Source organism: Neolewinella aurantiaca, from assembly GCF_008014675.1.
In the GTDB taxonomy this organism is placed as follows: domain Bacteria; phylum Bacteroidota; class Bacteroidia; order Chitinophagales; family Saprospiraceae; genus Neolewinella; species Neolewinella aurantiaca.
Genome location: NZ_VOXD01000006.1, coordinates 66,192 through 123,862, shown reverse-complemented (window position 1 = coordinate 123,862; position 57,671 = coordinate 66,192). Strand labels below are relative to the sequence as shown.

Genomic DNA, 57,671 nt, shown 5'->3' with positions numbered 1-57,671 from the left:
GCTCTGATGCCCATAAACGCCTCTGGTTACGCACCGGTTGTTACGGACTTAGATTCTTTTCGTTTGGCGGAAGAAGTAAGCAACCGTAGACACTTAGATAGTTTGGTCCGTCCCGCAGGATTACCTGAGTACGTTGAGCCACTATTAGAGCGTGTAGCTGCCATCAACCCGTACTATAGGGCGCTAAGTATCCGGGAGTTCTATAAGTTTTTCTATAAAGATACCTTTCTCGTAACCGAAGAAATAGTACGCGCTATTGATTCGGTACTGACCCAACCGGGCTACTATCAATCTGGCCGTTACCAAGAGCTGCAAACGATGTTTTCTGCGTACCTCGGAGAGGAGGGAGAAGGGGGGGGGGGCGAGTGGAACCAACCCAAAAAGGGCAGCCATAGCTGCCGGTTTTCTTAAGAATTATCCCGCGCCTGAGCGTCATCATGATGCTGTCGCGAGCTACGTTGCCTCACTCTTGATTACACCCACAGTTTACTTGGGGAAAATGGAAGAAATTGATACCCTGCGGTCTATCTTACCTTCGTTTTACAATGAACGGCTAGACGAGGTTGAACGGGCCTTCATCGAGCAATCGGCCTCCGCTAACGGTTTGGCTGATTTCATCACCACTTCTTATCCCACGCCCTCCGGAACTGAAGAATCGGTGATGAGCACGGGCAGTAAGCCACTGCGTTTGCTCAAGTTCTGGTTTGCGGGCTGCTACCCCTGCCTTTGGCAGCAGCCGCATGAAGCGGAGCTACTGGCAAATTATCCTGAGGTAGACTTGGTATACGTTGCCCACAGCACGGAGAAATCGGCGTGGCAGGAATATTTAGATGAGCATCAGCCACCAACTGACCTACAGTTGTACGTACCGCAAAAGGAGAGAGCAGTTATTAAAGCTTCGGCCGGAACGACCGGTGCACCCACTTATGTTATGGTTGATGATCAGGGAGAGATTGTTTGCCGACCTTGCCCGAAGCCCAGTGACTCTTTGCTCTCCGAAATGATCGTTGGAGCGTTGGAAAGATGAAAACAAAATTAGGCTTGGACGCAAATTAGGTTGAAAAGCAGAGGTCGCATTAAAACGAGCAGGATCCAAACTTAGGCGGCTCATTTCCTTATACCACTCTGGCTTAGGTATAGCGAACCATGTAGAAGAGCTTGCCTTTCAAGATAGCCATAACAAGGGCGAGTTATTCAATGCCAAAACTTTCTGACCGTCTCGACGTTGAGTATCGTATCATGAAGGGGCATTGAAAGGGGGCGGCAGATAACAGTTTCAGAGATGAAAAATTGTACTTCCGCTAGAAGGGAAACTTTCTAACCTGAACCGATGCCTAACGTACTTTGCTTTTTGTCCTTTAACTCTGCACCTGCGTTCCCGCCCAAATGTCGTTTCTTGCAACCATGGCCAGACGCCCCAAAAAAATACAGGAAACAAGAGACCAACTGGTGTTTGGAGATATAACGGTACCGGTTCGCCTGATCGTAGAACGTGGGCGCTCCAACGCCCGTGCATCCCTTACCCAGAAGGCATTCATCATCCGCATACCCGCGCACGTGAGTGAGACCGAACGCACGAAGATGACCCGGGATATGGTGAAGTGGGCGAAGGATTTGTACGCTAAAAAACCAGCCGCCTTTGCTCATTACCGAAAGGCTGAACTGGCCAACAACTATACGTTCGAGATCAGGGGGACGCGTTACCAAATCGATGTGGAAACGCACGGGCTCAAAAGCCATCGTATCTCCAGAATTGCTGATGATCGGCTGGAAGTTCAACTGAACATTGACGACGCCCGGGCGGAAAGCGGAGAAATCATCGCTAAGCTACTGGCCAAATATTTTGCGGGTATTTACCTGCCGGAAGTTACCCGCAGGGTACACGAACTAAACGCTGCGCACTTCCAACGGCCGATCAACCACGTGAAACTGTCCGATACGTACTCGCGCTGGGGGAGTTGCTCGCATAAAGGGAATATCAACCTGGCTACCCGCCTGCTGCTCGCCCCGCCAGAAGTACTCGACGCAGTTATCATTCATGAACTGGCGCACCTGGTGGAGCAAAATCACTCCGCCCGGTTCTGGGCGCAGGTGGAACGTGCTTTGCCGGACTATAAGGTGTATGATGCCTGGCTGAAAAAGCACGGCAAAGAACTGCTCTTTATTCCGGAACCCCTTGGATAGAACAGGTTCATTGGAGCTGCTTCCATAACGCGGGCCGGATGATGTGGCCCAAAGACTAACTAAGTAAAAGACTAACAGGCTACTTTTGCCTGTGAATTCATTCTCTGTACTATTATGCGTTGTTTATTACTCCTACTCTCTTCAGTAATCATTTGTGGTTGTGTCGCTCCTAAGAAGTTCGACAAGATGGAGGCCCTGTATGCCGACCGGATTGCTCATCTGGAATCGGGCATCAGCTTCAGGCAGGACAGTATCGAAAAACTGATGTCTGCTCTGGACCAGGCGAACGGAGGAAAGGCCGCACTGTTGGTTGCCCAGAGCAATCTCGAGGATAAACTCATTGCCCAGAAAGACCAGATCGACGCCCTGAGCGGAAACCTGAACTCCACCAGTTCACGGATGAGTAATGAGTTGGCAAACGTCCGGAAGGAACTGGAGGCTGCTGGCTTGAAGTACGATACACTTCTTCAGAATCAGCAGGGGATTGTCGATAATTTTCAACGTGGCGTGATGCGTGCTGATAGTGTGATGATGACATCACTTGACGCTAACATCCCCGACGATAGCTACACGATCAGTATAAGTGCCGGCGAGGTGAAGCTCAGTGTTCAGGAAGACCTGTTGTTCAAAAACCGGACCTCAGAGAAACTCAACGATGAAGCGGCAATTGTACTGCGGGCAGTGCTGGATGCACTGCAAAGTGATCCGTTGCTTAAGCTCACCATTGTGGGACATACCGACAACCAGCCGAACCCACGCCGGAATACGGACAACTGGGAGTACGCAGCTGCGCGCGCAATTTTTCTTGCCAAAGAGATGGCTGATACGTATTACCTGAGCCCCAACCGGGTTGTTGCCGCCAGCCAGGGAGAGTTCAGTCCCGCAAAATCCAACGCCAGCCCCGAAGGACGCACGGCCAACCGTCGGGTAGAATTCGTGCTGCGCAACAATGTCGGAAATTTGCTGCGTAGCCTGAAGAGACTTGGTGAATAGTAAGCCGTACCGGGAAAGACGGGACGGACAACACGAAATTTATGTAATTCTACCTCCCGCAATTGCGGAGGGAAGAAAATTTCGTTCGCTGAAAACGAGCAAATAGCTTGTCATCAAAGATAAAAGTGCGAAAAAAAGCGAAAATTTGTATTTAGGTTCAAGTAGCTGTTAATCAGGTGTTTAGTTAAATGTTAGTCGTTTTTAAACGTTTGTAAACGCAAGTATACGTATAAAAGACGACTAGCGTTTGTTGGTGCCTCCACCTTTGCATCGTCACCGATTGGAAGGGCCCGGCCCGGAACTGAAGTGGCGTATTACCAAACCCGGCCGTGGCATACATCAACCTTCCCGCTGCGGCTGACAAACGCTCACAATAATGAACGTACGTAACCACATCCACCTTACCGGCAATCTTGGTACTGACCCTAAGACCGTTGTTCTCAAGACGGGTAAAACCGCTACAGAATTTTCTCTCGCCACCAATGAATATTACCGGGATAAGCAGGGCGAGCGCCAGACCCGGACCGAATGGCACCGCGTAAAGGCCTACGGCAAACTTGCGGAACTCTTCGATCAGCACCTGCAGTGCGGTAGCCCGATCTCGATTGTCGGCACCATGCGTTACCGCAGATGGGTAGATAAGTTTGAGCAGACCCGGACATCAGCGGAAGTGATTGCCGAAGAGTTCACCTTCCTGGGCGGCAGTCGCAAAAACAAAGAGGAGGCTATGATCGAAGACGCTCACGAGGCGATGATGGTAGCGGAGCCGGTGGCGAAGAAAACCTCTTCCCGCCGCAAGAAAACCGCCGCCCGTCCCAAAACCCCGACCGCCGACATTGGCGAGGTGATTCAGGCCGTTGAAGAGCTTGAGTCGTAGCGTTCTGCACCAGCGTTTTCGTCATCAGATTACGCTTGACACTTTACCGGGCAAGGCCCGACACTGTAATCATTAATCACCCTTTTTGCTCCGGTCCGCGACGCCGTTACCCTTTGCGGTTGCACCGGGCCGGAGATTTTTCCCTCTTTAAATATAATCGCCATGAATATCAATACCAGCAATTTCATCAACCTTATTGGCCGCCTCGGCGATGCTCCCAAAACAACTACGCTACCGAGCGGAATAGTTGTTGCCGAGTTCTCGCTGGCCACTAACGAGTATTACCGTGACCGCAATGGCAACAAACAAACCCGGACGGACTGGCACCGCGTGAAGGCCTTCGGTAAACTCGCTGAGCTCTTTGATCAGTACCTGGACCGTGGGAAACAAGTATCGATCGTGGGATCAATGCGGTACCGTAAGTGGGTCGATAAGCACGACCAAAACCGTACTTCTGCGGAGGTAATCGCTCAGTCGTTTTCTTTTCTGGGTGGAGGCGACCGGCAACTGGGCGATCAGGAAATGTCTTCCACTATGGTTGCCGACCCGGCTCCGGCGGCAATTGATAACAAAACACAGCGCCGACGCGAACGAACTGCCGTATCGCTGGACGAAACAGTATTGGAAACAGTCAATGATGATCTGCCTTTCTAAACTCCTGACAAGTTTTATTTCTCAACCTTTCATTTAACCCAGAGTGGTCCGTTGACTGGTAGAGGTTTTTCTTTTTTGCAACGTGAGAATTTTCCCGCCCTGCACAACTGCTTTAAATAGTGGAGCGCACTGTCTCGAACACATAGCGGTGAAAATTCAAGCTGGTCTTTTTCCCAACGGGGAAAAAGGCCGGTTGTTTTTTTGGGGCTACCTGCGGTCTCAACGTTTGTCGAGCTGCTCGAGCAGCCATTTTTTCTCGGTCAGAGGGCTGGCGTTTTCTATTTGTTCCCGTAGTTCGGCTTTTTTCTTGCGGTCTCCTGGTTTGAGGCGGCTCATGCGCCGTACGAAACGGACAATATTACCGAAGTTGTCTTTGTGCAGATCCGAAAGTGTTTTTCGCCGCAGGTAGGTGGTCATGCTGTCCAACTGGCTATCCATTGCGTCGTATTCGTCGATTTCGTAATAGATTTTTAGTTGAAGAGTTTTGGCCATGATGTTGTACACGGGATGCTTGAAGTCAACTTGTGCCAACAACGGCATGCCGGTGTCGTAGTCTTTCTGTTCGTAGGCAAGGCGTGCGCGGGCAAAGCTTTCGGTATTCTCCCGGATATCGTCTTCGAGTTGTTTGGTGTGGGAATCTATAAAGCGTCGGATCCAATCGTATTCCTGCAGCCGGAGGCCAATAGTAATCACATTGAGGTAAGTTGCACGGGTCAGCAGGTTGTCTTGGGTGATTACCTGGCGGGAGAACCCCAGGCGGTACCATTCGAATGATTCTCTTATGTAGGGTTCCCGGCCCTGATTCATGTTTGAGATGCAGAGGTTGATCGCCATCAGAATGACGTAACGGAGGTCTACCCTGCTCAGCAGGTTGCCGTGTTTTTCTACTGCATCCCTCAAGAGACTGATCGTAGTTCCCGATACATCGTCTTCAACGAGGCCCCGATAGCCATAATAGTGGATGGCCAGAACGGGGTAATCCTCAAGGTCGAGCTGCTCAACGTAACTGATGACCTCGTCTAAAAAACGGACAGAATACTCCGTTCTGTAAACCCGCTGATGGAAAAGCATATTTCCACTGGCTTTGAGTTTTTCGATCAGGTAGGTGATGTCCAGTGTATCCGATATTTGCTGGAAGCGGGGTTTGTCCAGTAACTGATAATAGGTGCGATGCTCTTCCCTTTCTAACTCCAACTCATACTGGTTGCGGTAGTAAGCTTCGTTTCTTACGAGGGTTTTCTCCTGAAGTTGTTCCGCTTTGCGGAGGCTTCGCCCCGCAGAACCAGAAATATTGCGGCGGCGCAACTCCTTGGCCAGACCCAATTGTTGATTCATAGGATCGTTTTGCCAGTTTTCCCAGGCCAGAAACGACTCGGTAGCTTTCAGCGCCCAGTGGAAGGTTTGTCTTAAACGGGCGTCGTTATAGGTTTCTCCGGGGAATATTCGCTTCCAGATACGCATTTTACCAAGTGAAGACGTTTTAAACAGGCGGTCTCCACCGCCGCTGAGATAGGCATGCAGTGCCCTCACGTCTTCCCGTTTGTTGTGAGCAGGGCTGTCCAACCATTTCCCTAAACGACGGACATCAGCCTTGTCTAATGACTGATATATGGAAATCAGTGGATTTTTTTCAACGGTAGAGTCCATGTTTTTTCAACAATGCTAACGGGGCGAAGATTGTGTAAATCTAAGCATTTGTTAAGGTTTCGGCCGTAAAATATGAGTTATGAGAGCTAATAAATACTACAATTTTTTCAACAAAGCCGGGATTGTGTTTTTTGGGTGGGCTACATCTGCCCTCATATTTGCATTGCAATCAACGGATAGCGACCTTCAAACTCAACTAATGAAAAAGCGACTTATGGTATTGGCCCTCGGTCGTCAGTGCCAGCGTATGGCCCTGATGCTGGCTGCGCTTTGTCTTACTTTCAGTGTTGGGGCTCAAGGGTTTGAAAAAAAAATCGGCGGCCCTAAAGATGACTTCGGTCAGGCGATCCTCCAGACTAAAGACCACGGATACATCGAGGTTGGCAGCACCCGGGGGGTACAGGGCGACGATAACGACTTTGACATTTTCGTAGTTCGCACCGACGTAGACGGTACAACGATCTGGACACGGCAGTACGACGCTGGCTTCATTGAACAAGCTGAAGATGTACTTGCCATTGACGATGACAACTACCTGGTTCTCGGTTTTCGGCAGGAAACACCAACGAGCGCCGAGCAGACCTTTCTGGTACAACTTGACCAACTGGGGCGGGTTGTTTTCAGCCGCTCTTACGGTGACGCAGTCACCGATGAACGTGGACGGCAAATCATCGCTCTGCCTAACGAAGAGTTCCTGATTACCGGTTACCGCAAACAGACAGGAACGAGCCGGCGCGATATCCTGATCATAAAGGTGGACGCTAACGGCGATGAACTCTTTCGCACGGTAATCAGTGAGAACTTTACCAGCGAAGGCTTCGGAACGGTGGCCAACCCCGACGGGAGCATGATCGTAGCCGGAACAGCTCAGACAGTAAACGGTGCAACGAAGGACATCGTCCTTCACGGCCTTGCTGCTGATGGCTCAATTCAATGGACCAAAAGCTACGGAACTGAAACTGGCGACGAACAACTCGAAAATATCATCCGCACCAACGATGACCACCTGGTCTTTGTAGGATCTGCGGACAACACGAATAAAGCATTAATTGCAAAAGCGAATCTCAACGGAGATACGCTGTGGTACCACGAAATTGACGCAGGACCACTGGATGATGTACTCTACAGCGTAATCGAAGACGACAACGGCGAAAGCCTCGTCGCAGTCGGTCAAACTGTACCAACACCATCTAACCTTGACGTACTAATGGTGAAAGTCCGGTCCGAAGATGGTCTGGTCCTCTGGCAGCGCCGCCTCGGAGACGAGGAAACGCTCGATGTAGGAGAAGATCTCGCCAAGACCCTGGACGGTGGCTACGCCCTGGCTGGTTTCAGTGCCCGTTTCGACGGTGTGCTGGGTAACGAAATGGTTCTCTTTAAGACGAACGATCTCGGAGCGCTTCAAACCAACTACCTGCAGGGTAAGGTTTACTTCCCTTCCGCAAACGACTGTGGCCCCTACTCCGAAGGAGACCTTGGGCTGAGTGGCTGGCTGGTAAGGGCCGAAAGTGAAACGGCAACCTTCTTCGGAAGTACCGATTCGCTCGGAAACTATGAATTGCGTGTCGATGCCGACACCTACGAAGTAACCCTGCTGCAAAAGAATGACCGCTGGAATATTTGTGGCAGCGACCAAATTACGGTCGACCTTACTGTTCCTTACGATTCGGTCTTTCACAATTTCGCCCTGCAACCTGCTTATGACTGCCCCCTTCTGGAAGTTACAGCAAGTGCAACTCCCGCTATTCAGTGCGATACCCAACGCATCACGCTTAGCTACGGAAACACAGGGACGGATACTGCAGAAGACGCCAGCATCGAGCTCATCCTCGATGAAAGTCTCACCTACATTTCTTCCGGTATCACACCGGCAGAACAAAACGAAAACACGCTGATATTCGATATCGGCGATCTGGCTCCCTCAACGGAGGGAACCATTGACATCACGGTCCGCGTTGCTTGTAATGACATCGTTGCAGGACAAGCGATCAGTTCTCAGGTTACAATCTTTCCTCTGATTGAATGTGCTCCTGTAAGTGACGACTGGGATGGCTCAAGCATTGTAGTTACCAGTCGTTGTGACCGGGTGGAAGGACTGTCCTTCACCATTACGAATATCGGGGAAAACCCGATGCTGCAAACAAGCAGCTACGTAATCGTTGAAGACATTGCTCTGCGGACACAAGGAAACTTTATGCTGGAGTCGATGAGTTCTGAAGTGATCGGTGTCGATATCCCCGCAGGGGAAGTCAGTACTTACCGCCTCATCGCAGAACAATCCGAAGGCCACCCGGGAAACCAGTTTCCTACTGCGGTTGCCGAAGGCTGTCAGACAGACGATAACGACAACACCGGTTTTACCACCGGTTACGTCGGCCAGTTTCCCGATAACGACGGGAACCTCAATATTGACATTTTAACACAGGAAGTCGTTGCGCTGGATCAAGGCGCTGCTTTACAACTGATGGCTTATCCCCGAGGCTATCAAGACTCTATCATTATCCCAAAAACAGACATTGAATATACGGTATTCTTCGCGCTGCCGGGCAACGACTCCTTCGAACGCGTGGTCATCCGCGACACCCTCCCCGAACTGTTGGATTTCAACAGCCTCGAAATGGGCGCCGCGAGTCATCCCTATGATTTCGTCCTTTACCAGGGCGGTATTCTGAAGATCACGTTTGATTCAATCCGAATTTTTTCAGGCGGCGGCACGGGGGAAGCTGATGCGGTTACCCGACAGGGCTATGTCTCATACCGACTATCCCAAAAACCGAATACTACAACGGGTTCCGTTATCAGAAATCGTGCTGCCGTTTATTTTGACTATGAATCACCATTGTTCTCCGAAGAAGTGAGGCACGTGGTAGGTTGCAACGACCTCTATAATGAAGATGGTTGTCTGCTCTCTACCGCAAACCGTAACTTACCAGAAGCAATTGGTGTTGATATAATAACGAGCCCCAACCCAACAAGTGATCGTACAACGGTACAGATCTCGGGCTGGAAAGCGCTCAACTCCGAATTCTACTTTCAACTCTACGACGCGGCCGGCCGGAAAGTCTTCCGCAAATCGTTCAGAGGTGACCAGTTTGAGTTCTTTCGTCCAAATATTGCCGCCGGCAATTACTTCTACGAAATTCATACTAATGAGCTTTTTGTAGGTCGCGGACAAATAACGTTTCAATAACATAATAGGCCAACCCTACTGAGCGTTTGGTTGTTATGAAAAATAAAAGTGGCTAATACGCTACACAAGAATTTTTTTAGGTCGTCTTTTTTTTCATGAGATTATGATTGTTTGTGCCTGATCGCGTTGCGATCAGGCTTTTTTTTGCCCGGATTTTTTCTGGGGTAAAAGACGTATCCGGAAAGGCTGTTATACGTGTTTCTTACGTGTTGTATCAGATTCCGGAAGTACGCTTCAGGAGTGGCAGTAAGAGTTGTCTGGTTTTGCAGGATAAAACCCGCCTGTTTGTACGCTTATGCTGGATGCTTCGTTAGCCGTTTCAAAGATTGTACCTTCACCTTCGGAATCTATATTTCATTGCCTTTGCGTTACCTGATTATTCTGTGTAGTTTGATGTGCCTCTCGGCTTCTCTGTTTGCCCAGGGGGAACGGAATCCGTTTGAGCTGACGGCACGTTTGCCGGCAGAAACTGCCGGAGAGTCAACTGACTCGGTCAACCGGATGGAGGTCAGTGATAATCCGTTTGACCTGAGGCCTGCCGGCTTTGCTCCTTCAACCTCCCCTGCACCAGCGTCCGCGCCCGGAAGAGGGGCAACAGCCGACCGCCAGAATGGTCCCCTTGTAATACAGACTACCGACCCGAATAAAGGGAAAGGAAGTATTCTGGCCATCCACGTGATGTTGCTGATCACCCTGTCAGGATTGTGGCTGCTCTTCGGAGATCTGTTGCGGCAATGTTTCAGAGCGACGATGAACGATGGAATAATGAACCAGCTCTATACCCGCCGGTCGGGAGGTGAGTTGGGAGCGCTCTGGACGGGCTACATCTACTTTTTTCTTGCGTCTGGTTTCTTTGTTTACCTCTTTGCTACGAATTTCGAAATCGGACTCAGCTACGGAATCTGGGGGAGTTGGCTGACTTGTTCTCTCGTGGTTGCGGCCGCGCTTGGGATAAAAAACATTGTTCTGGTCTTGTTTTCATTCCTCTTCCCGGTCCGGAAAGAAGTAAGCCGCTACGTGTTTGCCCTGATGATTTTTGCCATCTTGGGCGGAGTGCTGATTTCCCCGGTGAATCTGCTTATCAGTTATGCCCCCGTAGAGTGGCGAACTACTTTCCTTTATTGTGGCGCAGGAATATTGGTGGGGATATACTGTTTACACCTCATGAGAGGCCTGTTCATCGGCAACCGTTTGTTCTTCAGTAGGCCCGTGCATTTTTTATTGTATATTTGCGCCGTTGAATTAGCTCCTCTGTTGCTAGTTTACTACTACGTGAGCGGCTTGCTTCCCTGACGCAATGACACCAACCTAACACTATATCAAGGACGAAAATTATGAGTATGGCAGCTGCATCTGAGAACACAAAAAAAGCCTTGAAACCAGTCCGCACCATCCTGGTGTCTCAACCCCAGCCGGAGCGTAGTCCCTTCGCTCGCCTGGAGAAAAAATACGATCTTCAGATCGACTGGCGACCCTTTATTGAGGTGAAAGGGCTTACCGAAAAAGAATTTCGGAAAGAACGGGTACGCCCGGACGAGTTCTCCGCTATCATTTTTACTTCCAAGCTCGCTATCGAGCACTTCTTCCGGCTTTGCAAGGCAATGCGCATTGAAATGAGCCAGGAAACGAAGTACTACTGTATGACCGAGGCAATTGCCAATTACCTGCAGAAGTTCATCGTTTACCGCAAAAGAAAAGTGTTCTTTGGTCAACGTACCATTCAGGACCTTGCCCCCACGCTCAAAAAGCACCGCAGCAAAGAGAAGTTCTTGCTTCCTACCGGTAACCTCGGCTCTGAGTTCGTCTCGGCTTACCTGGACGAGAACAAATTTGACTGGACGCCAACCCTGATGTACCGCACAGTATCCGCTGACCTCAGCGATCTGGAAGACGTATTTTACGACGTACTGATTTTCTACTCTCCGCTCGGCATCGACTCTCTGTACGAGAACTTCCCCACTTTCGAGCAGAAGGAGACGCGCCTGGCCGTAGCCGGACGGAAAACAACAAAGGCCTGTGAAGACCACGGATTGGTGGTTAATATCGCGCCCGAGCCTCCTAAAGTGCCAAGTATGGAAATGGCCCTGGACAACTACCTGAAAGAAAGCAACGCGTAACACGCCGGCGCTCGGTATTTCTCCGGTGTTGTGTAAACAGCAAAACCATTATGAACGAGCCCGTACTGACCTCCCAGGACCAGCAACTGCTGGATCTAATGCGCGAACGGCTGGTGTCCTCGCCTCTACCTGGCCTTGCCGCTCAGCGCCTCATGGCCCCGCCTGTGCGGGGCGAGTACAGCAGTACGCCCCTCAACGCCCGTCGTGCCTCCGTAATGGTGCTCTTCTACCCCATTGCGGAAAGGCTGCACCTGCTCTATATTCAGCGAACCAGCCCGAAAAGAGACCGGCACGCCGGGCAGATTTCTTTTCCGGGCGGCTCAGCCGACCCCGAAGACAAGGATGCGGCACATACTGCTCTGCGCGAACTGGAGGAAGAGGTCGGAGTACCTCCGCATGCAGTAGAACTGATTGGTGAACTGAGCCCTTTGTATATCCCGGTAAGTAACTTTTTAGTGCTGCCCTTCGTAGGCTGGGTCGATGAACGACCGGACTTCATTCCGCAGGAAAGTGAAGTAGCAAGAATTCTGGAGTTGCCATTCGCCGATTTCTTTACCCCTCACGCCCGGAAGAGCGGTCCACGGAAAATAGCGGGAGGGATGACCCTGCCGGATACGCCTTTCTGGTCGGTTAGGGAAGAGCAGATATGGGGTGCAACCGCAATGATGACGGGAGAATTGGTTGCCCTGCTTACCGATTGAAAAGCTCAGTCGGAAGAGTTCAAAATCATATCCGCTCCTTTTTCTGCTATCATGTAAACCGGAGCATTTGTGTTGCCGCTCACAATGGTTGGCATCACACTGGCGTCCACAACACGGAGATTGTCAATCCCTCTTACGCGTAACTTTTCGTCCACTACCGCCAGTTCGTCGTGGCCCATCTTGCAGGTGCCCACAGGGTGGTAAATCGTTTCGACCTGGCGCTGAATGTGCAGCCAGATTGCGTCGTCTGAGCTGATGTCGGGCGGTGAAAAGCGGCGTTTGCGGTGCCGCGAAAATGCATCTGCCTCCATCACTTCAATGGCTTTTTTAGTGGCCTCGAGCATCACCTTTCGGTCGTCTTCGTGGGAGAGGAAATTCGGTTGGATGACGGGGTGGTCTTGTGGGTGGCGCGAACGCAGGTGCAAAGTACCACGGGAGGCAGGGCGCAATAAGGACGGCAGCACCGTAAAGCCATCTTCCCGGTCCGGGAAGGTGCGGTAGTTGTGGAAATCAGAGTCGTAACCTTCCCCGACGTGGAAGGACGAGAAATGAAACTGAAAATCAACCCGGCCCGGGCTCAGGGAACTTGAGCCAAAAGCAACCGCTTCCAGAGGACTGTTATTGAGAACGCCTTTGCCACGCACGAGGTAATCCAGAGCTGCCCTTGCCATCTGAAACGGACGAACGTAATGGTTTTGACCGATCTGTTGTTTGGAGAGGGCTCCGATAGGACAGAACAAATGATCCTGAAGGTTCTTTCCCACTCCGGGAGCATCACAAACGCAATCAATACCGTTTTGGCCAAGCTCTGCCTTAGCGCCGATACCCGAGAGCATCAGCAACTGAGGGGACCCAAAAGAGCCCGCCGAAAGAATGACCTCTTTTCGGGCTGACAGCAACTGCTGGCTTTTACCGTTCTCTTCTGCCATTACACCAACTGCCCGATCGTTCTTAACCACCACCCTTACGACGTGAGTATTGGTGAGTACCCGCAGATTTTTGCGCGCCATTACCGGCTTAAGGAAAGCGGTATACGCCGAATGCCGGCGACCGTCTTTGATCGTAAATTGGAAGAGTCCGGCCCCCGCTTGCTCTTTACCGTTGTAGTCGTCGTTGCGGTCAAAGCCCTTTTCTTCGCAGGCATTGACGAAGGATTCCGCAAAAGGGGATCGGTAGCGACTCGGGAACTCAACGTTAAGTTCTCCGTCCTGACCGTGGAAGCGGTTAACGATGTCAGCATTGCTTTCGTGACGGGTGAAATACGGGAGGATATCGTCGTAGCCCCAGCCTTCATTGCCTGATTCTGCCCAGTCATCATAATCGGCCCGGTTGCCCCGTACGTAAGCCATCGCGTTGGTCGAGCTGCTTCCGCCCAGTACCTTGCCACGGGGCAGGTACAGCTTGCGCCCGAGTAAGTGCTCTTGTGGTTCAGACCAATAACCCCAATCGACCGAAGTACGGTGCAGCCGCGGGTAACCCGCGGGAATTATGATGTTGGGGTTTCTGACTGGCCCTCCGGCTTCAACCAGAAGCACGCTATTGGCCGGGTCGGAAGAGAGCCGATTGGCCAGTAAGCAGCCAGCGGAGCCGGCGCCGATGATTATGTAGTCGTAGGTCACGGATGCAAAGTAGCGAAAATTCGCTAAAATTAGTAACCGTAGTGGGAGGGTCGATACAACTACCTACAATTATTATCCGCGCTGACCTGAAAACGAAAACTTGCCGCTTAACCTCTCCTGATCCTGGTTTCGGAAGGAATGCCCGTAAGATTTACCGGCTGATTACCTGCACGACTTCCTTAGCGATAGCAGCCCGTTCGCGGGCCATCTGAACGGTATCTCCGAGCGCAGTAATATGTCCCATTTTGCGGAAGGGGCGGGTCTCGGCTTTGCCGTAGAGGTGGGGATAGACCTCTGGTATAGCCAGTAGTTTGTCCCAGCCATCGTAGACTGCAGGGCCGGTATGGCCTTCTGCGCCGAGGAGGTTGATCATAGCTCCGGGCCGCAGGAGATCGGTAGGCCCGAGGGGAAGGTCCATGATTGCACGAAGGTGCTGATCGTACTGGCTTGTCATACACGCCTCGATGGTATGGTGGCCGCTGTTATGCGGGCGGGGTGCCACTTCGTTGACCAGGATTTCACCTTCGGGGGTAAGGAAGAGTTCTACGGCAAGCAGGCCAACGATCTCCATCTTTTCGGCAACTTCCATGGCCAGCTTCGCGGCGCGGGTGTCGGTATCCGAGTCGATAGCAGCGGGGCAAATGAGGAATTCGACCAGATTGGCGGTGGGGTGAAACTCCATCTCTACCGTCGGGAAGACTGAAATCGCTCCGGAGGGAGTACGGGTAACGACTACGGCCAGTTCCTTAGCGATGTCGACCATAGACTCTGCCAGACAGGGGCAATCGAGCAATTTGGATTCGATGTCCTGCTCGTTGCGGATAACGGCAACGCCCTGACCATCGTAGCCACCGGTTCTCGCCTTTTGTACGAAAGGCAGGGTAACCTCCCCGGACGCAATGGCCGCCCGAAGGGCAGCTGCATCGGCGTAAAGGCTGAAATCTGAAGTAGCGATGCCTTCTTCTGCGTAGAATTGCTTCTGGAGGCCTTTGTCCTTAATCAGGTCGATCTTGTCGGGCTGGGGGTAGACTTTGATTCCTTCGGCTACTAGCTGGTGCAGGGCTTCGGTATCGATGTGTTCGATCTCGATGGTTACGATGTCCATCTTACGGCCGAATTCGAGGACGTCTTCCTTACGGCTGAAGTCTCCGGAATGAAATACGGTCGCGTAGTTGGCTGCGGGGAAGCTGTGGTTACGATCGAGAACATGGATGGGGAGGTGCCAGTCTGCGCCCGCCTGACAGAGCATTTTGCCGAGCTGGCCACCACCAAGGATGCCGATTCTGGGGGAGGAGTTGTTTGCCATGGGGCGAAGATAGAGTAGATTGATAGATTGGCTATTCTCTATCGGTAATTGACCTGATTTAAATTTTTGGGCGCAACTTTTAGCGCCCAAGCTTTCATTACATCCCCATCCTGTTAACAAAACGATCTCGGATGTTCAAGAAATTTAACTCCATCGAAAATACTTACCGTAAGGAACACATCAACCGCATTCAGCTGGAAGGCCACTGGACGGGCGAGTACGTTGTACAAGAGAAGGTGCACGGTGCGAATATGAGTTTTTACACGACCGATGGGGTTGACTTCGTAGCCTGTAAGCGTAGCGGCCCCATCGAAGCCGGTGAGAACTTTTACCACCACGAGCGCATTCTGGCCGCCAACCTGAAAAGCCTGCGTATCATCTGGAAGCGGCTGAAGGCCGGAATGCCCGGCCTCGACCAAATGACCGTATTCGGAGAGGTGTTCGGCGGAGCATATCCCCACGATGATGTTCCCCGGGTCAAGGACGCGATGAAGGTACAAAAGGGTGTTTGCTACAGCCCCGATAACCTGTTCTATGCCTTTGATGTAACGGCCAACGGTCAGTACCTGGGTGTAGATACCGCCAACGCCTGCTTCGAAGCCGCCGGGATGTTTTACGCCAAGACGTTGTTTCGGGGACCGGCCGCGGAAGCCTTGGCATACCCTAACGACTTCAACTCCACCCTACCCGGAGAACTCGGTTTGCCGGACATCGGGGAGAATGTTGTTGAGGGTACGGTCATTCGTCCCGTGGAGGTAAAGTACCTTGCCAGCGGTAGCCGCGTCATCCTGAAGAACAAGAACGCGAAGTGGGCCGAGAAGAAGCAACGTAAGGCTTCCGCCAAGCCCGCCGAACCGCTGGCCCCTGAACTACAAATCCTGGTCGACCTTGCCTTGGAGTACGTAAACGAAAACCGACTGGAGAACGTACTGAGTAAGATCGGTGCCGTAACCATCAAGGATTTTGGACGGGTACTCGGTCTGTTCAATAAGGATGTCTACGCTGATTTCAACAAGGAGAACGCCGACCGCCTTGCCGGGGTGGATAAGGCTGACCTGAAGCGAATCAACAAGGGCTTCGGCCGGGAGGCCGCGAACCTGGTTCGGGTTAGGTTACTTCAGTGATTCTCACGGAGCTGGTTTATCACCGCGCCAGCTTTAGCTCAGTTGCGATTCAGAGCAGTACGGGTACTCCACGACGGAGTGCCCGTACTTGTTCGTGTCGCTAACCCTGGGATGGTTGATCGGCCTCTCCTTCAATCTCCAGGCTGTAGCCCGAAGCTTCCACCAAAAAGCGGATGGTCTCCAGCAGGCCGTTGCCTTCCAGGCGGGCTTCCTGGATGAGCTTGCTCTGCAGAGCCTCGTCGCGCAGGCGGTCTTTGGCTTCTTTGTTGAGCGCGCTGTAATCGTCGGCGGTGAAGCTGTTGAACCAACTTTCCTCGAGGTTGCGGTAGATCAACTCGTGATCGATGGCGAGAATTTCCGGCTCGGGCAGGTTACTGATGAGGACGGTGCGGGTGGCGTCGTCGACGTCGATATCCAGTTGCTCGAGGTTGTAGCCGACCAGCACTTTACCCCGCACTTCCACCGTCGCGGTTTTATCGAAGCGCAGGCGCGCGGGCAGAGGAATGTACAGAGTTACGTTGCGGGTGGTGGTAGAGTTGTAGAGTTCGCTGACGTCACCCTCTACGGTGACGAGCTTGGTGACCTTGCGAATCTGTTCCAACAAGACCGTTGCTTCCGTCTGCGTCTCTACGGCCGAAGACTTACTGAAACCCCAGAACACAGCCAGGCCCAGAAGGAAGGCAAGAAGAGCGGTGGTTAATACTAAGGTTAGTTTGGACATGACTTTACGGGTGTAACAATCTGCAAGATACCATAGTTCCCAACTAGGATTACTCACACCCTGGGCGGTCAGAAACCCTTTCCCCCGGCCCCTCACCTCGGGAGAGGGGAGACACGACAGGCGGCAATTTCAGTTATTGTAAGGGGAGCAGAAGGGTTGAAGATTTGATCGTGCCGGCATTTGTTCCTTGGCTTACAACGGAGGGTGTGTAAGCCCAGGGGCGTGCCGCTCAAGTCCCTTTTCCTGCGGAGAGAGTGCTTGTGGAAAACGCTACCCCGTCCATATCACAACCGCCAATCTGGTTTGCCATCAGGCTGCACACCTTGGTCTGCAACGGCTGGTAATTGGTCTAAAGTTAAGTTAAAGCCCATCTAGTGCTGAGCATGATGCCGTACTTTACCTTCCGTTAACCCATAGCTCCAGACTTATGCGCACACTTTTCAGCCTGCTTCTTGTAACTTTTCTCTGCACCTGCGTCAGCGCCCAAACGGTCAGCGGCCGCATCACCGATGCCGAAACCGGAGACCCGTTGCCTTTTGCGTCCATTTATGTGCCCAGCACCAAAAGCGGTGCGGCGAGTAACGGCGATGGGTACTTTCAGGTAGATCTGGGCGGCGGAAACAAGGTTGTTTTTTCCTACCTCGGTTACCAAACCCAGGTGAAAACCATCAGCGGTGGAAATGCTGACGTGCAGCTGGTGAGTGAATCTCTCGACCTGGAAACGGTGGAAATCATCAGCGGCGGCGAAGACAAAAGTTACGCTGTGATCCGCCGCGCGATTGCCAAAGCAGATTATCACCGCAACCAACTCGACGCTTACTCGGCCGAAGTGTACATCAAAGGAACGGGTAAGGTGAACAAAATCCCCGGCCTGATCAAAATGCTGGCGGGAAAGGAGGACCGTGAAGAAATCGAAGAAGTTACCAAGCGTCCTTTTACCTCCGAAACGACCAGCAAAGTCGAGTACACCCGGCCGAACAATTACAAACAGCAAGTGCTCTCTAAACTGGAAGTCGGCGATTCAGATTTCGACGCCAACCAGTACTTTTTTACCTCCTTCTACGATCCGCTGGTAGCCGGCGAACTGGTTAGTCCGCTGCACCCGCGTGCCTTCGGTTACTATAAATTCGAACACGAAGGGGTGTTCGTCGACCAGGACGAATTGATCAATAAAATCAAGGTGATTCCCCGCAGCCGCGGCGAAGATGTCTTCGAAGGCTACATCTACATCGTGAACGGAGACTGGGCGATCCACAGCCTGGAACTGACCACCTACAAACTCGGTTTCCAAATCGACATCACCCAGCGACAGGCCGAAATAGAAGATCACATCTGGATGCCCGTAACGACCACCCTGGATGCAGAAGGACAGTTTTTCGGGGTAGCTTTTGAGTACCACTACCTGAGCACAGTGAGCGGCTACGCCCTCACCCTGAACCCCGACCTGGGCGGCTACGTGGAAGTGATCGACGAGAAAAGCCAACCCGAAGTCGCCAGCCAGACGAAGAAGGCCAAAAAGCTCTCGGAATTGGAACAACGCCTCAACGAAGGTGGCGAAATCAAGCGCAAAGACCTTTTCAAGCTTATGCGGAGCTACGAAAAAGAAGAGCGTGAAAAATCTCCGGAACCAGAGGTCGTGAAGACCTACTCTTTCGTACAGGACAGTACGGTGGAAATCATTACCGATACCGCGTCGTGGGCCAAAATTCGTCCGGTTCCACTTACGGAGCAGGAAGTACTGGCCTACGCCATCGCCGACAGTCTTGAACGAAGGGACAGTATCGTGTCGGTAACCAGCAACGGAGCAGGAGACAGTGGTGTGGAGGTTTCGATAAAGAGTAACCAAACGAGAAAAAAACCGCACCTCAGAACTACTTTTTTTCCCGATCCTTTCTTCAATCCCGTTGAGGGCTACGCCCTGGGCGGGCGTATCGGTTTCCGTAACACCCGGAAACAATGGAACGTGGGCTTCAACCCCCGCTATGGCATCGGCTGGAAACGACTGAGCTGGCAGGCCGACCTGCGCCTGGGGCGCAGCGGCAAAGACAACGAGCCTCAGTTCAAACTCAGCGGTGGTCGTTTTCTGCGGCAGTTCGACGACGGCCCCGCCATCGAACCATGGATCAGTACGTACACCAACCTGTTCAATGGCACCAATTACATCCGCCTCTACGAGCGGGCCTACGGCCAGTTCGACTACCGGAAAAACTACGGCGATGCCTGGCGGGCCGAAGCCACCATCGCCTACGAAGACCGCCGCGCGGTGCTCAATTCGTCCAACAACAACTGGTTTGGCCTCGACGACGAAGAGGTTTACGCCGAAAACCTCCCCTTCAACGCCGAGCGCGGACCGGTAGGTGTGGTTGCCCCGGCAGCCATCGTGAAGCTTGGCGTAGCCTGGCGGCCGGGCCTGGAGTATGTCATGAACGGAAAACGCAAAGAACTGATCGAGAACTCCGCACCAACCATCACGGCGAGCATCCGGACGGGCATTCCCAATATAGGAGAGAGCGCATCGGACTTCACGGCCCTGGAGGCGAGCTACCAACGCAGATTCGCCAACGGCAAAAAAGGAAACGTAGACCTCCTCGTGAGGGGCGGTACGTTTCTGAACCGCGAAACCGTCGGGTTCCCGGACTACAAGCACTTCGCTACCTCAGAACTGGTGCTCACCGCGCTCGATCCCATCGGCTCTTACCGCCTTCTACCCTACTATCTGGAAAGTACGAACAAGGAATATCTGGAGGTGTATGGCCACTACCAGTTCCGTAAATTCCTGCTCACTCAAATCTGGCAACTGCACCTGGCGGGCCTCAAAGAGGACCTGTTCGTGAACTACCTCTACACGCCAACATCGGACAACTACACGGAATTGGGCTACTCGATCGACAATATCTTCAGGGTACTCCGGGTCGAATTCGTGACCGGTTTCCGGGACTTTAAGTACGACGATTTTGGGGTGCGGATCAGCATCGCCAGCACGTTCGGGCGGTTTTAGGGGGCGCGGCCGCAGGTGCAATGGAGGTTGGAGCGCCCTTCTCCTCCGCGCTGAAACTCAGAGTACCGCAGCCCAAAGGGCTGCTGAACAGAAAATGCGGTCCCTGCCGGATTCGAACCAGCAACCTGCTCTTTAACAAAGAGATGCTCTACCGTTGAGCTAAAAGACCTGTTGGCGCACCTGGCGTTCGGGCCGGAATCGGGGGAAACCCCAAACGCGCCTTTGGGGCGAGAGACATACGTACGGTTTAGCGCACGGCCTTCTCGGCCCCTGAGGGGAAATTGCGGTGAAGACGGGGTTCGAACCCGCAACCTTCGGGTAGACAACCCGCTGCGCTTCCGTTGCGCCACATCACCTGATGGTACACTGATCTCCGGCAGTATGCCGGAAGTCAAAACCCGGAAATCGTTGGTGCGGTGGGGCTCGAACCCACGACCCACGGTTTAAGAGACCGCTACTCTGCCAACTGAGCTACGCACCAAAATTGAAGAGAAATGAGAGGAGTTGCCGCGCTATCGGTTTGCTCGAAATATGAAGCAGACAAAGGGAAACGACGGAGCGTGTGGAAAACCCGGAAGCATTATGCGCCCACGGTTTCCGGGGCGTTAGCAATTGCTGTCCGGGCGAATATCTCGCCCGTCGAAACGTTTATTTTTGATTGAATTTCGCATGGTTGATTTGCTTTGCGAAGGGATAATGCTCCGGATGACCGGAAAAGTTGCAGTAGCAAAAAAAGATCGTTAATGACTGCAGGGAAAATGTTTCTGGTGTTGACTAATACTGCTCACGGGGCAGGTAATCCGAAACGGCCTTCTCCGAAAACTCCCACAGCCTGCGCGCTAGGTGCTCGTTGCGGGCGATGCTGGAGGGCTTGCGCAAGCACTGGTTTTCGTCGAAGTACCTCCCGGAAACATCCTGTACCTCCGGGCTTTGAGCCAGGTAAACGGAAGTGTCTGCGCCCTCGTGCGGGGGCGTCGCAAAGGGCTTGTACATCGACCATACCGTTCTCGTCAGCGTACCGGCCTTTTTATTGGCCAGGCGGGTACCCACTACGCCGGGATGGAGGCAGTTGGTGGTGAGTTCTTCCCCGAAGCGGCGGTCGAGCTCCATGGTGAACAGTACATTGGCCAGCTTACTCTGGGCGTAAGCTTTCGAGCCGTTGTAGTCTTTGCTGCCTTTTTCGCCCCGAAGGCTACCGAAGTCGAGCCCGCCCTTTACGTGCTGAGCGCTGCTGACGTTGATGACCCGGCTGCAGTGGCGGCAGCACCTGATGGCGGGCATCAGTGCCATCGTGAGTAGGAAATGACCCAGGTAATTGACGCCGAATTGCAGTTCGTAGCCCTCTTTCGTCAGCTCCAGCTTATCGGTGTAAACACCCGCGTTGTTGATGAGGACATCCAGTTTAGGGTGCTCGGCCAGGAATTCGTCGGCCGCAGCACGGATGGAGGAAAAGTCGGAAAGGTCCAGCGGAAGGGTATCGATGCGATGGTTGCCGGTCTTCTTCGTGATTGCCTGGGCGGTGTGCTGGGCCTTCACCTCATCGCGGCAGGCGAGCACCAGGTGGGCGCCGTATTCTGCCAGCCGCTCGGCCGTTGCACGGCCGATGCCGTCGTTGGCTCCGGTAATGAGAATGGTTTTGTCTTCCATAGGCTGACGGGCACAGGCTTTAGGGCCTTTGCTTGGTAGCTGCGTATGGGTAACACTTATTAGGGGGGGTAGGGTTTAAAGTAGGCTGTTTAGGGGCGCAGACGCAGGTGCGGGGTGGTGTACCCAAACAAAAAAAGCCACCTCCTGAAAAACAGGAAGTGGCTTTAATTTGAAGTGGGCAGTGAGGGGCTCGAACCCCCGACCCCCTCGGTGTAAACGAGGTGCTCTAAACCAACTGAGCTAACCGCCCTTCTTTAAGGGACCGCAAAGATAGCATTGGATCTTTCATATGTGCAAGCTCTGGAGAGAAATTTTCTAAATTTATTTCAAATGAAGAAAAGTGGAAAGCCAAATTACCCGGGGAACTCTTCCCCCGGTGCAGCAGTGCTACCCGGCAACAACTTCGGCTTTGACTTCAGTATTGATTATTATGTTAGAGTTGGTGCTCCGTCTGTAGATGTGCAGTTATGATGATACCTGAGCAGTTTTGCTTGCTGCTGCTCGTAACCTCATCCCCAGCCCTTTTTGCTGCGCAGTACTTCGTGCTCGCTGCGCGGCTTTTACAGGAACTGCTTCGCGTTCCTTGCGAGGTCCGAAGGAGAAGGGAGCTAGTTAAAACGCTACGCGTTTTGTGTTGAGATCGTTGGTCTGTTTTATCAGCAAACTACACACCCTGGGTTTGAGCTCCTGAGGAGGCTGAGCTTTGCCCAAAAGGTTAAGGGTTGTAAGTAGAACGGAAAGCCCCGGTTTCCGGTTATCGGCCTTAGCACCGGCCGTTAGAATTGGTGTCCAGTACCGTTAAAAAATGGAAACTGTCTGAGCGCTCCTAAAGCCCCGGACGCAGCACCACTGATTTCGAAGAACCAATCCGCTTTAAAGTAATGGAGAAAGTGAAAGCGCGAGTTTTTCCATTTTAGGTGCGGGATGCCAATTTTAACGATCAGCCGGTGGTACAGCCAGGCATTTTTGTTACTTTGGATGCTTCCAAAGTAAGCCGCCGGCAGGCATGCAAGACGGGCTGTTATCTTCGGTTTCTTGAATGTGAAATCAACTTAGTTACGAATAATCATTCCGTTATCCCCCGGACAAAAGGGCACTAAAACACAGGTCCTGAATAATCCAGCACGCGCCTGAAATGTAAGCAGCGATCAAGGGGACTGAAGTTATCTGGGGCCCGAGTTCCCTGAAATTGCAGAGGGCCATTGATTCACCCAAATGAACCTCCTGCCCCGGTAAACAATTAAAAGGACATATCTTAGCCCGTAAACAAAGTAAGTCCCAAACGACCATGCTAACAACTGACGTACTCATCATCGGCTCCGGAATTGCCGGGCTCAGCACCGGCATCAAGCTGGCCATTCTTCGGCCCGACCTCAAGATCGACATCCTCACCAAGGTGAACGAGCGGGAAAGCAACACCAGCTACGCCCAGGGCGGAGTAGCCGCCGTATGGGACCACGGTTCAGATAATTACGAGAAACACATTGCCGACACCCTCGATGCCGGAGCAGGGCTGTGCGACGAACACATCGTCCGCATCGTCGTAGAGGAAGGACCAACCCGCGTCGAGGAAATCATTGAATGGGGCACGCGCTTTGATACCGATCAGTTCAAGAAGTATGACCTTGGCCGCGAAGGCGGCCACTCCGAAAACCGGATCCTACACTATAAAGACCTCACCGGCTGGGAAATTCAACGCGCCCTGAGCGCCAAGGCTGCCACCCTCGATAACCTGACGGTGCACGAGCATTTCTTTGCGCTGGACCTCCTTACTCAGCACCACGTGGGGTACATCGTTACCCGTCTTACGCCCGACATTGAGTGCTATGGTTGCTACGTGCTTAATCGTAAAACCGGCGAGATCGACCGCATCCTGGCCCGCAATACGGTACTCGCCGCCGGTGGCAACGGGCAAATCTACCGCAGCACGACTAACCCCGTCATCGCCACCGGAGACGGCATCGCGATGGCCTACCGCGCTAAGGTCCACCTCGAAAATATGGAGTTCGTTCAGTTTCACCCCACGGCACTCTACAACCCCGGGCTCGATCCGCAGGCCTTCCTGGTCAGCGAAGCGGTACGCGGCGAAGGAGCGATCCTGAAACGGCCCGACGGCACGGAGTTCATGCACGATTACGATCCGCGGGGCTCCCTTGCGCCGCGCGACATCGTTGCCCGCGCCATCGATAACGAAATGAAACTCGCCGGTCTGGAGTACATGTGCCTCGACTGTACTCACATCTCCGAGGAGCATTTCATCAAGCACTTCCCTACCATCCACGAAAAGTGCATGAGCATCGGCATCGATCCGGCCAAAGACCTCATTCCCGTTACGCCGGCCTGCCACTACATGTGTGGCGGCGTGAAGGTAGACGAGTACGGCAAGTCGTCGGTCAGCCGTCTTTATGCCTGCGGAGAGTGTACCAGTACCGGCCTCCACGGTGCCAACCGCCTGGCGAGCAACAGCCTGCTCGAAGCGCTGGTCTTCGGCCACCGGATTGCGCACTCAATTGCCGCCAATGTGGATACCGCATCGGTTCGGGAGGATATTCCGCACTGGAACCGTACCGCAACGGCGAAGCCCAAAGAGCAGGTCCTCATTACCCAGAGCATCAAAGAACTCAAAGAGGTTATGTCCAGCTACGTAGGTATCGTGCGTAGCAATGTCCGCCTGGAGCGGGCCCGTAAGCGCCTCGAGTTACTTTCAGACGAAACGGAGGAGCTTTACAAAAACACTCTTGTCAGTACCCAGCTCTGTGAACTGCGTAACCTGATCACTATAGGTTATCTGGTTACTAAGGCTGCAAACCTGAGACACGAAAGCCGGGGACTCCATTACACCACAGACTATCCGGAAAAGTCGGACTTTGTGCAGTACAGCGTACTGTAAAAGAGACCTTTCTTTAGTTGTTATCAGGCGCTGGCGAGGAGGCTCATGTCACGAACCAGCATCCGTTTACGGTTGAACGTAAGGATGTTTTGCCGGCGCAGATCATTGAGTACGGCGTTGACGGTTTGGCGGCTGGTGCCGGTAAGGTCTGCAATTTCTTTGTGGGTCAGCATATTGCGAACTTCGCGTTCGTAGCCGACGGTCCGGCCACGGGACTCAGCGAGTTGGTGCAGAAATTCGGTAATTCGGCTGCGGCTGGTTTTGAACATCAGGTTTTCGAGCCGCTGTTCCAGTTTCAGGGTCCGGTTACCGATCAGGCGCATAAAAAATTGTTGTACTTCGGCCTTTTCCCGGAGCATTTCGCTTAAAACATTTTTGTCGAGAACATAGAGCTCCGATTCTTCGAGGCTGTAGGCAAAGTCACGACGGCCTCCGTCTGATATCAGGGCGAGTTCTCCGAAAACTTCGCCGGGCGAGAGTATCGCTTTGGTTACCTCTTTGCCGTAAGCATCGTAGGTGCCAATTTTGATGCGCCCTTTATTTACGAGAAATATTTTCTTGGCTGGCTCATCGGGCAGGTAAACGTATTGGTTAGGTCCTACGGAAACCTGAGTATCGTTTTCGCAGCCTCTTCTTGCGGGAGAGTTGGGGCAAAAGATGTTTTGAAGATCAATGTCTTCTACGAACCATAATTGTTGATTGGCCATGACTGTACTGTTTGATTTGTCTCAGAAAGACAATTGCAGCAAGTAGGCGGTTCGTGGCAAATTCTAACGTTTTTATCACAAAACGATTTCAGGAAATAATACGGCGCGGCCGCAAGGAGCAAAAATGGTTGAAGAGAGCGTTGAAAACGGGAAGTTCTGCGGTGGCTATTTGCCTCCTTTCAGTTCTCCCTGCCAGGCTTTGAGCTCTTTCATTTTACCGTCGGCGGCCAGTCCTGCCTGCACGGGCCAGGTCTTCGGGTCGTGAGACTTGAACCGTGAGCCGGCTTCATCCAGGATCTCCCGGAGGCGCTCGATGGAGGTATCGGCCAGCATGCCGTGGGTGCGGATGCCGGATGCCTTGAGGATAGACTCGATTTTTGGGCCGATGCCCTCGACGATTTTCAGGTCATCCTCGGCTTCTTCGGAAGAAGATTCGGTTGGGGCAGGGGCCGGACTACTGGCAAAGACCATCTCTTCGACCTCTTCTTCCGGCTTATTAGCGGCTTCGCTCATCGCCAGTCCGCGGGCCTGGCCTACCCAGTCGTCGCGCTGGATGATGCCCGGGATGTAACCGATGAGGTTGGTATAGGTTACGATGTCTGCTTCCGTCCAGCTGGCAATCTGCTCGTAGCTGTAGATGTCGGCTTCGTTGAGTTTACTCTGAAGAAATGGTCCGATGTTATCGATCAGCGTCAGATCATCCGCCTGCGATGCATCCCCGGAAGAAATAGGGGGAACCTGAATAGAGGGAGAGTTCTGAACGATGACTTCGGCACCGCCCTGATTGCCCGTGCGGGCTCCCGGTTGAGTGGTGTCGGCACGGATGACGAGAGGTTCGCCGGTCGAACCGGACAGGTCCGGGTTGACAACCGGTTGGTGACCTGCGTAGGGGCTGGCGGGTGCAACGGTTCCGCGGGAAGTCAGCTCGTTGTTCTCTGCGGTCAGGGCCTGAAGGCGGGCTTCCAGTTCCTGAAAGCGGGCTTCGGAGCTGGCGATGTATGCATTCAGGTTTTCGTTGCTCTCTTGTCCGTTCCCGGCACCTGCGGCCGCGCCCTGATCATCAATCGGCAGCACTACTGCGTCGGCACGCTCCAGAAGCTGCTCGTTTTGGGTTTTCAGCCCGATCACCTGATCGTTGAGCGATTCGATGGTTCCCGCATAGCTTTGGTTGGTGACACTGAGTTCTTCGTTGTCTTTGCGCAATTGTTCAATCTGGGCGTCGCGGCTGTTGCAGTCGTTCTGAAGCGCCTGAATACGGTCCAGGGCGTCTACTTTTTCACGACTTACTTCTTCCAGCTCTTTGGCGAGTGCTTTTTGCTTGGTTTCGGCAGACCGGTAACGAACTTCGAATTCGTCGCGGTCTTTCCGCAGCAGCAACAATTCCTTTTTGTACCTGCGAGTGGTCAGGCCCTGGATGATCCAGCCGATAATCACACCAATGGTGAGAATAAGAATGGCGAGGATGCCGAGCAGGATTTGTTCTTCGTTGGTTAGAGGGCGGTTCTGGAAAAAGTCGCCAAGAAGGTTGAAGAAATCGTTCATGTGTTAGAGGTTTTCTCGTGCGGATGAAGGTAAGATAATTTAACGAGTAGTAGGTAGAAACGTACTTGCCGGGTTTTGGTACTGCATGGGGCTTTCCCGAAGTTCCTCGGCCACAGAGCCGCTGTTCGGATCGGGTTTGCGCGGCAACGCCGCGCCGTTCTGTCCCGAAACCAATGGTGGGTTCTCCGCGCGGCTGGCAACTTAAACAAGCTGCTTAAAGGTTTGGGCATATCTTCGCCCCCGAAACCTGAGCGTGGCGATTGAATTGTCGTTAAAGAATTCCTTTATTGCATCCCCTTGGTTTCCGATAAACTTAAAAGCTAATTTGCTGACGTGTCTCCTGCTCTCATCACCTTACTCATAGCGTTCGCTGCTGTCATCCTCTTCGTGACGGAGTGGCTTACGGTGGATCTGGTGGCGATGCTGATAATTGTGGCGCTGGTCGTAACCGGGGTAGTCAGTCCGGGCGAAGGCCTCGAGGGTTTCAGCAACGGAGCCACCCTGACGGTGGCCTTTATGTTTGTCCTCTCCGCCGCCCTGCTGAAAACCGGAGCCCTGCAGTTGCTGGCCGCCCGGATGGCAGAACGCTTCCGGAAGCGCCCCAAGCAGGCTACCCTTTTGTTGATGTTGTTGGTAGCGGTTGTGTCAGCGTTCGTCAATAATACTCCCGTGGTGGCAGTCTTCATCCCCATTGTGGGGCGCATTGCGGTGACGGCAAAAATCAATCCGGCGAAGCTATTGATCCCACTTTCCTTTGCCAGTATAATGGGAGGAATGTGTACGCTCATCGGTACTTCCACGAACATTCTGGTAAGCGGCATCGCTCAGGAAGCAGGGCTGCAGGGATTCTCTGTTTTTACGCTGGCGCCGGTTGGGGTAGTGATTCTGGTGCTGGGGGTTATTTACCTTACCTACATCGGCGACCGGTTACTGCCCAACCGGGAAGCCGAAGAGAGCCTTGCCGAACAGTTCGCTCTGCACGATTACCTCGCTGAAATTCTCATCCCCGAAGATTCTCAACTGGCCGACACAAGAATAATGGATTCCGCGATTGTCCGCGAACTGGACATGGACATCATCGAGGTCCGGCGCGGTAAAGATCGTTTTACTCTGCCTCCCGGAGATTTTCGGCTTGCAGCCGAAGATACCCTCAAAGTCCGCTGCGACCGGGAAAAGATCAAAGGACTAAAGGATTGGGTTCGCCTCACCGATCAGTCCTCCGGCGTCCGGGTGATGGGCACAGGTTTGGAGCGCGACAATTCCAGTCTGGTGGAAATGGTCGTTACGCCAAATTCGGAATTCGTGGGTAAAACCCTGCGGCAGGTAGATTTTCGGCGGTCATACCGGGCGGTACCACTGGCCATTCGTCACCGTGAAGCAACCCTCAACGAGCGGCTCTACGAATTGCCGCTTATGGCTGGCGACGTTATCCTGGCAGAAGCAAAAACGCATTACCTCAAAGAACTCTACCGGATAGAGCAGGGGCAGGACAGCCCCTTTATTCTGCTCTCGAGCGATACTATTCACGACTTCAAACGCACCCGTTTTGCCTTCGTGATCATGGTAGTGATCGGTGTTATCTCTCTCGCAACGGCCAACGTGGTACCCATAAGTATTGCTGCCCTGATGGGAGTCTGCGTACTCGTTCTCGGTCGGACGCTCAGTATGAGCGAGGCTTACGAATCCATCGACTGGAAAATTGTCTTCCTGCTGGCCGGAGCACTCAGTCTCGGCAAGGCAATGGGCAACAGCGGGTTGGACGAAACCATTGCCGGGCTGCTGGCCAATTCGGTCAGCCACCTTGGGGTGTATGCCCTCATCGCTGTGCTTTACCTCGTTACCAACGTGCTTACCGAAGTGATGAGCAACAACGCCACGGCGGCGCTGTTGGCGCCGGTCGCTATCGCGGCCGGGCAGCAAATCGGCATCGACCCCATGGCGCTGTTGGTAACGGTTTCAATTGCTGCCTCTGCCAGCTTCATGACGCCGGTAGGCTACCAGACCAATGCGATGGTTTACAGTGCCGGGCGGTACAAATTCCTGGATTTCACCAAGGTGGGTACGCCGCTCAACCTGATTTGCTGGATGGTTACCACCGCAATGGTTCCGTGGGTTTTCGGCCTGTAAAGAACTGACCCCAACTAAAAGCCCCGCCACCGGGAAAGGGGGCAGGGTTCAGTACTAAACTTTAACGATTCAGAGCGATCACTTCGCCAGGAAGTCGAGCAGGAGTTTGTTCAGCTCTTTCTTGTGCGTTACACCCAGTCCGTGCGGAGCGTTGTCAATTTTGTGGTACTCGTTGTCTGGGATACCTTCTGTCGCCTGATCTCCGGCGGTTTCGATGGGCACGATGTTGTCGGCTGTGCCGTGTACGATCAGGGTAGGGACCGTCACGTTCTTCATTTCCGGGCGAAAATCGGTTCCTCCCCAGCTCTCTGCGGTTTTGATGGTTGCGTTCGGGCTGGCGTAGCTGGCGATGCTCCAATCGTAATGCAGTTGTGCTTTACTGATTCGTTCGCCTTCGTTGTCGTCGAAGTTATAGAAGTTTTTGTGAAACTGCTTCAGGAATCCGACGCGGTCGCTCTTCAGGGACTCCATAATGTCCTTCAGGTCTTTTTCCGGAACACCGTTCGGGTTGTCGGGTTTCCGGGGTACGAGAGGGATGATGGAACTGATCAGGGCAGCCTTGGCTACGTTCTTTCCGTTGTAGTCGGTGAAATAGCGGACAACCTCTCCCCCACCCATCGAGAAGCCGACGATGACGGCGTCTTTCAATTCCAGCTGGCTGATTATTTCGTTGAGGTCCGATGCCAGCGAACTGTAGTCGTAACCGTCCCACGGAAAGCTGGACAGTCCGAAGCCACGGCGGTCATAAGTGATGACCCGGTACCCTGCGTTAACCAGGTCGGGAACCTGAGGTTCCCATGCGCGGTGGCTCAGTGGCCAGCCATGAATCAGGATTACGGGTTGGCCGGAACCATAGTCTTCATAAAAGATATCGACTGGGGTTTCGGCGGTTTTATTGGTCAGAAATGGCATGTCAAATTGTGGATTGATTATGCCATTAGTACGCAAGGGCTACCTTGCCGGGTTCGGTAGGGCCACGAAAGGATCAAATCTTAACGGACTGATTAAGAGCCACGTTTGTTCTTCGAAGAGGGGGGCAAGCGTGGGGCTCTATCGTTTTTTAAAGCACTAAACTTGCCTCTCTGCGGATTGCCGCCTGCCCCAAACCGATCGCGTCGTCGGGTTGGCGGCTACTCATCAGCCGTAGCCGGCTGGCGACTTGTTCTCCGGTTTCGGCGCCTTCGGCGGCGCGGATGATCAGCTGGCTGACGTTGTCGCGGGCCTGGATCATAATCGACCACAGCGCGTCGCTTACGTAGATCTGTTGGGTTACGTTGTACTCAAATTCTTCACGAATGGTCATCAGTAATACCGCGGTGTGTTCTTTGGCGCTGACGCCGGTGCCGGGTGGAAGACGAAGGAGCAAATTGGGAACATTGATCCGTTCCAGCATCAGCGTTAGTCGTTCGCACGCCTGAAGCCGCAGCGCGTTGGAGTTGTCTTTACCGTCGGCCTCCACTACCTGCGGAGGCGCCTCGGCCCGGCGAACGAGCGCAATGATCGTGTCGTTGAGCTGGTCCAATGTTTTATTGATCACGCTGTAAAGAACGCCCGAGATAATCGCGAAGCCGATGAGAAGAACAAGAGTCGTTATGAGGTCCATGCTAATTATTTTTTCCACCTTACAGCCTGCAAAAACGCCGTTTGGCGACAGTGCGCGGCAGCAAAGCCAGTGCGGGTATCAACCAATAGTGCTGCCCGTATGTTTAATCTGCCAGCAAAGGTAAACTTTGTAAATTTGCCTCCGTAAAAATTACCCGCCATGAGCGTTGACATTTCCGCCGCCCCAAAATCAGCAACTTCTCCCATCTCCATCACGCCTTCAGCATTGGAGCAACTCAAAGAGTTGCGCGCTGAGCTCAACGTAGAGCAGGATCACTTCCTCCGCATCGGTGTACGCGGCGGTGGATGCTCAGGCTTTGAGTACCAGCTCGGCTTCGATCTGCCGGAAGAAGACGACAAGCAGTTCCAGATCGGCGACGAAACCGTGCTTATGAAGCCCGGGCACGCGCTGTACCTCCTTGGTATGGAAATCGACTGGGCAACCGGCCTCAATAACCGCGGCTTTACCTTCAATAACCCGAACGCTACGGATACCTGTGGCTGCGGGTCCTCGTTCAGCGCCTAAGCGTGCCCGAACCACCAAAAGGAAATCTGTTATCTCCCGCTTCGTCTTCGCGAAGGGGTGTACCGTTTTTCTACGACAAAAGTGAAGCAGAATTCAAAGCCGATGTCTACGAACGGTACGACGAATTGGTAACCCGTCAGACCGCACTTCACCTGGCGGATGAACTGCACCAGGCCTACCCTTTTCAACCGCTCCAGAATTACATCAGGGATCACTTGTCTGTCGGAGATCACTTGAAGGTCGCGGACGTAGGTTGCAGCGTAGGAAGGCTGATCGGAGACATTGCCAACGCCAACACATCGTGGGATTGTTACGGCATCGACCTCAGCTACCAAATGCTGAGGCAGGCGACGGATTTTTGGGTGAAAGGCGCGTCTTTGCGGCCCAATCTCATCCGTTACGGCTGGGGAACACCGGAGCTCGCAGGGTATGAACTGACCAATCTGAGTTTTGCGCTTGCAAAAGGTGAGCTCCTCCCCTTCCCGGATGCTTCGCTTGATGTTGTCATCAATACATTCCTTATCGACCGGCTGCCGACTCCCTTCGCCGCATTCGCAGAATGGGCCAGGGTTTTGAAACCCGGAGGAAGATTGATAACGGCTTCCCCGCTCAATTTTCTGCAACCCGAAGGGTGGCGGACTGCCCATCCGCCCGTGAAAATTCTCTCCCACCTGCAACAACAAGGCTGGAGCATCGAAAACTGGACGGACCCGCTCCCCCTCGAAGAACCGATGGATGTACGCGGAAATTCGGTGCGGTGGGCCTGTGTTGCTTTTGTGGCGGATAAGCCTTCCTGACGCCCGGTTTTTAGCATAGACAGTCTGTTGGCCGGTTACGATGGCCGAAGAAAAGAGCTTTTTATTTCATTCGCCCGAAATACCCTACCTTTTCCCTGAGTTTACGCTTTTCTACAGAACCAGCAAACAATGATCTTCAATTCACGCTTCAACTGCCCAACGGCAGGCAAAGCCCTGCCCCTCGGTGTCCTTATCCCGGTATTGTGTCTGTTCCTGCTGTTTTCCTGCGGCGGTCCACGAACTACCACTCAGGCAGAATTGCCTTACAGTAAACTGATCAAAAATGCAGAGGTGGAAACCAAAGCCGGGAACTACCTCGCTGCGGCCGAAAACTACCGGAAGGCTTACAACCAGAAACCGAACAGGAAAGAGGTCTTATTCAAAGCGGCAGAGCTTTACGCCCGGGTACGGGATTATAAGAAAGCCGCGGATGCTTACCAGCTACTGGAGCCCGACGAGCAGAAATGGCCGTTGCTCGGCCTTCAGTACGGGCGGGCGCTGAAACAGGATGGCCGCTACGAGCAAGCCCGCCGCCAACTGGGTTTGTTCCGGGAGAGTTATAACGGAGCCGACCGCGCCATCGTTACGGAAATTGTGAACAACGAACTGGCTGGTATCCGCCTGGCTCAGTCTGGCCCGACGGGCCAGGGCACGATCGATATCGACCGGCCGGGCCGGGGAATCAATACCAGCGCAGATGAATTTGGTCCCGTTGCGGTGGCCGGTGATCAGCTGTTTTTTACGAGTACGGCCGGCGGCCAAAGCCGTTTGTACCAAAGCCGCTTTCAGGCCAGAGAATGGACTAAAGCCACCGTGCCGCCCGGATTTCCCGTGATTGCTCAGGGGGGCTTCGGGACGGGAAGCTTTACTGCTGACGGGAAGGTCTTCTTCTTCACGATTTGCAGCGGCCTCACGGGAGAAGACGCTACCAATCGTTGCGATATCTTCCGGGGGGAACGAACGGTTTCGGGTTCCTGGACCCAGCCCGTAGCCCTTGGCCCCGCTGTAAATATGCCCGGCAGTAACAACGCATTCCCCGGGATCGTCACCGACCGCGAAGGACGAAATGTGCTGTATTTTGCGAGCGACCGCCCAGGCGGTCGGGGTGGCCTCGACCTCTACTTCAGCGTACAGCAAGACCCCAATGATCCGCTTTCGTTTTCCAGTCCCGTAAATCTTGGAAATGAAATCAATACGGTCAGCGACGAAATAACCCCTGCTTACAATATGGAGGAGGGCTACCTGTATTTTTCGAGCAACGGGCACCCGGGCTACGGTGGCCTTGACGTCTTCAAATCGGCAGGCGGACCCAATGGTTTTTCTGCTCCGGAAAACCTGGGAGAGCCGGTCAACTCAGCTGCCGATGATTATGGGTTGTCGTTGGCCGCTGGCAGCGGCCGGGCCTACCTGACGAGTAACCGGGCCTACGGGGAAACTAAAAGCAATACAACGGAATCGGACATCTATACCCTCAACTTTCGGGCGGCGCGCGCCCGGCTCAAAGCAATCGTCTACGACAATACAACGGGAACGGAACTGAGCGGCGCAGAGATAACCCTGTATGAATTAAGTCCCGAAGGCGGAGTGATCGAACTGGAAAGAAGAACTTTTCCTACCGGTGTTTATGATTTCGAACTCCGCCCGGCGGGCAAGTACCGGGTAGCTATTCGCCGGGAAGGCTATAATGGCACCGAGTACCAGGTGGAAACAAGCGCAACGGGGTCTTCCCTGTACGGACAGCCTGTTTTTCTGCGACGTGATGCCAGTGGAAGCGGTGGCAATCAGGGGGCGCGGCCGCCGGTGCAAGGTGGCGGTTTCGGACAAAGTCAGTCCGCTCCCGAAAATCCGACTACCACGACAACAACTACGGGCTCCGCCGGAACGACCGGAACAACGATTGTTACACCCTCGCTCCCCGGTCCTCCCCCTGCACCTGCGTCCTCGCCCAAGAATAACGACCCCGTCGCGTACCGCATTCAGGTCAGTGCGGAACGTAAGTTCAATGCCGCTGATGGAAAGTTTGAGTCGATCAGAGCGATCGGCAACCTGAGGTCGGAACCCATCCCGGGTAAGAGTTTGCAACGAATCACTATTGGGTACTTCACCGATTCTGCCGAGGCAAAGGTGGTCTTGAAACGGGTGCAGTCCAGCGGTTTCCCTTCCGCTTTCGCCGTCCGGTATGATAATGGTGTGCGCCACGGGCTGGTCCGGCTTTAGGCAAGAAAACCAGCACAAATAACCCAAAGGCAGGGTTAGATGTTAATAGTGCAGGCTTTCCCGACGCGCCGGATACAAAGAAGAGGTCTTTGGTGCGTTAGGAAATTATAAAATGAAAATTAAAATGGCTGATAAGAAAACCACTTCCTTCCTCGAACTGATCAACGGTGAAACGCCGGTTCTGATCGATTTTTTTGCTACCTGGTGTGGCCCCTGTCATGCTTACAGCCCGATCCTTGGTCAGCTGAAGTCGGACCTGGGAGATGAACTTCGCCTTGTGAAAATCGACGTAGACCGCAACGAGGCTCTGTGCCAGAAACTGGGAGTTACATCTATGCCCACCACCATGATCTTTCAGAACGGAGACATGAAATTCCGGGCAGCCGGGGTGCAGCCGATAGGTGTACTGAAGGCCGAGTTGGCCAAGCTTTCGGCTTAATTTTACCCCCCGCTTCCAGCTGCCTCTAATGTCGAACTGCAAGACTCCCGAACTACATCACTATATTGCGCTCAGTCTATGAACGCATCTCTTTCCCCGATCGCTATTGTTGGCATCATCGCTGTGTACTTTGCAGTGTTGGTTCTCATCTCCTTTCTCACGAGCCGTGGCGAAGGAAGCAAGAACGAATCTTTCTTTCTGGCGGGCCGGAAGTCTCCCTGGCCGCTTGTTGCGCTGGGCATGGTTGGTGCAAGCCTTTCGGGCGTCACTTTTATCAGTGTACCCGGAGCGGTAGGCGCAGGAGGAGCAAACCAGGCGTTCAGCTATATGCAGGTTGTGCTGGGCTATTTGCTGGGCTACCTGTTCATCGCAACAGTACTGCTGCCACTCTATTATAAACTCGGGCTTACCAGCATCTACGAGTACCTGAAACAGCGTATCGGGCCTCATGCCTATAAGATCGGCGCCTTTTACTTCCTGCTGTCCAGAATAATCGGGGCTTCTTTCAGGCTCTTTCTGGTCGCTATTGTCCTTCAGGAGTTTGTGACGGGGCCGCTCAACATCCCGTTCGCAGCAACAGTGGCTATCACGATTGTGCTGATCTGGCTTTATACCTTTCAGGGGGGGATTAAAACCATTGTTTATACCGATACACTACAAACGGTTTGCATGCTCTTAGCGGCGGGCCTTACGGTATATTACATAGGAAATGCGCTGGAGACTGACCTCTCCGGGATGATTGAACTGATCAGCAACAGCGACTACAGTCAGGTGTTTTACTTTGAAGGCGGCTGGACGGATCCGAACAACTTCTTCAAGCAGTTCTTCAGCGGAGCACTGATCACCATCGTGATGACGGGGCTGGATCAGGACATGATGCAGAAAAACCTGAGTATGCCGAACTTCCGGGATGCCCAGAAAAATATGGCGGCTTTCAGTTTCGTGCTCATTTTCGCCAATTTACTCTTCCTGTCCCTCGGGGCTTTGCTGTACATTTACGCTACAAGCGTGGGGTTGGAAATTCCGGAAGCATCCGATCAGTTGTACCCGAGTATTGCTTTGAGGCACCTGCCCGCAGGAGCAGGGATAGTGTTCGTTCTTGGCCTGATTGCAGCCGCATATTCCAGTGCCGACAGTGCGCTGACCGCTCTCACTACCTCTTTTTGTGTAGACTTTCTGGGCATGAACGAGCCCACCGCCGAGGCGAAAGACACGGCTACCCTCGCCGCCGATCGCAAGCGCAGGCTTTACGTTCATATCGGATTTTCGGTCCTTCTGTTTATAGTGATTATCGCTTTCAAAAGCATCGGAGACCGGGCCGTTATCAACAGTCTGTTTAAAGCGGCGGGCTATACCTATGGGCCGCTGTTGGGGCTTTTTGCTTTCGGGTTGTTTACGCGTCTTCGGGTCAGGGAAGTTACACTGTTAGGCCAAACGCGCATCCCGGCACTTTTGCTGGTGTGCATCGCTTCACCAATCATCTCGATGATCGTCGACGCTAAGTCCGTCGAATGGCTGTTCGGGTTCGAGTTCGGTTTTCTGATTCTCGCCTTCAACGGGCTGCTTACCTTTTTGGGGCTGGTTGCGCTGAGTGATTTTGGCGATTTCGAGCCGGAGGACGAGTAGCATGCTGGGGTACTGGGGGTAGCTTTGCTGCTTTTAAACCTCTCCCCCTCCCCAGCCCCACGGCCAACGCATAGGATTAGATATTAAGCTTTTAGCTCGAAATAATAGTCTCCGCTAACAGACTGTAACCCAAAACGCGTAGCGTTTTCAATACCTCCTCCCCCCGTGGGGAGAGGGTTCGGGAGCAGATCTTAACCACCACAGAGAGGGCAACCCACGGCAGACCGCCCTACCCTTCTTATTTTCCGATTCTTTGAGCGGCGTATACGGCGGCGCCGACCGTGCCGGCGGCGTTAGCCAGCGTGGCTGCCTTAACTTCGGCATTCGTCTTGAGGTGACGCTTGAATTCGGAAAAACTCTTGCTCGCTCCTCCGCCTAAAACGATGAGGTCGGGATTGAGGATTCCGTCTACGTGAGAGAGGAATTTATTGAATTTCTTACCGAACTCAGACCAACTCATGTTGGTATCCTTGCGGATTTTATTGGAGATATATTTTTCGGCGACGACCTTCTGGTTCTTCAGGTATATCTGACCGATCTCTAAATTGGGCATCAGTTTTCCGTCAACGAAGAGGGCTCCGCCAAGGCCGGTACCAATGGTTACCATAACGACGACGCCATCCTCTGCGTAAGGATTGCCTGCGCCAAAATTTATGGTGGCGATGCCTGCGGCATCGGCGTCATTCAGTGCAAAAAAAGGCAATCCTGTTTTCTCGCTGAAGGTTTCCTCTATGTTCGTTCCGATCCAACTCTTGTCGATATTGGCCGCACTCGCGGCTACACCATGGCGGACGATAGCTGGGAATCCGACCCCAACAGGCCCCTCGTATTCAAACTCATTCACCAGTTTCTGAATAGTAGCGGCGACTGCCTTGGGAGTCGCTGGTTGAGGGGTAAGTATCCGGATACGTTCCGTAAGGAGAGTTCCGGTTTCTACATCCACAATGGCGCCTTTTACGCCTGTTCCGCCAACGTCAATGCCAAGAATTCTATTTTTATTCATGATCGGTAAGTATGAAGGTCTAAATATTCATGCTCCGAAAACTAAGGCATAGCCGTTCAAAAACGAAGCGTTTTTATATCAAATGAATTGCCATAAGGACAATTGTCAGGGAAACGAGGAATAATAGCTTACCTGACCAGGCTGATTTTCATCCACACATCCTCCTCCGGACGATCTCCTGAGAGGGTTTTGGTCGCTGCAATTTTGTCGATCACATCGAGCCCTTCGATCACCTGACCAAATACAGTGTATCCCTGGTCCAGAAAAGGCGCGCCGCCTACTTCAAGGTACTTTTCACGGACATCGCTGGGGTAGCGAACGCCTGTGGAAGACTCCTGCTTGTTCAACTCCGCGTCCGTAACGCTGCGGCCATCTACAATGTAGAACTGTGAGCCGCTGCTCGCTTTCTGCGGGTTGTTGGTACGGGCTGCAGCCAGTGCTCCCTTCACGTGCGCGAGGCTGTCAACAAATTCCGCAGGAATCTGATAACCGGGGCCTCCTGAGCCCAAACGGGCGTTGGCACTTGCTCCGCGACTGTTGGGGTCTCCGCCCTGAATCATGAAGCCATTAATAACCCGGTGAAAAAGCAGATCGTCGTAGTAGTTCTGCTCTACCAGTTTTACAAAATTGTCCTGGTGTTGAGGGGTTGCATCAGAAAGGCGTGCGAGCATATTGCCCATTGGGGTCTCGATGCGGATGAGACATTCTTTTGGAGGAGTCACGTTGATGAGTTGAGTGATAGATTTAGACTTGCCTTTTTCGTCGGTTGCCGTCAGCGTTACGGTGTAATCACCGGAGCGGAAGTACCTGTGAACCGGGCGGGCGTCGGTGCTGGTTTCCCCGTTACCGAAATCCCAGGAGTAAGAAACTGCTTTTTCCGACATGTTTTTGAAGGACACGGTGTCGGCGGCAACAACCGTTTGGCGGTTAGCCGAAAAAGCGGGCTTCGGGGCTGAACAGTGACTGAACAGGACGGCCAGAAACAAGAGAGCAAATAAATGACGCAAGGGAATATTTTTTGTAGTGGGGGATAACTTAATAACAGGAGGGGGAGAGCTTACTGTACCGTAACGCTCTCGATAACAACGTCTTCCACCGGGCGGTCTGCACGTCCGGTAGGAACGCTTGCGATGGCATCAACAACATCCATTCCTGAAAGCACCTGACCAAAAACGGAGTACTCCATGTCCAGGTCAGGGCGGCCGCCTTCAGCGATGTAAGCCTGGCGTTGTGCTTCACTGTATTTGATGCCTTTCATCTTTTCGTACTGGTCCAGCGTGGCTTCGCTTTGTTGTACTCCGGTAACGATGTAAAACTGTGAGCCGCTGCTCGCTTTTTGCGGATTGTTGGTACGGGCCGCGGCAAGGGCACCGCGCAGGTGAGGTTGGCCAATCTCTGCGTCGATGAGGTAACCCGGGCCGCCACCACCGAGTGCGGCGTTGGGGCCTGCTCCTACACTATTGGGGTCTCCTCCCTGAATCATAAAGTCTTTGATGATGCGGTGAAAGAGAGTGCCGGCGTAGTAATTTTCGTTGGCCAGTTTGATGAAGTTTTCCTTATGCTTCGGGGTTTCATCGAACAGGAGAACGGTGATGTCACCTTTATTGGTCTTGATCTCAAGGGTGGTTCCTTGTCCATTGTTTCCGCAGGCGGCGAAGACGGTAAGGATTAAGGCGAATAATGCAAAGTTTATCAACTGGCGCATAGTAGCTTATTTAATTGGTGGCCAAAGGTAAGGAAAGAGTTGGAGGTTACCGTGTCAGGAGTCGAGCAGGCCCTCTTCGGCTTCAAGTTCTTTGAAGTAAGCCACAATTTTGGTCTTCAGGAGTTGTTCCTGCCCGGAAAGGTCCTTGGGCGGGATCTTGCTCGTCAGCTTGTAATGAGGCCATCCTTCGTCGTCGCGGCCAATGAATTCATAATGGCCGTCGACGGCAAACAGACGGCAGACCGCAATGTGCATCAGGTCCTGTTTTTCCTCTTTAGTAAAACCTTCTTTCCAGCGGCCGAGTTCCTGCACACCGATCAGGAACAGCATCGCGTCCATATTGGGCAGTACCGGACGTTGAAACCGCTGCTTGATGTAGTGGCGTACCCGTTCATATTCGAAGTCTTCTTCCCAGTTTTCCACGGAGTGATTATTTTTTTGAATAGGCAAAGATATACTCCCCCCGGCCACAGCAGGTGATTTTCACCTCATGCGACCGAGGGGAATAAAATACGGGCGCGGCCGCAGGTGCATTGTCGGTTTTGGGCCCGGTTCAAAAAGGCGACGGCCCGGCGTCGACGTTGGAGCGTCGGCCAGGCCGTCATTATTGCAATTCGTGGCTCCGATAAGCCGGGTTTTGTCATCTCCGCCAAGGCGGAGAGCTTCACCATTTATCCAGATCCGCCATTGCTGACGGACTCAATCTACCTACCCGTATCGCCCGTAAAGATCGCCGGAGCCGACGACTGCCCGGAGGCAACAATACTGCGTGGTATTTCAACCCACGGGGTTTACCCACCCTCCGTATTGCTACGGAGCGTCGTGCGCTCTTACCGCACGTTTTCACCCTTACCTCCCTCCCGAAAGAGGAAGGCGGTATAGCTTTCTGTGGCACTTTCCGTACCTCGCACCCCCGAAAGAATACGAAGCCCCGGCCGTTAGCCGGCGTGGTGCCCTGCGTTGCCCGGACTTTCCTCTTGCGGTCATCCCCTAAAGGTGCCGCAAGCGGTGAAGTGGGCCAGAATTGCTGTGTAGGAACAATCCTTAAGAAGAATTGGTTGGCCGGCGGGTAATTACAGGTTGGTTCTCCTGCGGTGAATCTGTGGTAAAAAACCATCCTTCCATAAGATTACCACGTTTAACGGAAGGAATACCCGAGCCCGCCCGGAGCACGACGTCAAAGTAAATACACCTGAACATGAACGACCATCTTAAATATATTCTGCTTGTCTTATTCTCCGTTTTTCTGGGCAGCCAGATTACCGAAGGTGTTCTGCTGGTACCGTACTGGCAGTCGTTGCCTGCCCCTGATTTCTACGCCTACTATAACACCTTCGGCCCCGCCATCGGGCGCTTCTATACGGTACTGACGGTGATTGCCGCACTCGTCCCCATCATCTTATCGATAATCTACTTTCGTTCCCGGTCTCCCGGTCGGGGCTTCGCGCTGGTGTCCGCCTTATTTGCCGTAGCTTTTGTTGCCTGCTTTTACGTGTACTTCAAAGAAGCCAACGAGCTGTTTTACCAGGCGGCCTTCAACGAGGCCGCACTCAAAAATGAGCTGATCACCTGGAGGCAATGGCACTGGGGAAGGGTCGGTCTCGAAGGGGCTTCTCTTCTCTTCCTGGTACTTGCCTTCGGGAAGGGGGAATAGGTTGCCAGGAAATTAATAATCAGAATTTCTATTTTAAAGTGGTTGCAGCTGAGGGGAAGCATACAACCCCAAACCGCAGCACCCCCACAAAAAAAGCCCCAACCCTACAAAAGCAGGGCCAGGGCCATTTTTCTAAATCCAATCGCTGGTAGCGAAAGAACGTTACTTTCCTAATAAAGCGGGAACCCGGCCATAAAGGCGTGGACTTCTCCCCGTACAGCTTCCACCACCGCCGGGTTTTCGATGTCCTGGATGATCCGGTCAATCCATTCTACCGTTTTTACGCAGTCGGCTTCGGTGAAGCCGCGGGTAGTGATGGCGGCCGTACCGATCCGGATGCCGGAAGGGTTCATGGCCGTCTTCTTATCGAAGGGGACCATATTTTTGTTGAGGGTGATGTGCGCTGCGTTCAGGGCGTCTTCGGCCTGGGTGCCGTTCACGTCCTTATTGCTCAGATCGATGAGCATGGAGTGGTTGTCGGTGCCGCCGCTGATGATGTGGTAGCCTTTGTCGACCAGGGCCTGGGCCATCGCCTGGGCGTTCTTGATCACCTGCTTACCGTATTCTTTCCACTCTGGGGTGAGGGATTCGCCGAAGGCGACGGCTTTGGCGGCAATCACGTGCTCCAGCGGGCCGCCCTGCATGCCGGGGAATACGGCACCGTTCAGGATGCGACTCATCTTGAAGGGCTTGCCGCTCTTCTTGAAAACGCGACCGAAGGGGTTGTCGAAATCTTTGCCCATCATGATGATGCCGCCGCGCGGGCCGCGCAGGGTCTTGTGGGTGGTGGAGGTCACGATGTGGCAGTGGGGCAGCGGATCGTTCAGTAGTCCGGCGGCGATGAGTCCGGCGGGGTGGGCGATGTCGGCCAGCAGGATGGCGCCGACTTCGTCGGCGATCTCGCGGAAGCGGGCGTAGTCCCAGTCGCGGCTGTAGGCAGAAGCGCCACAGATGATCATCTTTGGTTGTACTTCGCGGGCTTTTTCGGCGACTTTGTCCATGTCTACCATTCCGGTTGCTTCTTCTACGCCGTAGAAGTGAGCCTCGAAGTGCTTACCGCTGAAGTTGGCCGGGTGGCCGTGGCTGAGGTGCCCGCCGTGGGCGAGGCTGAAGCCGAGGGTTTTGTCTCCGGGCTTCAGGCAGGCGAGAAAAACGGCAGCGTTGGCCTGGGCTCCGGAATGGGGCTGTACGTTGGCGTACTCGGCACCGAAAAGTTCGCAGAGGCGATCGATGGCGAGTTGCTCAATTTCATCCACTACTTCGCAGCCGCCGTAGTAGCGTTTGCCGGGGTAACCTTCGGCGTATTTGTTGGTCAGGCAGCTGCCCATGGCGTCAATTACGGCCTGGGAAGTAAAGTTTTCCGAAGCAATCAGTTCGATGCCGTTGCGCTGGCGTTCAAGTTCGCGTTCGATGAGGGAGAAAACAGCGGTGTCGCGGCTCATATCAGAGTTCATTTGGCAGCCCTGGCTGAGCTGCATTATAAAAATGCAAAATTACGCCTTATAATGTCCGCCGTGGCAATTCACCGATCAATAAAATTGTTAGACTTCTACGATTTTTCAGGTAGCGGACACCGTGACCACCAAGCGCCAGACCTCAATCCGTAAGTTATCTTTGCAACGTCCCTACGTATTTTCACTTCCTTATGCCCCAGCAAATCTTACCTCTCTTTCGGTTTTCCTGTTCGATCATGCAGCAATGGGCGCAAACGCAGGTTCAGGGTGATCGGTATCCGGCCGTGTCCGGCCCGATGAAAGTGCGGGGCGCAGCCCCCGCTTCCGTACGCATTCTCTCCCAACGTTCACTGCACCTGCGGCCCCGCCTGATGCTTCTGTTGCTACTTGCCTGCATGCTTTATTCCCTGAGCCTGTCGTCGGCTACCCGCCGCTACCGGCTTACCTGGCGCGATGATCCGGCAACCACCATGACGATCGGTTTCGAAATCTACGGCGCCTCTAACGCCCGTGTGGTTTACGATACGCAAGACCACGACCGGGAGGTAAATGCCTACCGCCAATCGGCTAACCCCGCCCGCAGAATCAACCACGCGGGCATGCAAAACGTATTTGTGCGGTTGGGAGGCCTGCAACCCGGAACGATTTATTACTTCCTGGTCGTTGATGAGAATAGCGTGAGTAAGCGGATGATCTTTGAAACCCCGCCCAACAGCCCGGACCAACCACTCAGCATTATCGCCGGCGGAGACAGCCGCAACAACCGCCCGGCAGCCGTACGGGGAAACCGACTGGTGAGCAAGCTCCGCCCTCACTTCGTGCTCTTCGGCGGAGATATGACCAATACCGACACCCCCAGGGAATGGCAGGATTGGTTTGACGACTGGCAACTCACCATCAGTAGCGACGGCCGGCTGACTCCCATCGTGCCCGCCCGCGGCAACCACGAACGGGCCAATTCCTCTATCTACAATCTCTTCGATACCCCGCACCAGGAGGTTTACTACGCTCTGAGCTTCGGCGGAAACCTGCTGCGTACTTACACTCTCAACAGCAGTTTCCCGCCGGGGGGGCATCAACTGAATTGGCTTACGGCCGACCTGTCCCGCACCAAAACGTCCTGGAAAATTGCCCAGTACCACCACGCCATGCGGCCGCATACTGCCTCGAAGCCGGAGCGCGACGAACTGATCACGCTCTGGGCTACTCAGTTTGCCCGCTACGGGGTAAACCTTGTGGTCGAGTCTGATGCTCACACGGTGAAACAAACCTGGCCGATTCGCCCGAGCAGAGCACCCGGATCAAGCGAAGGCTTCATCCGTGATGATGTGCGGGGAACGGTCTACGTAGGGGAGGGCTGCTGGGGAGCGCCCCTGCGGGCTAATAATGACGACAAACCCTGGACGAGAGCCAGCGGCCGCTTCAACCAGTTCAAGTGGATCTGGCTGGACGGAAGCCAGATGCAAATCCGGACGGTGGATATCGACCGGTCCGCCGGTGCGTCGGTGGAAGTGAACCCGGCTGCCCGGTTCCAGATACCTCCCGGAATGGAGTTCTGGGAACCTCGGGGTACCGGCGAGGTAGTCCGGATTCCTTTCAGGGAACACGCACCCGGTGGCAACCCCGGAGCAGGAAACCCACTCACCGACCGCACGCCCTCGATGCAAAGCACCAGCCCGCCACCGCCGGCTATCCTGCAGCGCGATGCGCGGGGTATCGTAAAGGTCGACTTTCGAATGCCGGTTAACGGCCAGCCACACATCATTGTAGTCGATGCCGGGAACAACCTGTTGTGGCAGCAAAAACTCCCCGTACGCGGGCCAGGCCCTTACTCCGAAGAGGTGGAGTTGCCCGCGCTGCCCCGCGCAGGAGGAATGAAACTGGTCATACGAGGCGGCGGGAAAGTAGTCGCTAAGTATATTCTGCAATAGTAATTAGCGGTTACAGCAGTTCTACAAAGTTCTTTAAGGCCGGGTTCTCGTTGTCCTTGCGCCATATGACCGAGAGGGTAGTCCGCTGAGGAATGTCGGTAAGCTCGATGAACTTTACGTCCATACGGTATCCCATCCTCAGTGAGGTGGGCACGATGGAGAGCCCGAACTTATTCTCGACGAGGCGGTAAATAGTAGTAGCGTGAACCGTCCGGTGAGAAACATTAGGCTTCAGGCCGCCATCGGTGAATATCTCCATCACTTTATCGTAATAAGGTTGGCTGTAACCGGGATCGAAAAGTATGAAGGGCTCCTCCGCCAGTTGATGAATGCCCGTATAGTTTTCGGCTGATACGGGGTGGTCTTCGGGCAAAACGATGGAAAAGGTATCGACGAAGAGCGGCTTACTGGCCAGTTCGCGGGGTACGGCGTCGAGGCGTACGAAGCCCAGGTCGATGTCGCGGGTGAGCAGGCGGTCAATCTGTTCCTGATTGCCCATTGCGTCGAGCCCGTAAATCACCTTGGGGTAATCTTTACGAAAGCGGAGCAAGAGTTCGGGAATGATGTTCTGCATCGCAGAACCAACGTAACCGAAATTTAAGCGCCCTTCCTGGCCCTCGTGCAGGGCGCGGGCGTGGTGCAGGGCACCATCGAGTTTCTGAAGAATGTTCGCTGCTTCGGTCTGCAAATAGATTCCTGCCGGAGTGAGACTTACGGTCCGGTTGGTGCGCACGAACAGAGGGTAACCGAGCTGGTCTTCCAACTGTTTGATCTGCCGGCTGAGGCCCGGTTGAGAGATGAACAGCCGGTCGGCTGCCCGCCGAAAGTGCAGTTCTTCGGCTACAGCAAGGAAGTAACGAAGGTGGCGAAGTTCTAATTGATAACTCATGGGTATCAATATAGTAAAAATTGATCTTGTGCGGTATCGTTTGTCGGGCTCATCTTTGCAATGATTTAACAAGTATGATTTTTCTCCGGGTCGGAGCCCTCAGATGCTATAGGTCAATATCCAATAAGTGATATATAACGGTAATTAAACGGATTGAACTTTCAGGGAGCTCCGCCCGCATTTATCCCACCTCCATTTTTATTGTATGCCATTCAGCTACGGCCAGGATCACCTGACTGCGGGCAAGGCTCTCGCCATTGCCCGCGGTGAACTATCCACCGCTATTTCACAGGAGACCATCGAACGGATCGAAGCGTCCCATGTTACTGTTTTGCAGATTGCAGCGGCAGACAGTGCCGTATACGGAATCAATACCGGCTTCGGGCCGCTGTGCAACAAACGGATCAAGCCGGAAGAGACCGTTGCCCTGCAGCGTAACCTGCTGCTGAGCCATAGCGTAGGGATGGGGGAGCCCATCCGGACGGAACTGGCTAAGTTGATGCTGATCCTGAAGGTTCATGCTTTGTGCAAGGCCTATTCGGGGATCGCTCTATACGTCATTGAACGGATTTGCTGGCACATCGACAACGATGTGATTCCGGTCGTTCCTGAGCAGGGCTCCGTTGGAGCCTCGGGAGATTTGGCTCCGCTTTCTCATCTGTTTCTTCCCCTGATCGGGGAGGGGGAGGTGATTTACGGAGGGAACCGTCAGCCCGCCGCGAGTGTACTGAAAACCCACGGCATGGAGCCTTTGGATTTGCACCCGAAGGCAGGGCTGGCCCTGATTAACGGTACCCAGTTTATGCTTGCTCACGCTGTGACGATTGTGGAAGAACTGCAATCGTTGCTCAGCCACGCCGATCTGATCGCCGCTCTCATGGTCGACGGTTTGCTGGGCTCCGCAATGCCTTTCCATCCGGCACTGCACGCGACCCGGCCGCATAAGGGGAATACACACGTGGCGGCAAGGATGGCTCATTTTCTGGCGGGATCCGAAATCAACGCTTCTCACATCAATTGCGACCGCGTGCAGGACCCCTACTCGCTGAGGTGTGCACCTCAGGTGCACGGTGCATCGCGCCACGCCTGGCTGCACCTCAAAGAGATCGTAGAAACCGAACTGAACTCCGTAACGGACAACCCGGTAGTGATCAACGGAGAGCTCATCATCAGCGGGGGGAGCTTCCACGGTCAGCCCATCGCGTTGCCGATGGATTACGCCTGCCTGGCCGCGCACGAAGTGGGCAGCATCTCCGACCGGCGGAGCTATTTCTCGTTGTACGGCATTTCAGGGTCGGTTCCGAAATTACTGGTGAAAGACACCGGCCTCCATTCCGGGCTGATGATCGTGCAGTACACCGGCGCAGCCCTGGTGAGCGAAAACAAAAGCCTTTGCTTCCCCGCTTCGGCGGATTCGATCCCCACTTCGCTGGGGCAGGAAGACCACGTGAGCATGGGCTCCATCTCCGGCCGGAAAACCCTGCGGGTATGTGGTAACCTCCGCAAAATCCTGGCGGTCGAATTGTTTTGCGCTTCGCAGGCGTTGGATTTTCACCGGCCGCTCAAATCGAGTGCTACCCTGGAGGCGGTCCATGCTCACGTCCGCGGGCAAATCGAGCACGCTGCGGCAGATCGCATTTACGGCGAAGATCTGCTGAAGGCCGAAGAGATCATCCGGAGTGGCAAATTGCTCGAGATTGTAGCGGAGTATGGGCCGGAGGGGTTTAGTGGCTTCGACGTTGATTTCGAGGTGTTTTAACTCCCTCTCTCAGCCCCTCCCCACGGGGGAGGGGGAGCATTTAAATTGCTTCGCAATTTGGCGTTGTAAGATCATCCTTTATCGCAAAATTTATCCTGTAACGACCAAACTTACCCTAATAAATCGCATAGAGATTTCCCGAAAGCCCCTCCCCGGTGGGGAGGAGTTGGGGAGGGGGTTCAGCCAATGAAAAATTTCCACCAACAAATACTAGAAGGCATCCCGGCTCACCTACCAGAGCCAAAGCCTTACGAAGACAAAGTCTCCCATGCTCCCCGGCGCAAGGACATCCTCACTCCCGCCGAAAAAGAACTCGCTTTGCGGAATGCCCTCCGCTATTTCAACCCCTCTCTGCACCCTGCGCTCGCGCCTGAATTCCTCGCTGAACTGAAGCAATTCGGCCGCATCTACATGTACCGCTACCGACCTGATTACGCGATGCACGCCCGGCCGATCGATGAATATCCGGCACGCTCGAAAACGGCGGCTGCGATCATGCTCATGATCCAGAATAACCTGGACCCCGCCGTGGCCCAGCACCCGCACGAACTGATCACCTACGGCGGCAACGGAGCTGTTTTTCAGAATTGGGCGCAGTACCGCCTGACGATGAAGTACCTGGCGGAAATGACCGACGAGCAGACGCTGCACCTCTACTCCGGCCATCCGATGGGACTGTTCCCGTCGTCGGAAAGCGCGCCACGCGTGGTAGTCACCAACGGTATGACGATCCCGAATTACAGCAGCCCGGACGACCTGGAGCGCGGCAACGCCCTGGGGGTAACGCAGTACGGCCAGATGACGGCCGGCTCGTACATGTACATCGGTCCGCAGGGAATCGTGCACGGCACGACGATCACGGTGATGAACGCTTTCCGTAAAATCAAGGCCGACCCGAAGGGCAAAATCTTTCTTACCGCCGGCCTCGGCGGAATGTCCGGCGCTCAACCCAAGGCGGGGAACATTGCGGGCTGCGTGACGGTCTGCGCCGAAGTGAACCCGGCTGCCGCCACAAAGCGCCACGAACAGGGCTGGGTAGATACCCTGGTTGATAATCTGCCCGATCTGGTGGCGCGCACGCGGGATGCAATGATGGCTGAACGGGCAGAGTCGATCGCCTACATCGGAAACGTCGTCGACGTGTGGGAACACTTCCTTAACGAAGACCTTTTCGTCCACGTCGGTTCCGACCAAACTTCGCTGCACAACCCCTGGAGCGGTGGCTACTACCCCGTAGGTATGAGCTTCGACGCCGCAAACGATCTGCTGGCCAGTGATCCGGATGCTTTCAAAGAAGCCGTGCAGGCTACGCTGCGTCGCCACGCCGCAGCAGTAAACGCTCACGCCGGGAAAGGAACCTATTTCTTCGACTACGGTAATGCCTTCCTCCTCGAATCTTCCCGGGCAGGAGCTAAGGTGATGGCCGAAGATGATATTCATTTTCGTTACCCCTCCTACGTGCAGGACATCCTCGGGCCGATGTGCTTCGACTACGGCTTCGGGCCCTTCCGTTGGGTTTGCACCTCCGGCAAACCGGAAGACCTCGATGCCACCGACCGCATCGCCGGTGAAGTACTCGGGGAGCTGATGAACGTTGCTCCTCCGGAAATTCAGCAGCAGATGCAAGACAACATCACCTGGATCCGGGATGCAAAATCGAATAAACTCGTTGTTGGTTCTCAGGCGCGCATCCTCTACGCCGACGCAATGGGCCGGCTGAAGATCGCTGCGGCTTTTAATGCGGCCATCAGGGCGGGGGAGATTGGCCCGGTCGTACTCGGCCGCGACCACCACGACGTTTCCGGCACCGACTCGCCCTACCGCGAAACGAGCAACATCTACGACGGTAGCCAGTTTACCGCCGATATGGCAATCCACAACGTTATCGGCGACAGCTTCCGAGGTGCCAGCTGGGTTTCGATCCACAACGGTGGCGGAGTGGGGTGGGGCGAAGTCATCAACGGCGGCTTCGGGCTGTTGCTCGATGGCTCCGACGCCGCAGAAAAGCGGTTGCGTAATATGCTCTTTTTCGATGTCAACAACGGCATCGCCCGCCGCAGCTGGGCAAGGAACCCGGAGGCGAAATTTGCCATTGAACGCGAAATGGAACGGACGCCGGAGTTGCGGGTGACGACCTCTGAACTCGTCGACGAAAAGCTTTTGGACCAACTATCTTTCACCTGATTGGGGCGAGCGCCTCCGGCGCGATCTGCCTGAAATTGCGCCGGAGGCGCACAACCCACCGTTATGACCCTTACCGGACCATTCACTCAGTTACTTCCCCTTACCGATCTTCCGCTCAGAGGAAAACTCTCCGACGACCAGCTGAAGATCATCCCCAATGCGGGCATCTTAACCGAAGAGGGTAAGATCATCGCAGTTGGTAACTTCAAAGAGTTGCGTAAAGAAACCTCAGGCAAAGGCGTCGAAGTCCATGAAATAGCGGGCGATACTGTCTGCCTTCCCGGTTTTACCGATTGCCATACGCACCTGCTCTTCGCCGGGAGCCGGGCGATGGATTATGCCGCCCGCAACGCGGGTAAAACGTACCAGGAAATCGGTGCCGCCGGCGGCGGCATCAAAGACACGATGGGAAAAACCCGGGCTGCCTCCGACGACGAACTGGCCAACTCCTTAAAGACCCGGCTCGACCGTCACCTCGGCAATGGCGTCACCACCATCGAAGTGAAATCGGGGTACGGCCTTAGCGTTGACCAGGAATTGAGGATGCTGCGCATCATCAAAACTACGGGCGATGCTCATGCTGCCGATGTCGTTCCCACTTGTCTGGCGGCGCACGTCATCCCGCCCGAAATCGGTGACGAACGCGCATGGCTACAGGCCATTCTGGAAAACATCGTGCCGGTTGTTGAGGCGGAGCAACTCGCTGGCCGGTTCGACATCTTCGTTGAGGGCGGCGCCTTCACTCCGGAGCACAGCCGATCATTTTTAGAGCGCCTGAAAAATCAGGGCTTCAACATTACCGTCCACGGAGACCAGTTCACGACCGGGGGCAGCCAGCTGGCCATCGACGTCGGCGCTCTGAGCGTGGATCACCTGGAAGCCTCCGGAGAAAAAGAAATTGCTGCGCTGGCGCAGAGCGACGTCATCCCCGTTGCGCTGCCCGGCGCGTCCATTGGTCTTGGTTGCGCTTTCACGCCCGCCCGCAGGCTGCTGGACGCCGGGGCTTCTCTGGCCATCGCCTCAGACTGGAATCCCGGTTCCGCGCCGATGGGCGACCTGCTCACCCAGGCCGCTATTCTGGGGACTTTTGAAAAATTGACCACCGCCGAAATACTGGCGGGCCTTACCTTTCGGGCGGCGGCAGCGCTGGGGTTGGGAGACAGGGGGAGGCTGTCCTCCGGTCAATTGGCTGATTTCATCGCCTTCCCCACCACCGATTACCGCGAAATACTTTACCAACAAGGTCAATTAAAACCAAACCGGGTATGGAAAAATGGATTGTCGATCATGTAGCTGATGCTTACCGCGCACCTGACCCCGAAGTCTGGACGGGCCGGACCACCACTCCCGAGCAGGGCGCGCAGTACTGGTACCAGAACGTTCAGCTCAGAAATTGGTCTGAAGGACTGTTGCCGGGTGCCGGTTTCGGTATCATCGGGTACGTCTGCGAAGAAGGTGTACGTAGGAATCAGGGGCGTTTGGGCGCGGCCGCGGGTGCAAAGTCGGTTCGGGAACGGATCGCGCGCATGGCCTGGCACCATGCTGAAAAAACCGTTGTAGACTACGGTGACGTCGTTTGTGTAGGGGAAGAGCTGGAGAACGCTCAGATGCAACTTGCCCTGATGGTGTTGCACCAGATCGAAGCCGGACAGGTACCGATTGTTCTCGGCGGAGGCCATGACGTTGCTTACGGTCATTTTTGTGGTATCAGAGCGGCAACGGAAGGTAAAAACGTCGGTATCATCAACTTCGACGCCCATTTTGATTTGCGACCGGTGACCGGCGAGCCCAATTCCGGTACTCCCTTCAACCAGATCCTCGACGAAGGGCTGGTGGATTATCTCGTCCTCGGAATCCAGCAGCAAGCGAACACTGCTGAACTGTTCACCATCGCAGAGGACTACGGGGTGGAGTACGTCTTGGCACAGCACTGTCGGACCTATCAATTGCCGACCATCATCCACACCCTTGAACGCTTTCTGGATCGCAACGACCACGTTTACCTCAGTATTGATCTTGATGGCTTCTCTTCGGCTTACGCACCGGGGGTGAGTGCGCCTTCGCCCTATGGCTTCAGCCCGGCCTTCGTGATGGCGGTACTTGAATATTTGCTTGCCTCCGGCAAGGTCATTTCCGTTGACCTGGCTGAGATGAATCCCGTCTTTGATGTAGACGGAAGCACGGCGCGCCTTGCGGCCGGGCTGGTGGATGTGATTTTGCGGGGGTGAAGTACCGGGAGGGCGAGAGAATTGCTCCCCTTACCCTCCCGATCTTACTTCACTTAGTCGATAGCTTTAGTGCACCATCTGGCTGTGCTTGTCGAAGGCGTGCTTCAAGAGGAAGTGCATCAAGTCCATTACGGCTGCTTCGATCAAAGAGTCCTCGACGGTAAATTCTTTGCCGCTGAAGAACTTTGGTGTGCTTCCGGACCCGGTGGGTGCGGTGTGCTTAACGTCGATGGATGTTCTCCATTTTTCGGCGTGTTCGGCCCATTCTTCCGTGTCGACGAGTTCTGGTGCATTGAACCAGACGTTCCAGGCCAAAACGTTGTCGGCGAGGAGCATGTTACCGGAGCCGGCATTGAAAACATTCATCACAAGACGGTTGAAGTCGTCGACGAAAGTGGAAGTTGTTGGTTGAGGCTCTCCAATTTTTACCTCCAGGTTCGCTACGCTCCAGGCTTCATCGTAGTGTTGTGCGAATGTCGGAACGGGGAAGTCGGTTGTCGTCCAGCGCAGCAGCGGGAAGATTTTTTGTCCGGGTACCTGTGGGTTATAGGTGTTGAGCTGAATAGCTTGCTGCTTGTTGCTGGGGAAAGGCCACTGGGCGGAAAGGGATTCGAAGATGGTCCAGGCTGTTTTTCCTAACGGGCTTTGTTCGATGTCGGGGCTGAACCAGATTTTTGGTTCGACGGTCATATCGGCATAAATCTCCCGGGTGTCTTCGTCGACCCATCCACGGTTGCCCGTTACGGTTACTTCTACGTTCAGTGTACCGAAGCCTTTGATCCATAAACCTTGCTGAGGGCAAATGATGGAATAGACCTTGCCCGTATCGGTGTAGCCCAGCCGGGAGATGTAGGGCGAAAACATCTGGTAGCACCGTGAATCAGGAATGCCAGGAACGGTCTCCCAACTGAACTCCGGCCATTGAACATTCTGCTGACGCGTCAGCAGGTTGATGTGGGTCATGTTTTGCTCCATCAGGAGCGACGAGAGGTCCGGGAGGGGATCGTTGGCCTTTGGGTTGGGATAAGGAAAAGCAGGATTCGATTGCTCGAATCCTCCGATCCAGCCTGGTGCAGCTTGCTTGTGGCTTGTAAATTTCATGATAGAAGAAGTATGGGTTAGTACAGGAGGGCGGTGCTCGAAGGAAAAAGGCGTCACCTTTCTCAGGAAAGGAGGAGAAACCTGCCAGGTTACTTTTGGTACGCTGATCCAATGTATCAACTCTTGCTGCTTTACCGTATCGCGAAACGCCCAACTCAGGCATTAGTACCTGATGGTTCAGGTGGTTTTACCCGCAAGGGGGAACGATGTAGTGAAGCGGGATATGCCCGAGGCGTACCTCCTGCAACCTGAGGAGAGCAGAAATCGTGTGTACCGGGTAATCGGTGGAAGTTGGAGGAAGGATAAGTTGATCAGTAGGCTCGGGTTTGCTTCGCAGCTGCCTACGGCGGTCAGCCGGAGGCTTGGAGTTGTGAAGCTCCGGCTGAAGGATAGGAAAGCAGGTAGTAACCGGGCTGTTTCTTGCAGTGGAACCCTTTCAGGCTGAAGCCTGAAGAACAATTATTGCACCTGCGGCCCCGCCCTGAAAATTCAGGTTTTCAAACAGAGCGTATTAATAGGGTTAATAGGTAGAAATGGTGTTTAATTCACAAAAAAAGGTCTTTACTTGCTGAATAGCGGGTGTTAACGTAAATTCACTTCAAATCTATGTGTCTGCGTGAAGCCTCCCGTAAACTATAGTTTGTAAACCTGACGTACGGCCATCTTATGGTGACGAGAAAGAGCCAGAAGCAATACCCTTAGAGATAAGTCAAACTAACTACGGCTTCAGATTGCGCTCTGCTGAGTCAGGCTTTGTTGAGATTACCGTGACGCTGGAAGACGGGACAAGAGAACAATATCAATTCAACACGAAGCCTTTACCAGCCGTACCTAGAGTAGGCAATTATGGCCCTAAGACTACGGAATGGGTTAGAACTATTGTTTTCAAATCACAGCAAGGCCTATATGCCCAAATTGAAGGCTTTGATATTTGTGCCGTCTGTAAGACGATCAGCTACGAGATCATCCGGATATCTACAAGCAACGACGCCGAAATTGTGACAAACGAAGGCGGCAAGTACGAGCCTGAAGCCCGGGCACTTATTGATCAAGCCCAACCCGGCAATCGCTACATCTTCACCAAAATCCGCTACCGATGCCCCGGCGCACTCGTGGACCAAGTAGGGGAGACCTTGAGTTTTGAGTTGAAGTAATCAGTAGGCCCGGCTTCAGCCGGAGGCTTGAAATTTAGGCTGTCAAGCCTCCGGCTGACCGCCGTAGGCAGCTGCAAAGCAAACCCGGGCCTACGGGTAAATGACAGCTGATAAGCGCACTAAACGCCCGCAAACACTCTCAAAAATACAGTGTGAAAGCCTTGAGGAAAAGTTTCAGCGCAGCCTGAAGGCTGCGGAACAAATCACCCAACCTGAAGCGCCCGCTCAAACATCCCGATCACGTCAATAAATTCATCCGGCAAAAAGGCATTCATCACCTCTTCAACCGGAGCTGGAACCGGGCCGTAAAAAGCCTCCGAAATACTCCCTGCCATCGCCGCCTGGGTGTCGGTGTCTCCGCCGAGGGAAATGGCCAGGCGGATGCTGTCGAGCAAATCTTTGGAGTCGAGGAAAGCGATGATGGATTCAGGGACGGAACCGGCGCAGCTCACGTCGAAAGCGTAGTCCGGCCGAATTTCTTCGATGGTGCGGCGGAGGTTATACCCAAAGGTCTCGGTGATGTACTGGCGGATGTCTTCTTTGCCGCCGCCCTGCCGGGCGAGGAAGATCGCAGCGGCAATCGCCTGAGCACCCTTCACGCCTTCCGGGTGGCCGTGGGTGGGCAGCGCAGATGCTTTCGCTTCGCGAAGCACCGATTCTATGTCGTTGAAGAGCCAGCCGACGGGACTGACGCGCATGGCGGAACCGTTGCCCCAGCTGGAGTATTCTTCTTCGAGTTCATCGCGCATCCACTTTTTGAAGGTGCCGCCGTAACCGGCGTCGGGGTAACGGAGCGCGTAGTCTTTGATGGTCTCGCCGTAATCGAGTTGGTTCAGGATGGCGTCGGCAACGGCGACGGTAAGTACGGTGTCGTCGGTAAAGTGGCACTCGGTGGTGAAGAGGTCGAAGTCGTAGTCTTTGGCACCGTTGCGTTCGAGGCGGCTGCCGATGATGTCTCCGAGGATGGCTCCTTTCATATTTCTCTGCTTTGCGTTCGGAAGAACCCCGGATTACGTAGTCGCTTTGCGACTGACTCCATCCGGAGTTGGGTACGTTTGACTCCTTCGGAGTCTTTGGTTAAGGACAGGATTTTGGTTCGTTAGGGCTGCCGCGAATTGGAGGTGTGAAAGGTGTTACGTTGCTACCGCACGTTGGGTGTGGGGTAGGTGGCATTTAACCTGTCTCCTAAGTCGATGATCTCTTCGCGGCGGGCGAGGGCTTCCAGCCAGTTGGCGGGGATAGATTCTACACCGTAGAGCAGTGCGGCGGGGGCGCCTGCGATGCAGGCGGTGGTGTCGGTATCCTCGCCCAGGTTTACGGCGTTCAGGACGGTGTCGCGGTAGTTGTCAGCATTGAAGATGGACCAGAGCGCGGCCTCCAAACTTTGCACCACGTAACCCGAACCCCGCACCTGCGTGCGCGCCACCCTGGCAAAGTCCGCCTTGATGAGCGTCGCTAAAGTATCGAGTTCCTCGAGGGGCAGATTAGCTGCCATCAGGAAATCGAGCAGCTCCCGGCGGGCCAGCTCCAATGCTTTCTCCTTCTTCTCAGCGGTAACGATGTGATGGCAAAAACGCAGGTACAAAAAGCAGCAACACACCGAACGGATGTGCCCGTGCGTGAGCGCCGAATGCTGCCAGATGGGTGCGATCCACTCCGCCACGGGCTTGTCGCGCAGGTAGGCGTAGAGCGGGAAGATGCGCATGAGGGCGCCGTTGCCGTTGTCAGATTCTTTGGCGCTTTGGTGCAGGGTGCTCAGTTCTGAGGTTTTATTGTTCCGGAACAGGTTTCCCAGGTGGTCGATGGCCCGGCTGGTCGTCATGCCGATGTCGAAGATTTCATCATTGGGGGTCCAGTAACCGTGGTGTTTATAGTTGATCAACCGTTTCGACTGATCCACCAAATCAAAGCTCCCCGTAGCCAGGCTTTCCGCCAGGCCGAAGGCCAGGCTGCTGTCGTCGGAGAAATAGCCCGGCGGCTGGTAGTACGTACCGTAGCCCCGAATGTCGGTCACCGGGTTTTTATCCAGTTCGCTCCGGGTCTGAAATTCTACGGGGACGCCGATGGCGTCCGCTACGGATAGGCCGAGGAGGGCGGTGGTTATTGGGTTCATAGTGGTGAGCTATCTGGGTTGAGCGCCTCTGGCCCGAATCGCGCCGGAGGCGCTCAGCCCAGTCATGAGACTAATTCAAATACTTCGCCACAATCGGCATCCGGCGCCCCATTCCGAAGCTTTTGCTGCTTACGCGCAGTACCGGTGCGGTCTGGTAGCGTTTGAACTCGTTGATGTTGACGAGGCGCAGGGTGCGTTTCACGAGGGCTTCGTCGAAGCCCATCCCGATGATGTCCTGAGGGCTTTTGGTGCACTCGATGTACTGGTACAGGACGGCGTCGAGTTGGTCGTAGGGCGGCAGGGAGTCGGAGTCGAACTGATCGGGTTTGAGCTCGGCGCTCGGTGGCTTGGTAATGATGTTGTCGGGGATCACCTCGCCGTCTTTATTGATGTAGCGGGCCAGCTCGAAACATTCCGTTTTGTACACGTCGCCGATCACGCTGAGACCGCCGCACATATCGCCGTAGAGCGTGCCGTAGCCGACGGCCATTTCGGATTTATTGGAGGTGTTCAGCAGAATGTTACCGAATTTATTACTGAAGGCCATGAGCAGCATTCCCCGGGCGCGGGCCTGAAGGTTTTCTTCGGCAAGACCTTCGTCTTTGCCCCAGAAGTGAGGCTTCAGGACGTCCATGTAGGCATCGTAGATGCCTTCAATAGGGATGATGTCGTACTGGCAACCGAGGTTCTGGGCAAGCTCACGCGCGTCGTTCACGGAGTGGTCTGAGCTGTACTGGCTCGGCAGCAGGATGCAGCGTACGTTTTCGGGGCCAAGGGCGCGGGCGGCAAGCACGGCTACCAACGCAGAGTCAATCCCTCCGCTGAGACCTAAAATGGCACGCTTGAACCCCAGCTTACCGAAGTAGTTCTTAATGCCCGTCACGATGCCGTCGTGAATCAGCGTCATCTTGTCCTTCGGCTCTTCACCGGAGACGTTGTCCTTGCTCTTCACCTCTTCGGTGTTGTAGATCCGCATGCTCTCCTTGAAGTAGGGCATCTCATCGATCACCGTCCCGTCGGCGTGGAGGACGAGGGAGCCCCCGTCGAACAAAACCTCCGTCTGCGCACCGACGTGGTTGACGTAGTACATCGGCAGGTTGTAGAGCTTGCAGTTGGTCTGCATCACCTCAATGCGGTTGGCGGCGTGGTCATAGGCGAAGGGGCTGGCGGAGACATTGATGATCAGGTCCGGCTTGTGCTCCATCATCATGTCCATCGGGTTGATCTTGTACAGCGGGTTCTCGTTGCCGACGTTCCAGCTGTCTTCGCAAACAACCAGGGCGATGGTTTTGTCCATATATCGCACCACGCCCCACTCGTGGGCCGGCTCGAAGTAGCGGTACTCATCGAAGATGTCGTAAGTCGGCAGCAGCGTTTTATGCTGTATGTTCTGTACGCGACCGTTGGCAAGAAAGTAAGCGCTGTTGTAAAGGTCTTTACCTTCAACGACGGGGTTGCGGGTGATGGAGCCTACTACAATCGCGATTCCGTCGGCAGCCTTGGCCAATTCCTGAATAACAGCTTCCGCTTTTTCGACAAAGTCGTCGAATTCAAGAAAATCACGGGGCGGATAGCCAACGGTAGCTAATTCAGGGAAAACGACGATGTCGGCACCCTGTGCCTTGGCCCGGGCGGTATAATCCAGCATTTTAGCCAGATTGGCATCAAAATTCCCTACGTGGACATTGATTTGGGCGAGGGCGATGTTCATAACAGTTTCGTTTGGTTACAGCAAAGATAGGATATAGTTAGTTTAAAAACAAAACTAAGTTGCGGGGCTTGTTTTTGTGCCTGAGAGTAAAGATAGCATGCTTACCATTCTGTCTCTTATTCTTTACCTAAGTCAGAGTGGTTTGGTATAAGCTCTTTTTGCACCTGCGCCCGCGCCACATCTTTCTTCCCGGTAGGTGATGGACTATCGCCTAAAATGGTAGCTTGTATCCCAGCCCCATGACCAGAATATTGCCGGGTTGTTCCTTGATCTGGTTGGGTGTATGTTCGTAGCTAAGGTGAGCCACAACGTTCTTGTGCCGCACCCGCAGTCCCGTACTGAGCAGGAAGTAGTTGTTGGAAAAGAAACTGTTGAAACTGGAATCGAACGCATTGTAGTTACTCAGGCCTGCGGTGAGCTGCACGGTGAAATCTTCTTTATGAACGGGAGAAAAAGCCAACGAGACGTTTCCCTTCACCATCGATTGGGCTACATTGAACTGTTCTTCCCAGCGAAAACTGTTGTACACGTAGC

Annotated in this window: 46 protein-coding genes, 4 tRNA genes and 1 other RNA gene (2 of these 51 cut by a window edge); 26 read left to right on the top strand and 25 right to left on the bottom strand. The window is 54.0% G+C overall.

What is annotated here, in order from left to right; translation table 11 throughout:
* The 6 genes from FUA23_RS05775 to FUA23_RS05750 all read left to right on the top strand — a co-directional run.
* Window positions 1–411, top strand: the end of a protein-coding gene (locus FUA23_RS05775) for a hypothetical protein (RefSeq protein WP_147929773.1). It extends 420 nt beyond the left edge of the window; 411 of the gene's 831 nt are visible here — the last part of the coding sequence; its start codon lies off the left edge, out of view; the stop codon is at window positions 409–411.
* An 88-nt stretch (window positions 412–499) separates the two neighbouring features.
* A complete protein-coding gene (locus FUA23_RS05770; RefSeq protein WP_147929772.1) occupies window positions 500–1,027 on the top strand; it encodes a TlpA family protein disulfide reductase in 528 nt (175 codons plus the stop codon).
* A 377-nt stretch (window positions 1,028–1,404) separates the two neighbouring features.
* Entirely contained in the window at window positions 1,405–2,184 is a 780-nt protein-coding gene (locus FUA23_RS05765) for a M48 family metallopeptidase (RefSeq protein ID WP_187270904.1), read from the top strand.
* A gap of 114 nt (window positions 2,185–2,298) precedes the next feature.
* Complete coding sequence (locus FUA23_RS05760; protein WP_147929770.1) at window positions 2,299–3,177, top strand: OmpA/MotB family protein; 879 nt, start codon at window positions 2,299–2,301, stop codon at window positions 3,175–3,177.
* Window positions 3,178–3,553: 376 nt separating this feature from the next.
* Window positions 3,554–4,054, top strand: a complete 501-nt coding sequence (locus FUA23_RS05755; protein WP_147929769.1) for a single-stranded DNA-binding protein — start codon at window positions 3,554–3,556, stop codon at window positions 4,052–4,054.
* Between the two features lie 162 nt (window positions 4,055–4,216).
* Window positions 4,217–4,708 (top strand): single-stranded DNA-binding protein, encoded by a 492-nt coding sequence (locus FUA23_RS05750; RefSeq protein WP_246144049.1) that lies wholly within the window; start codon window positions 4,217–4,219, stop codon window positions 4,706–4,708.
* A gap of 219 nt (window positions 4,709–4,927) precedes the next feature.
* Here the strand turns inward: FUA23_RS05750 and FUA23_RS05745 are convergent, their stop codons facing one another.
* Window positions 4,928–6,355, bottom strand: coding sequence for a hypothetical protein (locus tag FUA23_RS05745; RefSeq protein WP_147929768.1), 1,428 nt, complete (start codon window positions 6,353–6,355; stop codon window positions 4,928–4,930).
* Between the two features lie 199 nt (window positions 6,356–6,554).
* Here FUA23_RS05745 and FUA23_RS05740 point away from each other — a divergent pair, with 199 nt between their 5' ends.
* The 4 genes from FUA23_RS05740 to FUA23_RS05725 all read left to right on the top strand — a co-directional run bounded on the left by FUA23_RS05740 (window position 6,555) and on the right by FUA23_RS05725 (window position 12,363).
* The gene (locus FUA23_RS05740) at window positions 6,555–9,545 is read left to right on the top strand and encodes a DUF7619 domain-containing protein (protein ID WP_187270903.1); all 2,991 of its coding nucleotides are present in this window, start codon (window positions 6,555–6,557) and stop codon (window positions 9,543–9,545) included.
* 285 nt (window positions 9,546–9,830) lie between these two features.
* Window positions 9,831–10,838, top strand: coding sequence for a DUF4271 domain-containing protein (locus FUA23_RS05735; RefSeq protein ID WP_147929766.1), 1,008 nt, complete (start codon window positions 9,831–9,833; stop codon window positions 10,836–10,838).
* A gap of 41 nt (window positions 10,839–10,879) precedes the next feature.
* Window positions 10,880–11,662, top strand: a complete 783-nt coding sequence (locus tag FUA23_RS05730) for a uroporphyrinogen-III synthase (protein ID WP_147929765.1) — start codon at window positions 10,880–10,882, stop codon at window positions 11,660–11,662.
* Between the two features lie 50 nt (window positions 11,663–11,712).
* Entirely contained in the window at window positions 11,713–12,363 is a 651-nt protein-coding gene (locus FUA23_RS05725) for an NUDIX hydrolase (RefSeq protein WP_147929764.1), read from the top strand.
* Between the two features lie 5 nt (window positions 12,364–12,368).
* Here the strand turns inward: FUA23_RS05725 and FUA23_RS05720 are convergent, their stop codons facing one another.
* Window positions 12,369–13,982 (bottom strand): GMC family oxidoreductase, encoded by a 1,614-nt coding sequence (locus tag FUA23_RS05720; protein ID WP_147929763.1) that lies wholly within the window; start codon window positions 13,980–13,982, stop codon window positions 12,369–12,371.
* 151 nt (window positions 13,983–14,133) lie between these two features.
* A complete protein-coding gene (gene purK, locus FUA23_RS05715) occupies window positions 14,134–15,288 on the bottom strand; it encodes a 5-(carboxyamino)imidazole ribonucleotide synthase (protein ID WP_147929762.1) in 1,155 nt (384 codons plus the stop codon).
* A 131-nt stretch (window positions 15,289–15,419) separates the two neighbouring features.
* On the opposite strand from purK, the gene FUA23_RS05710 reads away from it, so the two are divergent.
* A complete protein-coding gene (locus FUA23_RS05710; RefSeq protein ID WP_147929761.1) occupies window positions 15,420–16,412 on the top strand; it encodes an RNA ligase family protein in 993 nt (330 codons plus the stop codon).
* A gap of 100 nt (window positions 16,413–16,512) precedes the next feature.
* On the opposite strand, the gene FUA23_RS05705 is transcribed toward FUA23_RS05710, so the two are convergent.
* Window positions 16,513–17,133 carry a DUF4230 domain-containing protein gene (locus FUA23_RS05705; RefSeq protein ID WP_147929760.1) on the bottom strand — a complete coding sequence of 207 codons (621 nt, stop codon included), beginning with the start codon at window positions 17,131–17,133 and terminating at the stop codon, window positions 16,513–16,515.
* 427 nt (window positions 17,134–17,560) lie between these two features.
* Between FUA23_RS05705 and FUA23_RS05700 the strand changes: the two genes are divergently transcribed.
* Window positions 17,561–20,131: a DUF5686 and carboxypeptidase regulatory-like domain-containing protein gene (locus tag FUA23_RS05700; RefSeq protein WP_147929759.1), complete on the top strand. Its 2,571-nt coding sequence runs from the start codon at window positions 17,561–17,563 to the stop codon at window positions 20,129–20,131.
* Between the two features lie 97 nt (window positions 20,132–20,228).
* Here the strand turns inward: FUA23_RS05700 and FUA23_RS05695 are convergent.
* From FUA23_RS05695 to FUA23_RS05675, 5 genes are all read right to left on the bottom strand, one after another.
* Window positions 20,229–20,300, bottom strand: a tRNA-Asn gene (locus FUA23_RS05695).
* Window positions 20,301–20,415: 115 nt separating this feature from the next.
* Window positions 20,416–20,487, bottom strand: a tRNA-Asp gene (locus FUA23_RS05690).
* 52 nt (window positions 20,488–20,539) lie between these two features.
* A tRNA-Lys gene (locus tag FUA23_RS05685) sits at window positions 20,540–20,612 on the bottom strand.
* A 293-nt stretch (window positions 20,613–20,905) separates the two neighbouring features.
* Window positions 20,906–21,778 carry an SDR family oxidoreductase gene (locus FUA23_RS05680; RefSeq protein WP_147929758.1) on the bottom strand — a complete coding sequence of 291 codons (873 nt, stop codon included), beginning with the start codon at window positions 21,776–21,778 and terminating at the stop codon, window positions 20,906–20,908.
* A 175-nt stretch (window positions 21,779–21,953) separates the two neighbouring features.
* A tRNA-Val gene (locus tag FUA23_RS05675) sits at window positions 21,954–22,028 on the bottom strand.
* A gap of 1,038 nt (window positions 22,029–23,066) precedes the next feature.
* Here FUA23_RS05675 and nadB point away from each other — a divergent pair.
* On the top strand, window positions 23,067–24,668 hold the full coding sequence (gene nadB, locus FUA23_RS05670) for an L-aspartate oxidase (protein WP_147929757.1): 1,602 nt from the start codon (window positions 23,067–23,069) through the stop codon (window positions 24,666–24,668).
* Window positions 24,669–24,691: 23 nt separating this feature from the next.
* On the opposite strand, the gene FUA23_RS05665 is transcribed toward nadB, so the two are convergent.
* Window positions 24,692–25,375, bottom strand: coding sequence for a Crp/Fnr family transcriptional regulator (locus FUA23_RS05665; RefSeq protein ID WP_147929756.1), 684 nt, complete (start codon window positions 25,373–25,375; stop codon window positions 24,692–24,694).
* Between the two features lie 165 nt (window positions 25,376–25,540).
* Window positions 25,541–26,917, bottom strand: coding sequence for a hypothetical protein (locus FUA23_RS05660; protein ID WP_147929755.1), 1,377 nt, complete (start codon window positions 26,915–26,917; stop codon window positions 25,541–25,543).
* Between the two features lie 333 nt (window positions 26,918–27,250).
* Between FUA23_RS05660 and FUA23_RS05655 the strand changes: the two genes are divergently transcribed.
* Window positions 27,251–29,044 (top strand): SLC13 family permease, encoded by a 1,794-nt coding sequence (locus tag FUA23_RS05655; protein WP_147929754.1) that lies wholly within the window; start codon window positions 27,251–27,253, stop codon window positions 29,042–29,044.
* 78 nt (window positions 29,045–29,122) lie between these two features.
* Here the strand turns inward: FUA23_RS05655 and FUA23_RS05650 are convergent, their stop codons facing one another.
* Both FUA23_RS05650 and FUA23_RS05645 read right to left on the bottom strand, forming a co-directional pair.
* Window positions 29,123–29,956, bottom strand: a complete 834-nt coding sequence (locus FUA23_RS05650) for an alpha/beta fold hydrolase (protein ID WP_147929753.1) — start codon at window positions 29,954–29,956, stop codon at window positions 29,123–29,125.
* A 148-nt stretch (window positions 29,957–30,104) separates the two neighbouring features.
* A complete protein-coding gene (locus FUA23_RS05645) occupies window positions 30,105–30,647 on the bottom strand; it encodes a DUF7935 family protein (protein WP_147929752.1) in 543 nt (180 codons plus the stop codon).
* Between the two features lie 159 nt (window positions 30,648–30,806).
* Between FUA23_RS05645 and FUA23_RS05640 the strand changes: the two genes are divergently transcribed.
* The 5 genes from FUA23_RS05640 (at window position 30,807) to FUA23_RS05620 (ending at window position 36,251) form a co-directional block, all read left to right on the top strand.
* Window positions 30,807–31,172, top strand: a complete 366-nt coding sequence (locus tag FUA23_RS05640; protein WP_147929751.1) for a HesB/IscA family protein — start codon at window positions 30,807–30,809, stop codon at window positions 31,170–31,172.
* Between the two features lie 2 nt (window positions 31,173–31,174).
* On the top strand, window positions 31,175–31,969 hold the full coding sequence (locus FUA23_RS05635) for a class I SAM-dependent methyltransferase (RefSeq protein ID WP_187270902.1): 795 nt from the start codon (window positions 31,175–31,177) through the stop codon (window positions 31,967–31,969).
* Window positions 31,970–32,098: 129 nt separating this feature from the next.
* Entirely contained in the window at window positions 32,099–34,186 is a 2,088-nt protein-coding gene (locus tag FUA23_RS05630; protein ID WP_147929749.1) for an SPOR domain-containing protein, read from the top strand.
* Window positions 34,187–34,310: 124 nt separating this feature from the next.
* Window positions 34,311–34,625, top strand: coding sequence for a thioredoxin family protein (locus tag FUA23_RS05625; protein WP_147929748.1), 315 nt, complete (start codon window positions 34,311–34,313; stop codon window positions 34,623–34,625).
* Window positions 34,626–34,703: 78 nt separating this feature from the next.
* Window positions 34,704–36,251: a sodium:solute symporter gene (locus FUA23_RS05620; RefSeq protein WP_147929747.1), complete on the top strand. Its 1,548-nt coding sequence runs from the start codon at window positions 34,704–34,706 to the stop codon at window positions 36,249–36,251.
* Window positions 36,252–36,489: 238 nt separating this feature from the next.
* On the opposite strand, the gene ppgK is transcribed toward FUA23_RS05620, so the two are convergent.
* The 5 genes from ppgK to rnpB form a co-directional block, all read right to left on the bottom strand.
* Window positions 36,490–37,254 carry a polyphosphate--glucose phosphotransferase gene (gene ppgK, locus FUA23_RS05615; protein WP_147929746.1) on the bottom strand — a complete coding sequence of 255 codons (765 nt, stop codon included), beginning with the start codon at window positions 37,252–37,254 and terminating at the stop codon, window positions 36,490–36,492.
* A 128-nt stretch (window positions 37,255–37,382) separates the two neighbouring features.
* Window positions 37,383–38,261 carry a peptidylprolyl isomerase gene (locus tag FUA23_RS22715; protein ID WP_319923259.1) on the bottom strand — a complete coding sequence of 293 codons (879 nt, stop codon included), beginning with the start codon at window positions 38,259–38,261 and terminating at the stop codon, window positions 37,383–37,385.
* A 50-nt stretch (window positions 38,262–38,311) separates the two neighbouring features.
* The gene (locus FUA23_RS05605) at window positions 38,312–38,959 is read right to left on the bottom strand and encodes a peptidylprolyl isomerase (protein ID WP_147929745.1); all 648 of its coding nucleotides are present in this window, start codon (window positions 38,957–38,959) and stop codon (window positions 38,312–38,314) included.
* Between the two features lie 54 nt (window positions 38,960–39,013).
* On the bottom strand, window positions 39,014–39,382 hold the full coding sequence (locus FUA23_RS05600; RefSeq protein WP_147929744.1) for a hypothetical protein: 369 nt from the start codon (window positions 39,380–39,382) through the stop codon (window positions 39,014–39,016).
* Between the two features lie 190 nt (window positions 39,383–39,572).
* An RNA gene (rnpB, locus tag FUA23_RS05595) (RNase P RNA component class A) lies at window positions 39,573–39,980 on the bottom strand.
* Window positions 39,981–40,157: 177 nt separating this feature from the next.
* Between rnpB and FUA23_RS05590 the strand changes: the two genes are divergently transcribed.
* Entirely contained in the window at window positions 40,158–40,613 is a 456-nt protein-coding gene (locus FUA23_RS05590) for a DUF1772 domain-containing protein (RefSeq protein ID WP_147929743.1), read from the top strand.
* 170 nt (window positions 40,614–40,783) lie between these two features.
* Here the strand turns inward: FUA23_RS05590 and glyA are convergent, their stop codons facing one another.
* Complete coding sequence (glyA, locus tag FUA23_RS05585) at window positions 40,784–42,055, bottom strand: serine hydroxymethyltransferase (RefSeq protein WP_147929742.1); 1,272 nt, start codon at window positions 42,053–42,055, stop codon at window positions 40,784–40,786.
* A 203-nt stretch (window positions 42,056–42,258) separates the two neighbouring features.
* Here glyA and FUA23_RS05580 point away from each other — a divergent pair, with 203 nt between their 5' ends.
* Window positions 42,259–43,998, top strand: coding sequence for a purple acid phosphatase family protein (locus FUA23_RS05580; RefSeq protein ID WP_147929741.1), 1,740 nt, complete (start codon window positions 42,259–42,261; stop codon window positions 43,996–43,998).
* A 10-nt stretch (window positions 43,999–44,008) separates the two neighbouring features.
* Here FUA23_RS05580 and FUA23_RS05575 read toward each other — a convergent pair whose 3' ends face one another.
* Window positions 44,009–44,887: a LysR family transcriptional regulator gene (locus tag FUA23_RS05575; RefSeq protein WP_147929740.1), complete on the bottom strand. Its 879-nt coding sequence runs from the start codon at window positions 44,885–44,887 to the stop codon at window positions 44,009–44,011.
* Window positions 44,888–45,092: 205 nt separating this feature from the next.
* Here FUA23_RS05575 and hutH point away from each other — a divergent pair, with 205 nt between their 5' ends.
* From hutH to hutG, 4 genes are all read left to right on the top strand, one after another.
* A complete protein-coding gene (hutH, locus tag FUA23_RS05570; protein ID WP_147929739.1) occupies window positions 45,093–46,646 on the top strand; it encodes a histidine ammonia-lyase in 1,554 nt (517 codons plus the stop codon).
* A gap of 186 nt (window positions 46,647–46,832) precedes the next feature.
* A complete protein-coding gene (locus FUA23_RS05565) occupies window positions 46,833–48,830 on the top strand; it encodes a urocanate hydratase (RefSeq protein WP_147929738.1) in 1,998 nt (665 codons plus the stop codon).
* 63 nt (window positions 48,831–48,893) lie between these two features.
* Window positions 48,894–50,123 (top strand): imidazolonepropionase, encoded by a 1,230-nt coding sequence (gene hutI / locus FUA23_RS05560; protein WP_147929737.1) that lies wholly within the window; start codon window positions 48,894–48,896, stop codon window positions 50,121–50,123.
* The gene (gene hutG / locus FUA23_RS05555; RefSeq protein WP_147929736.1) at window positions 50,096–51,058 is read left to right on the top strand and encodes a formimidoylglutamase; all 963 of its coding nucleotides are present in this window, start codon (window positions 50,096–50,098) and stop codon (window positions 51,056–51,058) included. The genes hutI and hutG overlap by 28 nt, the downstream gene beginning before the upstream one ends.
* 66 nt (window positions 51,059–51,124) lie before the next feature.
* On the opposite strand, the gene FUA23_RS05550 is transcribed toward hutG, so the two are convergent.
* Window positions 51,125–52,159 carry a hypothetical protein gene (locus FUA23_RS05550; RefSeq protein ID WP_147929735.1) on the bottom strand — a complete coding sequence of 345 codons (1,035 nt, stop codon included), beginning with the start codon at window positions 52,157–52,159 and terminating at the stop codon, window positions 51,125–51,127.
* Window positions 52,160–52,890: 731 nt separating this feature from the next.
* Between FUA23_RS05550 and FUA23_RS05545 the strand changes: the two genes are divergently transcribed.
* A complete protein-coding gene (locus FUA23_RS05545; RefSeq protein ID WP_187270901.1) occupies window positions 52,891–53,313 on the top strand; it encodes a GldM family protein in 423 nt (140 codons plus the stop codon).
* A gap of 203 nt (window positions 53,314–53,516) precedes the next feature.
* Here FUA23_RS05545 and FUA23_RS05540 read toward each other — a convergent pair whose 3' ends face one another.
* The 4 genes from FUA23_RS05540 to FUA23_RS05525 all read right to left on the bottom strand — a co-directional run.
* Window positions 53,517–54,290 (bottom strand): ADP-ribosylglycohydrolase family protein, encoded by a 774-nt coding sequence (locus tag FUA23_RS05540; protein ID WP_147929733.1) that lies wholly within the window; start codon window positions 54,288–54,290, stop codon window positions 53,517–53,519.
* 164 nt (window positions 54,291–54,454) lie between these two features.
* On the bottom strand, window positions 54,455–55,426 hold the full coding sequence (locus FUA23_RS05535; RefSeq protein WP_147929732.1) for an ADP-ribosylglycohydrolase family protein: 972 nt from the start codon (window positions 55,424–55,426) through the stop codon (window positions 54,455–54,457).
* A gap of 70 nt (window positions 55,427–55,496) precedes the next feature.
* The gene (locus FUA23_RS05530) at window positions 55,497–57,137 is read right to left on the bottom strand and encodes an NAD+ synthase (RefSeq protein ID WP_147929731.1); all 1,641 of its coding nucleotides are present in this window, start codon (window positions 57,135–57,137) and stop codon (window positions 55,497–55,499) included.
* A 211-nt stretch (window positions 57,138–57,348) separates the two neighbouring features.
* On the bottom strand, window positions 57,349–57,671 hold the 3' portion of the coding sequence (locus FUA23_RS05525) for a hypothetical protein (protein WP_147929730.1). 808 nt of this gene lie beyond the right edge of the window; the window shows 323 of its 1,131 coding nt (coding positions 809–1,131); its start codon lies off the right edge, out of view; its stop codon occupies window positions 57,349–57,351.

What these genes read in the sequence shown, in the direction of transcription:
- FUA23_RS05770 (WP_147929772.1), top strand. Translation starts at nt 500, where the DNA reads ATGGAAGAAATTGATACCCTGCGGTCTATCTTACCTTCGTTTTACAAT.
- FUA23_RS05765 (WP_187270904.1), top strand. Translation starts at nt 1,405, where the DNA reads ATGGCCAGACGCCCCAAAAAAATACAGGAAACAAGAGACCAACTGGTG.
- FUA23_RS05760 (WP_147929770.1), top strand. Translation starts at nt 2,299, where the DNA reads ATGCGTTGTTTATTACTCCTACTCTCTTCAGTAATCATTTGTGGTTGT.
- FUA23_RS05755 (WP_147929769.1), top strand. Translation starts at nt 3,554, where the DNA reads ATGAACGTACGTAACCACATCCACCTTACCGGCAATCTTGGTACTGAC.
- FUA23_RS05750 (WP_246144049.1), top strand. Translation starts at nt 4,217, where the DNA reads ATGAATATCAATACCAGCAATTTCATCAACCTTATTGGCCGCCTCGGC.
- FUA23_RS05745 (WP_147929768.1), bottom strand. Translation starts at nt 6,355, where the DNA reads ATGGACTCTACCGTTGAAAAAAATCCACTGATTTCCATATATCAGTCA.
- FUA23_RS05740 (WP_187270903.1), top strand. Translation starts at nt 6,555, where the DNA reads ATGAAAAAGCGACTTATGGTATTGGCCCTCGGTCGTCAGTGCCAGCGT.
- FUA23_RS05730 (WP_147929765.1), top strand. Translation starts at nt 10,880, where the DNA reads ATGAGTATGGCAGCTGCATCTGAGAACACAAAAAAAGCCTTGAAACCA.
- FUA23_RS05725 (WP_147929764.1), top strand. Translation starts at nt 11,713, where the DNA reads ATGAACGAGCCCGTACTGACCTCCCAGGACCAGCAACTGCTGGATCTA.
- purK (WP_147929762.1), bottom strand. Translation starts at nt 15,288, where the DNA reads ATGGCAAACAACTCCTCCCCCAGAATCGGCATCCTTGGTGGTGGCCAG.
- FUA23_RS05710 (WP_147929761.1), top strand. Translation starts at nt 15,420, where the DNA reads ATGTTCAAGAAATTTAACTCCATCGAAAATACTTACCGTAAGGAACAC.
- FUA23_RS05705 (WP_147929760.1), bottom strand. Translation starts at nt 17,133, where the DNA reads ATGTCCAAACTAACCTTAGTATTAACCACCGCTCTTCTTGCCTTCCTT.
- FUA23_RS05700 (WP_147929759.1), top strand. Translation starts at nt 17,561, where the DNA reads ATGCGCACACTTTTCAGCCTGCTTCTTGTAACTTTTCTCTGCACCTGC.
- FUA23_RS05680 (WP_147929758.1), bottom strand. Translation starts at nt 21,778, where the DNA reads ATGGAAGACAAAACCATTCTCATTACCGGAGCCAACGACGGCATCGGC.
- nadB (WP_147929757.1), top strand. Translation starts at nt 23,067, where the DNA reads ATGCTAACAACTGACGTACTCATCATCGGCTCCGGAATTGCCGGGCTC.
- FUA23_RS05665 (WP_147929756.1), bottom strand. Translation starts at nt 25,375, where the DNA reads ATGGCCAATCAACAATTATGGTTCGTAGAAGACATTGATCTTCAAAAC.
- FUA23_RS05660 (WP_147929755.1), bottom strand. Translation starts at nt 26,917, where the DNA reads ATGAACGATTTCTTCAACCTTCTTGGCGACTTTTTCCAGAACCGCCCT.
- FUA23_RS05650 (WP_147929753.1), bottom strand. Translation starts at nt 29,956, where the DNA reads ATGCCATTTCTGACCAATAAAACCGCCGAAACCCCAGTCGATATCTTT.
- FUA23_RS05645 (WP_147929752.1), bottom strand. Translation starts at nt 30,647, where the DNA reads ATGGACCTCATAACGACTCTTGTTCTTCTCATCGGCTTCGCGATTATC.
- FUA23_RS05640 (WP_147929751.1), top strand. Translation starts at nt 30,807, where the DNA reads ATGAGCGTTGACATTTCCGCCGCCCCAAAATCAGCAACTTCTCCCATC.
- FUA23_RS05630 (WP_147929749.1), top strand. Translation starts at nt 32,099, where the DNA reads ATGATCTTCAATTCACGCTTCAACTGCCCAACGGCAGGCAAAGCCCTG.
- FUA23_RS05625 (WP_147929748.1), top strand. Translation starts at nt 34,311, where the DNA reads ATGGCTGATAAGAAAACCACTTCCTTCCTCGAACTGATCAACGGTGAA.
- FUA23_RS05620 (WP_147929747.1), top strand. Translation starts at nt 34,704, where the DNA reads ATGAACGCATCTCTTTCCCCGATCGCTATTGTTGGCATCATCGCTGTG.
- ppgK (WP_147929746.1), bottom strand. Translation starts at nt 37,254, where the DNA reads ATGAATAAAAATAGAATTCTTGGCATTGACGTTGGCGGAACAGGCGTA.
- FUA23_RS05605 (WP_147929745.1), bottom strand. Translation starts at nt 38,959, where the DNA reads ATGCGCCAGTTGATAAACTTTGCATTATTCGCCTTAATCCTTACCGTC.
- FUA23_RS05590 (WP_147929743.1), top strand. Translation starts at nt 40,158, where the DNA reads ATGAACGACCATCTTAAATATATTCTGCTTGTCTTATTCTCCGTTTTT.
- glyA (WP_147929742.1), bottom strand. Translation starts at nt 42,055, where the DNA reads ATGAGCCGCGACACCGCTGTTTTCTCCCTCATCGAACGCGAACTTGAA.
- FUA23_RS05580 (WP_147929741.1), top strand. Translation starts at nt 42,259, where the DNA reads ATGCCCCAGCAAATCTTACCTCTCTTTCGGTTTTCCTGTTCGATCATG.
- FUA23_RS05575 (WP_147929740.1), bottom strand. Translation starts at nt 44,887, where the DNA reads ATGAGTTATCAATTAGAACTTCGCCACCTTCGTTACTTCCTTGCTGTA.
- hutH (WP_147929739.1), top strand. Translation starts at nt 45,093, where the DNA reads ATGCCATTCAGCTACGGCCAGGATCACCTGACTGCGGGCAAGGCTCTC.
- FUA23_RS05565 (WP_147929738.1), top strand. Translation starts at nt 46,833, where the DNA reads ATGAAAAATTTCCACCAACAAATACTAGAAGGCATCCCGGCTCACCTA.
- hutI (WP_147929737.1), top strand. Translation starts at nt 48,894, where the DNA reads ATGACCCTTACCGGACCATTCACTCAGTTACTTCCCCTTACCGATCTT.
- hutG (WP_147929736.1), top strand. Translation starts at nt 50,096, where the DNA reads ATGGAAAAATGGATTGTCGATCATGTAGCTGATGCTTACCGCGCACCT.
- FUA23_RS05550 (WP_147929735.1), bottom strand. Translation starts at nt 52,159, where the DNA reads ATGAAATTTACAAGCCACAAGCAAGCTGCACCAGGCTGGATCGGAGGA.
- FUA23_RS05540 (WP_147929733.1), bottom strand. Translation starts at nt 54,290, where the DNA reads ATGAAAGGAGCCATCCTCGGAGACATCATCGGCAGCCGCCTCGAACGC.
- FUA23_RS05535 (WP_147929732.1), bottom strand. Translation starts at nt 55,426, where the DNA reads ATGAACCCAATAACCACCGCCCTCCTCGGCCTATCCGTAGCGGACGCC.
- FUA23_RS05530 (WP_147929731.1), bottom strand. Translation starts at nt 57,137, where the DNA reads ATGAACATCGCCCTCGCCCAAATCAATGTCCACGTAGGGAATTTTGAT.